Consider the following 55,231-nt stretch of genomic DNA (forward strand, 5'->3'; position numbering starts at 1 on the left):
GGCAATCCGTTGTCGCCGGCGGTCGTCACGGTGGTCTGTCCCCCATCCGGTGTGCGCCGCGCGCGGGCGGCGCAGATCATGGACGCTGTCGTACCGGGCACCCTACCTGCCCTACCTGACAGCAGGAAAAGAACCCTTGACAACCCGTGGGTAACCTGCGCGTTCCCGGGCGCCCGGGCCGCCCCGCGAGCCCGCCGTCAGCCCGCCCGCCGGTGCGAGCGCTCGCCGCGCGCCCCGCGCACCGCGCCGCCCCGGGCCCGCTTCTCGTCGTACATCCGCTCGTCCGCGGTGTGCAGCACCTCCTCGATGCTCATCCCGCAGCCGGCCCAGCCGATCCCGAGGCTCACCCCGACCCGCATCGCCCGGCCGTCGATCCGCATCGGCGGAATGATCGCGTTGCGCAGCCGGTGGGCCAGGTCCTTGGCCTCCTCGCGGCCGATCCCGTCGGCCAGCACCACGAACTCGTCGCCGCCCAGCCGGGCCACCGTGTCGCCGTCCCGGACCGCCCCGCTCAGCCGCCGGGCGACCTCGACCAGCACCGAGTCGCCCGCGTTGTGCCCGAACCGGTCGTTGATCGACTTGAAGCCGTCCAGGTCGCAGAAGAGCACCGCCAGCCCCTTCTCGGCCGGCGCCGCCGGACCGGAGCGGAACGGCGCGGACCAGGCCTCGCCGCCGGGCCCGAACTCGGCGGGCACCACGGCGTGCACGTGCTCCCCGTAGCCCGCGCCGAGGCCGGGCAGCGGCCCGCCCTCCAGCAGCCCGTAGCCGTGCACCGGCCCGGCGTACGGGTCCACGCCCTCCAGGCCCTCGTACGCCGTGTGCGCACTGTAGGAGTCGGCCGGGTAGGCGTACGGCTGCGGGCAGCCGACCTCGGCGGTCAGCGCGCCGGCGGCGGCGCCGACCGGCTGCGGCTCGGCGCAGAGCCGGCGGGCCAGCCGGGCCTTGAGCTCGGCGCCGTTGGGCAGGCCGGTGAGCGCGTCGTGGCTGGCCCGGTGGGCGAGCTGGAGCTCGTGGCGCTTGCGGTCCTCGATGTCCTCGACGTGGGTGAGCAGGAAGCTCGGGCCCTCGGCCGCGTCCGCCACGATCGAGTTGCGCAGGCAGACCCACTGGTAGCCGCCGTCCCGCCGGGACAGCCTCAGTTCCGCCCGGCCGCTCTCGGCGCTGGTGCGTTCCAACAGGGCCCGGTCCTCGGGGTGCACGAGATCGGCGAAGCTCTGCTGGCGCAGCACCGCGCGGGGGCGGCCGAGCAGTCGACAGAGCGCGTCGTTGACCCTGGTCAGCTGGCCGCGCCCGGCGCCGTGCAGTTCGGTGATGGCCATCCCGCTGGGCGCGTACTCGAAGGCCTGCCGGAAGCTCTCCTCGCTGGCCCGCAGGGCCTGCTGCTCCTTCTCCAGCCGGGCCAGCGCGCGCTGCATCTCGGCCCGCAGCCGGGCGTTGCCGATCGCGATGGAGGCCTGCAGCGAGAACATCTCCAGGGCTTCGCGGGTCCACGCCCCGGGCCGCTTGCCGCTGCGCGGGCGGTCCACCGAGAGCACGCCGAGCAGGTCGCCGCCGGCGCTGTACATCGGGGCGAGCAGTCCGTCGGCGGGGTGCCAGTCGTTGGCGTAGACGGGCAGCGGGCTGTCCCCGATCCAGCGCGGGATGTCGCTGGCGACGGCCCAGCCGCGGTCGTACGGCAGGAAGCGCAGGGTGCCCCAGTGGTCGCTGACGCCGAGCAGCCGGTCCCAGGACTCCCGTGAGCCGACCTGGCCGAGCAGCACCGAGGGCCCGCCCATCGGGCTCTCCTCCAGCTCCCAGACGGCCGCCACCACGAGGTCGCCGTCCGGCCGGACCAGGCTGACCGCAGCGGCGTCGAAGCCGAGTCCGTGCACCGCGCCCTCGACGACGGCCTGCAGCGTGCCCGCCAGGCTGCGGGCAGCGTTGAGGTCCGCCACGACCCGGTGCAAGGTGCGGAGGGTCGCGAGACGGACGTACGGCTCCGACTCGGCTTCCATGCGGGGGCTCCCCGGCTGCTTCGGATAGTTCTTGATTGGTTATCGTCCGATTGCCAGAAGAACTGAATCACAGGGAGCACAGCGTTCGGCACGCTCGGTCAGCAATAGGCCACCACTTGTGACTTAAATCACACGACACTAATGCGTCCTTAATCAGTTCATCCGCCCCATAGCGGGACAAAAACCGCTATCGGATCATTTCCGGTGGTCGACCGCACCGACTGCGGGCTGAAGCCGACTGCACCGACCGGTACCCCCCGCTTCACCCCTGGGAGTGACCGGACCCCACGCCGCGAGCGGCCTGCGGCGGTGGTCCTACGACCACGGCCCGATGCCGTCACCCGCGGGCGGCGGCTACCGTGCGGTACGTGTACCCGTCCCCGCAGCCCGAAGCTGCCCCCCACGCCACGCCCGACGAGTTCCGGGCAGCCCTCTCCCAGCTCGCCGCCGGCGTGAGCCTGGTGACCGTCCACGACGAGGAGGACGGCGAGGACGTCGGCATGACCGCCACGTCCTTCCTCTCGGTCTCGCTGGACCCGCCGCTGGTGCTGGTCTCGGTCCGCGAGGACTCCCGGATGGACGAGGTGCTCTCCCGGAACGACACCTGGGCGGTCTCGGTGCTCACCGAGGGGCAGAAGGCGCTCGGCTCCCGCTTCGCCATGAAGGGCCGACTCAGCGACCGGCTGCTGTTCGCGGAGACCGCGCACCACCGCGGCGCCCACACCGGCGCCCCGCTGATCGAGGGCGCGCTGGCCACCGTCGAGTGCCGCACCGAGCAGCGGATACCCGCGGGCGACCACATCCTGCTGATCGGCCGCGTCCTGGAAGCCGTCGTCCCCACCCCCGGCGGCCGCCCGCTGCTCTACTTCCGCGGCGGCTACCGCACGCTGGGCTGAAACGGTTCGGCGGGCCGGGAACGACCGGCGGGCGGGACTACTCGCCCCGCTGCAGCCGCCGCCCCTGCTTGAGCTCGGACCGGTGCCGCTTGTTCTCCAGCCGCCGCTCGACCATCCCCCGGCTGGGCCGGGTCGCCCGGCGGGCCTTCGGCGGCGGCGCGCACGCCTCGCTCAGCACCGCCGCCAGCCGCACCGCGGCCGCCTCCCGGTTGCGCCACTGGGAACGGAACTCCGAGGCCTGGACCACCAGCACCCGGCCGTCCACCAGCCGGTTGGCCAGCCGCTCCAGGGCACGCGTGCGCCACACCTCGGGCAGCGCCTTGGACGCGGCCAGGTCGAAGCGCAGCTCCGCCTTGGAGTCGGACGTGTTGACGTGCTGGCCACCGGGGCCGGAGGAACGCGAGAAGCGCCAGACGAGCTCGGCGTCGGGGACGACCACCGACCCCCGTACGCGGATGGGCTCGGACATGCCGCCATCATCCCGCGCCGGGCCCACTGGGGTCACCCGGTTATCCGCACCCACTCACACCCCCGACAATGGCCTACGTGATCGAGCTCGGCTACTCCCTCTCCAACCGCTTCCCCGACCCCCCGCAGACCGACTACCGCACCGCCCCCGTGCGCGCCCTGCGGTACGACCTGTTCTGCGGCGACGTCTACCTGGACGCCGAGGGCGCCGAACTCTCCACCCGCTGGGGCTGGGTCCCGGTGCTGGACTTCGCCTGGGCGCTCTGCGACATCGTCGAGGAGCTCGACCGGGACCCGGACGGCTCCCGCGCCGCCCGGGTGCAGACCGCCGACCTCGACTTCACCCAGAACACCGAGCTGCTGCGCTTCGCCCGCCGCTTCAACTGGGTCGAGGTCACCGCGACATGGCTGCGGGACGAGCCGCCCGCCGTGATCCGGCACAGCGAGCTGCGGCGCGAGGCCCGGGACTTCCTCCAGGACACCCTCGCCGACCTGTTCGACATGCACCCGGACCTGGCCGACAACCCGAACATCTGGACGCTGCAGGGCCGGTTCCCCCGGATCTGACACCCGGGTCCGACCGGACCGGCCAACGCATTGCCCGTCCTTTGCCCGGCTTTGACGTCCGCGAAGAATTCACGGGTTCTCCGGAACCAAGCCCACCGACTGTCGCGTTGTCCCGGGAAAAGCGAACGAAGGGACTGCAATCGCCATGCCAGTGAGCCTCTCCAAGGGTGGCAACGTCTCGCTGACCAAGGAGGCCCCCGGCCTGTCCGCGGTCAGCATCGGCCTGGGCTGGGACACCCGCACCACCACCGGCGCCGAATTCGACCTCGACGCCAGCGCGATCGTCCTGAACGCGGACGGCAAGGTGCTGTCCAACGCGCACTTCGTCTTCTTCAACAACACCAGCACGCCGGACAACACCGTCGTGCACACCGGTGACAACCGGACCGGCGAGGGCGCGGGCGACGACGAGTCCATCAACGTCAACCTGGCCGGCCTGCCCGCCGAGGCCACCAAGATCACCTTCCCGGTCACCATCTACGACGGCACCGCCCGCGGCCAGAACTTCGGCCAGGTCCGCAACGCCTACATCCGCGTGGTGAACGCGACCGGCGGCGCCGAGATCGCCCGGTACGACCTCTCCGAGGACGCCGCCACCGAGACCGCGATGATCTTCGGCGAGCTCTACCGCAACAACGGCGAGTGGAAGTTCCGCGCGGTCGGCCAGGGCTACGCCTCCGGCCTGGCCGGCATCGCCCAGGACTTCGGCGTCCAGATCTGACGCAGCACGGGCACCAACGCCGAGGGGCGGGAAGTCGGTCGACTTCCCGCCCCTCCGCGCTCCCGGGCCGCTCAGCGCGAGGCGCGCAGCTCCGGCAGCTCGATCAGCTCGGTCTCCTCTTCGGGCGTCAGGTCCACCACGGTCGGCCCGTCCGACTCGGCGCCGCCGACCCGCACCGACTGCTCCGGGCGCTCGGACGTCGCGTCCGCGCCGACCGCCGCGGCCTCCTGCGCCTCGGCCTTCGCCTTCGCGGCGACCGCCTCGTCGCCCACCACGTCCGCCAGGTCCGCGCGCTCCCCCAGCTCGGCGACGCTGCCCACCGCCGGCGCCGGAGCCGCCGCCCGGACCGCCGCACCCGGGCCGCGGCCGAAGAAGCTGAAACCCTGCCCGCGCGCCTGCCCGGACTGCACCGGACGCGGCCGCTGACGCTCCGCCGGCGCCGGCACGGCGGCCGGGGCACCCGGCGCCCCGCCCAGCTGACCGACCGTCGCGGTCAGCGCCGGGCGCAGCGGCGTGGGCTGCACCGGGGTGCGGCCGGACGGCGCCTGCGCCGGGGTGGGCACCGAGGGCGCCACCGGGGCGGGCACGGACACCGGCACCGGGGCGGCCGCAGCGGTGGCGGCGGAGGGAGCAGTCGAAGTGGCCGGAGCCGTCCGCGCCCGCAGCGCGACCTCCGCGCCCGCCGTGCGCTCCCGCTGCGCCTCCTGCTCGGCGGCGCGCCGCTCCAGCAGCCGCAGCACGGACGCGGCGCGGACGAACGCGGCGGGGCTGGCCGGGTACTTGGGGCGGCTCGCGGCGAGCGCCCGCTGGGCCGCCTCGGCCTCCTTGAGCGCCTGCTCGGCGACCGCCACGGCCCGCTCCCGGAGCAGCCGGGCGATCTCGGTCTCGGCCTTCGCGAGCCGCGACTTCTCCGCGGTCAGTCGGCGGCCGAAGCGGGTGGCCCGCTCCTCGGCGACCTCGGCCGCGTACTCGGCCTCGGCGAGCTGCTCCTCGAACCGCTCCTCGGCCCGCAGCCGCTGCGCCGCGGACATCTCGGCGGCGGCCCGGGCGGCCTTGTCGCGCTGCCGCAGCAGCACGGCGAAGCCGAGCGTCGCGATCAGTGCGGCGACGCCCACCGAGCGCACCAGGATGGTGTCCTGACTGAAAAGCAGAGCGGCCAGTGCGGCGACCAGCAGTACGCCGGCGGCGGTGGGGGGAAAGACCCGGCCGAGGACGGAGGAATGACGGTGGCGTCCGCGAGACATGCCAAGAAACTAGCGTGCGAATTGGGGCCGTGTCAGCCCAGGGTCCCCTTCCACCCTTGACACTGGGCATTTTTTACCGCACGTGCCCGGCTTTTCACTCAAGATCACGAAAAAAGCCCTGCTCAGCGACGCCCGACGGGATCCGGCCGATCCGTCAGCGGTGGGAGGCCGCCGGACCGCTCGGATCGTCGTGGTCCTCCGGCAGCTTGCAGACGTGCTGCAGCCAGAGCGCCGCCGCGATCACCGCGGCCCCCGCCAGCACCGCGAGCCCGGCGGTGACCGCCTGGTCCTTGCGGGCCGACACGTCCAGTTCGCCGAGCAGGTAGATCCCGGCCCCGGCGTAGATGCCGGTGACCACCGAGGAGACCAGTGCGCTGGCCTGCCCGAGCACCACCGCCCGGGCCGCCAGCAGCGGGTCGACCCGCTTGGCGCCGGGCTGCCGCTCGCGCACCGCCTTCAGCCGGGACCGCAGCGAGAGCGCGGTCGCCAGCAGGATCACCGCCACCGCCGCCAGCACCACCGGGGCCGCGGCCGGCACGGCCGGCAGCGTGTCCAGGGACGCCCACAGCTTGGAGCCGGCCCAGGACAGCGCCGTCGTCGCGGCGGTGATGCCGATCAGCAGACGGAGGCGAAGCAGCTTCACGCGGAGGTGGTCCTTCCCGGGGTTTGCCAGAGCCGACCGCCCGCCCGGTGGCCCGGTACGGCGGCGTCAGGCCACCGTACCGGGACCGGACGGGCGGACATCTACTCGTACGGCCGGGCCCGGTCGCCGAGTTCCCCGGTCGCCCCGGGGACTCCCGGCCGGCCGGGCCCCGGACCGGCCCCAGACCGGCTGCGGACCGGCCCGGGACCGGCTGTGGACCAGCCGCGGACCGGCCCCGCCCGGTGCTACTCGGGCAGCGTCAGCCGGATGTCGTCGCGACGCTTCACGCCCTGCGCGTCCGGACCGCCGAGCGCCTCCAGCAGCGCGCCGACCTGCCCGTGCCCGGGCACCTCGGCCTCGGGCTGGGCGTCCAGCCAGGGGGCGAGCACGAAGGCCCGCTCGTGCGAGCGCGGGTGCGGCAGCAGCAGCTGCGGGTCCTCGCTGACCACGCCCTCGTAGGCCAGGATGTCGACGTCCAGGGTGCGCGGGCCCCAGCGGACCTCGCGGACCCGCCCGAAGGCGTCCTCGATCGCGTTGCCGCGCTCCAGCAGGTCCCGCGGCGGCAGCGAGGTGCGCAGCACCACGACCGCGTTGTAGTAGTTGGGCTGTTCCTCCGGGCCGCCGACGGCCTCGGTCTCGTAGATCGCCGAGACGGCCTTGATCTTCAGCCCGGGGGTGTCGGCGAGCGCGTCGACGGCACCCTGGAGGGTGTCCAGCCGGTTGCCCAGGTTGCTGCCGAGCGCGATCACCGCACAGCGCTGGCTGTGCAGCGTGGTGTCGGCGGAGTCCACCCGGCTCTCCAGGTCGAACGCGTTCGGCTCGGCGATCGGGTCACTGCTGTTCATCGAAGAAATCCCTCTGCATCGGAAACCAGGCGCGCGGTGGGGGTCATGCGCGGCCCCGGTGGATGGTCACGGTCACGTCGTCGAACGGCACGGTGATCGGGGCGTCCGGCTTGTGCACGGTGACCTCGACCTCCTCGACCGCGTCGTGCTTCAGGCACTGGTCGGCGATCCGCTGCGCCAGGGTCTCGATCAGGTCGACCGGTTCCCCGGCGATGATCGCGGTGACCTCCTCGGCCACGATGCCGTAGTGCGCGGTGCGGGTGAGGTCGTCTCCGGACGCGGCGGGGCGGGTGTCCAGGTACAGCACGAGATCGACCACGAAGGTCTGCCCCTCGACGCGCTCGCGCTCGAAGACGCCGTGGTGGCCCCGGGCTCGCAGCCCCCGCAGGGTGACGCGGTCCAGCAAACGAATCACTGCTCCCAGTCGGACGGGCCCCGCCCGGAGGAAAGCTTGGACGGGCAGGGCGAAGGCGGGCAGCACACCCGCCACTCCGTTTCGAATCTACCCGCGAGCGCGGACAACGCCTGACCGTCCTACCCGGCACGAACCGTCGCCACGCGCACCGAAATGGCGATTGACGTGAACGTTCGGTGACCACCCGGAAATTCCCCGGCGACCGCCCGGCACCGAATTCCCCCAGCCCCCGGAATCAGTCCTCGTCGTCCTCGTCCCCGCTGGTCAGAACGGGTGAACCGTGGTGCGACCAGAGCTTCCACCCGGCCGAGGTGCGCCGGAACAGATTGCTCGACACGACCTTTCCGCCGACCAGCGGCCCGAGTTCCCCCTCCTCCTCGGCCTCACCGCCGGAGAGGATGTTCTCGGTGCACGTGACAAGGGCCACATCCCCGTGGACCTCGGCCTCGACATCGGTCAGGAAGAACTGGATGTACTCCGTGTTCATCATGATCAGCATGTACGAGCGGGTCACCTGTGCCCGCCCGCGCAGCACCGGCCAGCCGGGGTGCACACAGACCACCCCGCCCTTGTCGTCGGCGTGCTCGGGCCCCAGCCAGGCCTCCTCGACCGCCTCGACGTCCCCCCGCTCCAGCGCCTCGTAGAAGGCGCGGTTCGCCGCGAGCACCGCCTCCAGGTCCACCTCCCGGGCCTTTCCGGCCGTCCCGCCGCTCAACCTGCCGTCACCTGTCACAGACCCTCCCTCACCCCAGCCGCGCCGCGCGCTGCCAGGCCGCGACCACGCGGACGGCGTCCGCCGTACCGGACACGTCGTGCACCCGTACCGCCCAGGCTCCGGCCTGGGCCGACAGCACCGAGACCGCGGCGGTCGCGTCGTCCCGCTCACGGGCCGGGCGCAGCTCCCCGGTTTCCGGGTCGGCGAGCAGCGTACCCAGGAACCGCTTGCGCGAAGCCGCGACGAGGACGGGACGGCCGAGCGCGGTGAGGGCGTCCAGCCGGCCGAGCAGCGCCCAGTTGTGCTCGGCGGTCTTGGCGAAGCCGAGCCCCGGGTCGAGGACCAGCTGGTCCTCCGTGACCCCGGCGGCCAGCAGCGCGTCCATCCGCGCGGTCAGCTCCTCGACCACGTCCCGCACGACGTCCCGGTAGACGGCCAGCCGGTCCATGTCGGCGGACTGCCCGCGCCAGTGCATGACCACGAAGGGCGCGCCGGTCTCGGCGACCACCCGGGCCATCGCCGGGTCGGCGAGGCCGCCGGAGACGTCGTTGACGATCGCGGCGCCGGCCTCGACGGCCCGCTCGGCGACCGAGGCCCGCATGGTGTCGACCGACACCACCAGCCCGGCGGCGGCCAGCTCGCGCACCACCGGCAGCACCCGGCGCAGCTCCTCCTCCTCGGGCACCCGCTGGCTGCCGGGCCGGGTGGACTCGCCGCCGACGTCCACCAGGTCCGCGCCGCGGGCCCGCAGGGCCAGCCCGTGCGCGATGGCCTTGGCGGGGTCGAACCACAGCCCGCCGTCCGAGAAGGAGTCGGGCGTGACGTTGACCACGCCCATCACGGCGCAGCGGTCGAGCCGCGGCAGTCCGGCCGGCAGGACGAAGGACGGCGAATCGCTCATGCGCCCGCCTCGCTTCGCTCGGCGGGGGCATTCGCCCACGCGCGCCTTCCGATGATTCGCTCGCTGCGCTCGCTCATGCCCCCATTATCGAACGGGGCCCCCGCCGAGGATTCTCGGTGGGGGCCCCGAACGGTTTCGAGGTGCCTCAGGCGGCCTCGCCGACCTCCCGGGTCGACGGGACGGGCATCAGGCCCTCGCGCTGGCGCTTGCGGCCGAAGCGCGGCATCCCGAGGGTGATGAAGGCCTCCGCCTGCATCGCGGCGAAGCCGATCCGCGGCAGGTCCCGGGTGCTCGGGAAGACCAGGAAGCGCGGCTCCCACTCGGGCTGGAACTTGGCGTTGAACTTGTACAGCGACTCGATCTGGAACCAGCGCGACAGGAACACCAGCAGTCCGCGCCAGGCGCGCAGCACCGGTCCGGCGCCGATCCGCTCGCCGCGGGCCAGCGCGGAGCGGAACATCGCGAAGTTGAGCGACACCCGGCGGATGCCCAGGGCACCCACCTCCTGGAGGGCGGCGACGATCAGCAGCTCGTTCAGGCCCGGGTCGGCGGCGCGGTCGCGGCGCATCAGCTCCAGCGAGATGCCGTCCGGCCCCCAGGGCACGAAGTGCAGCACGGCCTTCAGGTCGTCGCCGCCCTCGCCCTCCTCCGGGTCCTTGTGGGCGGTGACCACCACGCAGTCGTCGTCCAGCGGGTCGCCGAAGCGGCCCAGGGCCATCGAGAAGCCGCGCTCGGTGTCGGTGCCGCGCCAGCGGGCGGCGGCGTCGGCGATCCGGTACTTCTCCTCGACGGTGAGGTCGGAGACCCGGCGCACCTTGCAGGAGTAGCCGTTGCGCTCGATCCGCTTGACCATCTGGCGGACGTTGCGCATGGCCCGGCCGGAGAGCGAGAAGGTGCCGGTGTCGACGATCGCCTCGTCGCCCAGCTCCAGCGCGTCCAGGCCCGCCTCGCGGGTCCAGACCTCGCCGCCGACCTCGCTGCAGCCCATCACGGCCGGCACCCAGGCGTGCTCGCGGGCCTCGGCCATGAACACCTTGATCGCGCCCGGCCAGGCCTCGACGTCGCCGACCGGGTCGCCGGAGGCGAGCATCACGCCGGAGACCACCCGGTAGGAGATCGCGGCCTTACCCGTGGGCGAGAACAGCACGCTCTTGTCGCGGCGCAGCGCGAAGTAGCCGAGCGAGTCGCGCTCGCCGTGCCGCTTGAGCAGCTCGCGGACCTTCTCCTCGTCCTCGGCGGTGAGCTCCGGCTTGGGCTTGCCCGGGCGCAGCGCCAGGTAGGCGGTGGTGAAGGCGGTCAGCAGGCCGAGGCCGCCGAGCAGGTAGGCGACCAGGTCGGACATCCGCGCGTTGTTGTAGCGGATCGGGCCCTCGAAGCCGAACAGCCCGTACCCGACGTGCTGCAGCCGCTCCAGCAGGGCCGGGTGCCCGAGCTCGTACCGGGTGCGGGTGCTCACGATCAGCAGGCCGAGCAGCACGCTGAGGCCGCCCATGACGACCAGGTTGACCACCGCGCCCCAGCGGGTGCGCGGGTCGGCCTTGGCGTAGAACTCGCGCTGGTGCACCAGCATCACGGCGAGGACCACCAGGGAGACGACCGCCGGGCCGATCTGGTGCCAGCGCACGATGTGCAGCGAGGCGCTGAGCGGCAGCAGGACGCAGACCGCGCGCCAGGCCCGCCGCTTGCGCCGGCGCAGCGCGTGCGCCAGCGGCACCAGCAGGATGCCGACCATCAGCGTACCGACCGCGGCCAGGCTGGTGGTGCCGCCCGGCAGCTGCCCGGCGAAGGTGTGCATCTTGGTGTGCCGGAGCTTGGGGAACACCGCGCTGGCGATGTCCACCAGCCCGATCAGCAGACAGGCGTAGCCGACCGCGCCGGGGAGCCAGGCCCTCGGGACGGCGGCCGCCTGGTTGCGCAGCGTCTGCAGACCGCGCCGACGGCGCGGCGGCTGCTCGGGGCTCGGCTCAACGGACACGGGAGCGCTCATGGAAGCTCAGCGTAGAGGCTGCGGTGCGGTGTCCGTTCACTCCGGGGGAGCACGTGTGATGGACCTTCATGCGTATTCCTTCATCGGGCAATGCGCATACCAAGGATCCGGAAACGGACGGTAATCCGGTGCCGTGGGCGCGCTGCGGGTTGAGCCGGGGGTGGGAGCCGTGGGTCCGCCGCCGCGTGGCGGGGCACGGCCCTCCGGTACGTGGTACGTACGGTGGACGCCGCATTCTAGGGCGCCGGTTGCCCCGGACCTCCCCCCGCCCTCCCGCCCCCGCCGGGGCGTCCGGACAGCCTAGCTGCGGTGGCCCGGCCTGACGGCCCGCCAGACGATGAAGCCTGCATCGACAGTGTCCCACCGGAAGGCCGACGGCATGGAACTGACCAGCGACGTGCTGGTGAACGCGCTGCTCGCACTCGGAGCTGCGGCCCTGGTCACCACCTTGTGGATCTGGCCCCGGCTCGCCCGGCAGCGCCCGCTCCCGGTGCTCGGCCGGATCGGCCTGCTGACAGTCGTTCAAGTCTCGATCCTCGCGGTGCTGGCGCTGTCGGTGAACAACTCCTTCGGGTTCTACACCTCCTGGGACGACCTGCTCAACCCCGGCGGCGCCAAGCTCGCGCTGACCAGCAACGAGAACCACAAGGGCGGCACCCCGGTCTCCGACCAGCTGGTCCAGCCCACCAACGAGGGCGGCATGGAGAGCGCCCCCAACCTGCCCAAGGGCGCGCCGGAGGAGGTCGGCAAGATCGAGTCGGTCCGGGTCAACGGCAAGGAGACCGGTTTCTCCGACCAGATGTTCGTCTACCTGCCGCCCGAGTACTTCGACCCGAAGTTCGCCCTGGTCCGCTTCCCCGTCCTGGTCGCCCTGGCCGGCTACCCCGGCACCACCCTGAACCTGCTCAAGGAGCTGCCCCTGGTGCAGTCCGCGGCGGAGCTGCAGCACTCCGGCAAGATGCCGCCGACCGTCCTGGTGCTGGCCCGCCCGGCCGTGGTCCCGGCCCGGGACACCGAGTGCGTGGACGTCCCCGGCGGGCCGCGCACCGAGACCTGGTTCGTCAAGGACGTGCCCGAGGCCCTGCACAGCGCGTACCGGCTCGGCCGCTCGGCGGGCTCCTGGGGCCTGTTCGGCTACTCCACCGGCGGCAGCTGCGCGATGCGGCTGTCGATGCGCTTCCCGAACGTCTACGGCAGCGCCGCGGGCCTGCACGGCGACTTCGCGGTCCGCCAGGACCAGTACACCGGCGGCGACCTGTTCAACGGCGACAAGGCCCTGGCCCAGCAGCACGACCTCAACTGGCGGCTGCAGAACCTCCCGGCCCCGCCGCTCAACCTGCTGGTGGTCTCCACCCGCAAGGAGTCCGACTACCCGCAGACCGTCCAGTTCGTCGACCAGGCCACCCAGGTCGCGGCGGCCAACCCCCAGTTCAAGGTGGAGTCGCTGTACCTGGACGACGGCGGCCACAACTTCGACAGCTGGACCAAGGAGCTGCCCGCCTCGCTGGAGTGGCTGGGCTCCCACCTCGGCTGAGGCGTGCGGGTGATTACCCGCCGGTCGGCCCGTCCGGCCGGCGGTTCGGGGGGACGTATCGCGACCGCCCGTCCGACCACCGGCGGGCGCCGCCCCGGATCCGCGCAGGAGGCGCCGTGCTGAGCACCCGATCGCTCTTCAACGAGATCTACCGGAACGACCAGGCCTACCAGCTGTTCTGCAGCATCGCGGCCGGCGGCGAGGACCAGGGCGGCTGGGAGAACGAGCGGATCACCGCCCTCACCCTGGACCCGGTGCTCGCCCCGAAGGTCGCCCGGCACGGCGCGGACGAGCGCAAGCACGGCCGGATCTTCACCCAGCTGCTGAACAAGCGCGGCCTGCCCAAGGTGCCCGTCCCGGACGACGCCGACTACTGCATGCTGCTGGAACGCCAGGGCGTCGGCCTCTCCCACGAACGGCTGAACGGCGACACCCCGCTGACCGACCGCGAGATCATCACCTACCTCGCCCACAGCCGGGTCACCGAACAGCGCGCCGCCGAGCAGATGCGCCAGCTGGTCAAGGTCTACGGGGACAACCCCGAGCTCGGCCGGGCGATGCGGATGATCTCCGCCGACGAGGACAACCACCTCGCCTACTGCCACGAGGAGCTGCTGCGGCTGATCGCCGAGGGCCACGGGCCGTACATCCGGCACGCCCTGGAGACCAGCGCCCGCGGCGAGATCCGCACCCACCGGGACGTCGGCCTCGCCGTCACCGCCCGGATGGCGCGGATCCTGCGCTGGCCGCGCTGGCAGCTCGCCGTGGTCACGCTCGGGGTGCACGCGCTGTACCTGTACGACCGGGCCTTCGGCTGGCGCCGGATGGTCACGCTGCGGATGCCGGAGCGCCGCAACGCGCTGGGCACCCCGGCTCCGCAGCACGCGGAGCCCGAGGTGCCCTGAGCCGCAGCCCCCCTGCCGACTACCTGCCGACTACCTGCCGATGATGAGGCTCATCGCCTCGGCCCGGGTGGCCGGGTCGCGCAGCTGGCCGCGCACGCAGGAGGTGATGGTCTTGGCGCCGGGCTTGCGGATGCCGCGCATCGACATGCACATGTGCTCGCACTCGACCACGACGATCGCCCCGCGCGGCTCCAGGATCCGCATCAGCGCGTCGGCCACCTGGCTGGTCAGCCGCTCCTGCACCTGGGGCCGGCGGGCGTAGACGTCGACCAGCCGGGCGAGCTTGGACAGCCCGGTGATCTTGCCGCTGGGGGACGGGATGTACCCGACGTGCGCGACGCCGCGGAACGGCACCAGGTGGTGCTCGCAGACCGAGGTCAGCTCGATGTCCTTGACCAGCACCATCTCGTCGTGGCCGAGGTCGAAGGTGGTGGTCAGGACGTCCTCGGGCTCCTGCCACAGACCCGCGAATATCTCCTTGTAGGCCCGCGCCACCCGGGCCGGGGTCTCCAGCAGGCCCTCGCGGTCCGGGTCCTCCCCGACGGCGAGCAACAGCTCGCGGATGGCGTTCTCGGCCCGCTTCTGGTCGAAGGCACCGACGGCGGGCGGACCGTCGAGCGTCACCGGGTCGATCATGCGGGCCTCGCTTACTCGTGGGAAGACTCTGGCTGAACAGCACGGATGCCGCGCCTCCAGGGTACAAACCCTGGTGACGCGGCATCCATTCCTACCGGAGGCCGGATCAGCCCTCGGTCGGCGGCTCGGCCGCGGGCAGCGGCGGGAGCTTCACGATGTCGACCGGCACGGTGTCGGAGGCGGCGGCGCCGTTGGTGAGCGCCAGCTCCTTCGGCGACTGCACCGGCGGCCGGGTGGACGGCGTGCGGCGGGCGGAGCCCGTCCAGGCCGGCCGGTTCGGGCGCTTGACGATCGGGGCGAAGATCTCGGCGATCTGCTCCTTGTTCAGGGTCTCCTTCTCGAGGAGCTCCAGGACCAGGTTGTCGAGCACGTCGCGGTTCTCGACCAGGATCTCCCAGGCCTCGTTGTGCGCGCTCTCGATGAGCTTCTTGACCTCTTCGTCGACCAGCCCGGCGACCTCTTCCGAGTAGTCGCGCTGGTGGCCCATCTCGCGGCCCAGGAAGGGCTCCGAGTTGTCGCTGCCGAACTTGATCGCGCCCAGGCGCTCGGTCATGCCGTACTGGGTGACCATGGCCCGCGCCGTGGCGGTGGCCTTCTCGATGTCGTTCGACGCACCGGTGGTGGGGTCGTGGAAGACCAGCTCCTCCGCCGCGCGCCCGCCCAGCATGTAGGCCAGCTGGTCGAGCATCTCGTTGCGGGTGGTGGAGTACTTGTCCTCCTCCGGCAGCACCATGGTGTAGCCGAGGGCCCGACCGCGGGACAGGATGGTGATCTTGTGCACCGGGTCGCTGTACTGGCAGGCCGCCGCGACCAGGGCGTGACCGCCCTCGTGGTACGCGGTGATCTTCTTCTCCTTGTCGGACATGATCCGCGTGCGCTTCTGCGGACCCGCCACGACGCGGTCGATCGCCTCGTCCAGGATGCCGTTGTCGATCAGCTTCTTGTCCGAGCGGGCGGTCAGCAGCGCGGCCTCGTTGAGCACGTTCGAGAGGTCGGCGCCGGTGAAGCCGGGGGTGCGCTTGGCGACGGCCGACATGTCGACGTCGGGCGCGATCGGCTTGCCCTTCTGGTGCACCTTGAGGATGTCCAGACGGCCCTGGAGGTCGGGGCGCTCCACCGCGATCTGGCGGTCGAAGCGGCCCGGGCGCAGCAGCGCCGGGTCCAGGATGTCGGGGCGGTTGGTCGCCGCGATCAGGATCACGCCGCCCTTGACGTCGAAGCCGTCCATCTCGACCAGCAGCTGGTTGAGGGTCTGCTCGCGCTCGTCGTGGCCGCCGCCGAGACCCGCACCGCGGTGCCGGCCGACGGCGTCGATCTCGTCGACGAAGATGATCGCCGGGGCGTTCGCCTTGGCCTGCTCGAACAGGTCGCGGACGCGGCTGGCGCCGACACCCACGAACATCTCGACGAAGTCCGAGCCGGAGATGGAGTAGAACGGCACCCCGGCCTCGCCCGCGACGGCACGCGCCAGCAGGGTCTTGCCGGTCCCGGGCGGGCCGTACAGCAGCACGCCCTTGGGGATCTTGGCGCCGACGGCCTGGAACTTGGCCGGCTCCTGGAGGAACTCCTTGATCTCGTGGAGCTCCTCGACCGCCTCGTCCGCACCGGCGACGTCCGAGAAGGTCGTCTTCGGGGTGTCCTTGGTGAGCAGCTTGGCCTTGGACTTGCCGAACTGCATGACGCGCGAGCCGCCGCCCTGCATCTGGTTCATCAGGAAGAGGAAGACCAGGACGATGATCACGATCGGCAGCATCGACAGCAGCAGGCTGACGAAGGTGCTCTGCTTCTCCGGGCTGACGGTGTAGCCCTCGGCGAGGGTGTTCGGGTCCTTGTCGTTGATCTGGGCCTGGAGCTTGTCGGCGATCGCGACACCCTGGTCGCCGATGTACGAGGCCTGGAACTTGCTGCCGGACGGGACCTTGCCCGTGCCGGCGTTGGACAGCGTGGCGCCGTCCTTCAACTGGATCTTGATCGTGTTCGAGTCACCGGTGGTGATCTGCGCCGACTTGACATTGTGCGCATCGATCGCTGCGACGACCTGCCCGGTGTCCACCGTCTTGTAGCCGTTCGAATCCGAAACGACCTGCATCAGTACGATGACGGCGAGGACGGCCAGCACGATCCACATGATCGGCGCACGGAAGTATCGCTTGACGTCCATCCATGCGGGGCGTTGCCGCCCCGTCCCTCCTGCCACTCAACGGCGCCGGGAGGCTGTGGGCCGCGGCGCAATCGGAATCGGTGCTCATGTGAAGAGCCGTTTATTGGACCGTACCGCAGTCGGACCCACCCATGGCGGGAGCACGGCGACACAGCTTTGCTTCTTTGTCCCCCGGTCCAACGGGCGGGAACAACCCACTGTTCCCGCCCATAGCCCGAACGGAGCCCTCAGCCGCCGTAGACGTGCGGGGCGAGGGTCCCGATGAAGGGCAGGTTACGCAGCTTCTCCGCGTAGTCCAGGCCGTAGCCGACCACGAACTCGTTGGGGATGTCGAAACCGACGTACTTCACGTCGATCTCGACCTTGGCCGCGTCCGGCTTGCGGAGCAGGGTGCAGACCTCGAGCGAGGCCGGGCCGCGCGAGCCCAGGTTGCCCAGCAGCCAGGACAGCGTCAGACCGGAGTCGATGATGTCCTCGACGATCAGGACGTCCCGGCCGGCGATGTCGGTGTCCAGGTCCTTCAGGATGCGCACCACACCGGAGGACTTGGTCCCCATGCCGTACGAGGAGACGGCCATCCAGTCCATCGTGACCTGCGAGTGCAGGGCCCGGGCCAGGTCGGCCATCACCATGACGGCCCCCTTGAGGACGCCGACGATCAGCAGGTCCTTGCCTGCGTAGTCCCGGTCGATGCGCTCGGCCAGCTCCTGGAGCTTGGCGTCGATCTCGTCCTTGCTGATGAGCACCTTCGCGAGGTCAGCGCCCATGTCGTTCTGGTCCACCGGGGATACGTCCTCAAACGTTCGGGGTCTGGATGGCCGACGGCCGGCTCCCCCGGGACATGCCTCGCCCTCAGTCGCCCTGCCGCCGAAAGACCAGCGTGCCACACCTGCGGGTGGCCTCGACGCCCCCGGGTAGGTGCAGCGGACCCTGGCCGCGCCATCCGGTGACCAGCAGGTCCACCGTCTCCAGGTGCCGGGCGAACAGGTCCCCGGCCGGACAGCCCGCGCGCAACGCGGCCCGGCGCAGCACCCGGCGCCGCACGGCGGACGGCAGTTCGGCCAGTTTCACGGCGTCCAGGGTGCCTTCGCCCGTACGGAGGTCGCGTTCGGCCAGAGAGGCCCACTGGTCGAGGGCGTCGGCGTCGTCGCGGAACAGCCGGGCGGTCCGGGCCAGCGCCTCCACCACGCCGCCGCCGAGGTGCTTCTCCAGCACCGGCAGCACCTCGTGGCGGACCCGGGAGCGGGTGTAGGCGGGATCACAGTTGTGCGGGTCGTCCCAGACCGGGATCGCCTGGGCGGAGCAGGCCTGCCGGGTGGCCGCCCGGTCCAGCTCCAGCAGCGGGCGGCGGTAGCGGCCCTTCTGGGCCGGCATCCCGGCCAGCGAGCGCGAGCCGGAGCCGCGGGCCAGGCCCAGCAGCACGGTCTCGGCCTGGTCGTCCCGGGTGTGGCCGAGCAGCACGGCGATCGCGCCGAGCCGTTCGGCGGCCTCGTCCAGGGCGGCGTAGCGGGCGTCCCGGGCGGCGGCCTCCGGGCCGCCGGAGCGGCCGACCCGCACCGGGACGGCCTCGACCGGGTCCAGGCCCAGCGAGCGCAGGCGCTCGGCCACCTGGGCGGCGCGGTCGGCGGAGCCGTCCTGCAGGCCGTGGTCGACGGTGACGGCGCCGACCCGCAGGCCGATCTTGGGGGCCTCGAAGGCGGCGGCGATGGCCAGGGCCATCGAGTCCGCGCCGCCGCTGACGGCGACCAGGACCAGCGGCGAGCCGGGGGCGGCCGGGGTGCGGGGCAGCCCGGAGGGGTGGCGGGCGGCGTTGCCGATCAGGGTGGTGCCGACGGCGGCACCCACCAGCGGCGCCCCGGCCGGGCGTCCGCGGGGTTCGCGCACGGGCGCGGTGAAGGTGGAACCGGCCTCGGCGGCGAGGTCGGTGAGCGTACGGCGAACGGCCAGGCGTATCGCTGCGACGGCGGGGTGAGGACCCACGGCGGACGACTCCTCGACGGAGGGGACAGGACTGCGGCGGGCGGCCGGAGCCGCGCAGCTGCATAGCGCCGCGTTACCGGGCGCTCACAGATGGTGGCAGAAAGTGGCGGGCCGCTACGCCACCCGCGCCACCGGTACGACCACCGTCCCACGTACGGGTGAATGGAGAAACGTATCTTCACCCACCATCTGCCCGATTGGACCACTCGTACGAGCGGGTTTGACCGCCGCCGACCGACGGCGGTCCCCTAGCACGCCGGGAATGCCCGATCGGGGCCTCCCGGTGCCGCTCAGCGGCCCACCCGGGCGACCCAGGCGGCCGGGTCGTGGATCTCGTCCTTGGTCGGCAGGGTGTTCGGGGACGTCCACACCCGGTTGAAGCCCTCCATGCCGACCTCCCCCACCACGGCCCGGACGAACACCGCGCCGTCCTGGTACTGCCGCAGCTTGGCGTCCATGCCCAGCAGACGGCGCAGCATCAGGTCCAGCCGGTTCGCCCCGCGGTCGCGGCGCTGCTGGAACTTCTCCCGGATCTCCGCGACGGTCGGCACCACGGCCGGGCCGACACCGTCCATCACCACGTCCGCGTGGCCCTCCAGCAGCGACATCACCGCCGTCAGCCGACCGAGGATCTCGCGCTGCGCGGGCGACTGGACGATCTCCAGCAGGTTGCCGCCGGAGGCGCTCTCCCGGCCCTCCCGGCCACCCGAACCCGGCAGGCCGGCGCCCAGCGAGCCCGCCGCGTCGCGCAGTCGGTCCAGCAGCGCGCCCGGGTCCACGTCCGTCTCGGCCAGGAAGGACTGCACCTCGGACTGGATGTGGTCGCGCAGCCACGGCACCGCGGTGAACTGGGTGCGGTGGGTCTCCTCGTGCAGGCAGACCCAGAGCCGGAAGTCGGACGGGTCGACGTCCAGCTCCCGCTCGACGTGCACGATGTTCGGCGCCACCAGCAGCAGCCGGCCCGGGCCGGGGCCCTCCGGGCCCAGCCGCGGCTTGTCGAACAGCGCCGCCGGGCTGTCCGGCGCCTCCAGCGAGGGCTCGGCCGGGGCGAAGGTCTCGTACTGGCCCAGCACCTTGGTCGCCATGAAGGCCAGCAGCGCCCCGACCTCGATCCCGGTCGCCTTCTCCCCCACCGCCCCGAAGACGCCCGCCGCCGCGCTGTTCGCCCGCCGCGCCTGCAGCTTCTCCACCAGCGGCTGGACGACCGTACGGAAGCCCGCCACGTTCGCCCGCACCCACCCCGGACGGTCCACCACCAGCACCGGCGTCGCGGCGGCCGCGGCCAGGCTGCTCGACCGCATCCCGGTGAACGCCCGCACGTGCTCCTCGGCCTCCAGCGCGTGCCGGCGCAGCTCGGCGACGACCGCCGCCGCCTCGGCCCGGCTCACCTCCGGCCCGGGCCGCACCAACCTGGTCGCAGTTGCGACCGCGAGATTCCAGTCGACCATGTCAGCCCCGCCACTCGCGCTCGTCATGCCCTCACCGTACGTGCTCCCCACCATCAACGGCAGCCACCCGCCACCAACACCCTGCCCGCCCCCGAACCCCCTCGAACCCCCCACCGCCGGGCCCCCGAAGCCCCCGCCGAACGCCCCTGCCTGGAGGCGACGAGGCCGCCGCACGGACGGCGAGTCAGCGGCCGGCAGCGACGAGGTCGGCGCACGGACGGAGCGGCAGCGGCCGACGCCCCGCCCGCCGGGCCGCCGGAGACGCCAGCACCCCAGCAGCACGCCCCGCTCCGCTCCCCCACCCGCCCGCGCGCCGGGGCCCAGGAGTCGGTCAGTGGCAGCCGCAGGAGGTGAGGCGGGCGGCGATCCGGTCCATGGCGGCGCGGGCGGTGTCCGCCGGGGCGGTGGTGCGGGTCATCACGGCGAAGGCCAGCAGGCGGCCGTCGGCGTCGACCGCGGTGCCCGCGAGGGTGTTGACGCCGCTGAGGGTGCCGGTCTTGGCGCGGACCAGGCCGGCCGCGTCGGCGGCGCCGGAGCCCGAGCCGAAGCGCTTGCTGAGGGTGCCGGTGAAGCCGGCCACCGGGAGGCCGGTGAGGACCGGGCGCAGTACGGGGTGCTGGTCGGAGGCGGCCAGGGCGAGGATCCGGACCAGGACGGCGGGCGGGATCTGGTTGTCCGTGTTCAGGCCGCTGCCGTCGTTGAGGACCACGCCGGTCATCGGCACGCCGAGCCTGCCGAGCTCCTTGGTGACGGCGGCCGCCGCGCCCTCGTAGCCGGCCGGCTGGTGCCCGGCGAGGGCGACCTGACGGGCGATCGCCTCGGCGAGCTGGTTGTCCGAGGTGGTGAGCAGGCGCTCGACCAGCCGGGCGACGGTCGGCGAGTCGACCTTGCCGAGGACGGGGGCGTCGGCGGCGGCCGGGGAGGTGGCCGGCTTGGCCTTGCCCTCGACGGTGACGCCCTGGGCGGCGAGCATCGTGGCGAAGGCCGTGGCGGCCGCGCCGGCCGGGTCGGCGACCCGGGCCGGGGCCTCCTCCTTGCTCTTCGGGTCGACCTTGGCCTCGTCCACCATCAGCGGGACGACCAGGGCGAGGTTCTCGTTGTCGGGCTTCCGCTGCTGGGTGCTGTCGGGGTACAGCGACAGGTCGTAGTCCAGCCGGACCGTCGTGGTGCCGGCCGCCTTGAGCGCGGTGGCGGTCTGCCGGGCGAGCGCCTCCAGCGAGGCCGGCGCGGTGTCGGCGTCGGCGGGCCCGCCGCCGAGCTGCACCTGGTCGGCGGGCAGCGCGGTGAGCGTCGGGTCCCCGCCGCCGACCAGGGTGATGCTGCCCGGGTCGGCACCGCGGACCACCCGGGTGGAGAGCCGGGTGTCGGCGGGGATCAGCGACAGGGCCGCGACCGAGGTGGCCAGCTTGGTGGTGGAGGCGGGGGTGGCCGGGGTGTTCTCGCCGGAGCCGTACAGGAGCTGACCGCCGGCGGCGTCCGCGACGGCGAGGGTCACGGTGCCCAGGCTCTTGTCGGCGAGGACGGGGGCCAGCGCCTGCTGGAGGCCCTGCGCGGTGGGGACGGCGGCCTCCGGACCGCTCTCGGCGACCGCCAGGACGGCGCCCGTCGCGGGCACCGGGCGCGCGACGGGCGAACCGCTGCCACTGCCGCCACCGCTGCTCCCGGGCGTGCCGGCGGGCGGCTCGGCCCGGCGGCCGGGGCTCTGGCTCGGACCGGCCTTGCCCTTCCCCTGCTCGCCCTTGCGGCCGTCACGGCCGTCGCGGCCGTCACGACCGCCCTGGTCGCCCTGGCTGTTGTCGTCCTCGCCCTGCCCCGCGCTGTGCCCGCCCGGCGAGGGGGACGGCTGCGCGTACGCACCGCCCGCACCGAGCACCGTCCCGGCGACCAGCAGGGCCGCTCCGAACAACCCGGCGGCCGTCCCCCTGCGACGGCGCGCCGCCCCCACCCCAGCTCCCACCGACCGGCCCCTTTCCCCAGCACTCACTCCCGTAGGAGACACTTGGATTCTGTCAGTCCCTACCTTGGAGGAACCGTTGGAATTCGACGTCCTTATCGAAATCCCGAAGGGCTCTCGTAACAAGTACGAGGTCGACCACGAGACCGGCCGTCTGCGGCTCGACCGGATGCTCTTCACGTCGACCCGCTACCCGGCCGACTACGGCTACGTCGAGGGCACCCTGGCGGACGACGGTGACCCGCTGGACGCCCTGGTCATCCTGGACGAGCCGACCTTCCCCGGTTGCCTGATCAAGTGCCGCGCCATCGGCATGTTCAAGATGACGGACGAGGCGGGCGGCGACGACAAGCTGCTCTGCGTCCCGGCGACCGACCCGCGCTGGGAGCACCTGCGCGACATCCACCACGTGTCGGAGTTCGACCGCCTGGAGATCCAGCACTTCTTCGAGGTCTACAAGGACCTGGAGCCGGGCAAGTCGGTCGAGGGCGCCAACTGGGTCGGCCGGGTCGAGGCCGAGGCCGAGGTCACCGCTTCGATCAAGCGCCTGGCGGAGCAGGGCGGCCACTGAGCCGTCGTTCCGATCCCGTTCGCCCCTCGTCCGTTCGGGGGAGTTCGGGGTAGGGCGTGTCTTGTGGGTTTTGTCGGATCAGGCCGCGGCGTTGGGGTGCGTGCATCGCAAGGCGGAGGAGGAAGCCACTGCGGAGCATTGGCGACCGACGACAACGCGGCGAGGTGCGTGCCCCGGCGGCGCGGACCCGGCAAGGACCCGCAAGACACGCCCCGGGTCGGGACAGCCTGGGGCCGGGGTCCGCGGATTCGTCCGCGGACCCCGGCCTTCGTCATGCCCCCGGGATCAGTCCTCCAGCCGGAAGCCGACCTTGAGGCCGACCTGGAAGTGCTTGACCTCGCCGTCCTCCAGGTGGCCGCGGATCTGCGTCACCTCGAACCAGTCGAGGTTGCGCAGGGTCCGCGAGGCCCGCTCCACCCCGTTGCGGATCGCGGCGGCGACGCTCTCGGGCGAGGACCCGACGATCTCGGTCACCCGGTACACATGGTCGGTCATGGCGAACTCCCTCAGCTGTGCGACGGCCCCCGGTCCACCGTGCACCGCCCCCGCCCGGCCTGCACCCCGACGGGTGCCGACGGGCGTCCGGGAGGGCGTCAGAACGCCGCGCGGACCCCGCCGACCGGGACGCCGCCGCCGAGCAGCGGGGCCGCGCCGATCCGCTCGACCACGTCGTCCGCCCCGGTCACCCCGAGCCGGCGCAGCGCCGCCGCCAGCACCGGGCCGCGGGCCCGCTCGGAGCCGTCGTCGATCTTGAAGGCGAGCGCCCGGCCGTCCGCCAGCGCGACCACCTGGACGGCCTCGGCGCCCATCTTGGACAGCGTGCCCGGGACGGCCCGCATCAGCAGGGTGTCGGCCCGGCGGGTGCCGGCCACGTACTCGGGGTGGGCGCGCATGGCGTCGGCCACCCGGCGCTGCGGGGTGCCCTCGGCGGCCAGCACCAGGCCGCGGTAGCCGCGGGCCAGGCCGGTCAGCGAGACGGTGAGCAGCGGGGCGCCGCAGCCGTCCACCCCGGTGTGCGCGGGGGTCTCGCCGGTGCCCTCGGCGAGGGCCTCGCGGGCCAGCTCCTGGATCGGGTGCGCCGGGTCGAGGTAGTGCTCGGTGTCCCAGCCGTTGGCGACGCAGGCGGCCAGCCAGCCGGCGTGCTTGCCGGAGCAGTCCATCAGGATCGGGGCGCGCCGGCCGCCGGACGCGAGCAGCAGCTCCGCCTCGGTCTCGTCCAGCGGCAGGTCGGCCGGGGTGCGCAGGGCCGACTCGTCGAGGCCGGCGGAGCCGAGGATGGCTCGTACCCCGTCGAGGTGAAACGATTCTGCGGAGTGGCTGGAAGCCGCCAGCGCCAGCAGCTCGCCCTCGATCGCCAGCCCGGCCCGGAGCGTGGCCACCGCCTGGAACGGCTTGGCCGTCGAGCGGGGGAAGACCGGCGCGTCGGGGTCGCCGAGCGCGAACTCCACCGACCCGTCGGCGGCGAGCAGGACCAGGGAGCCGTGGTGGCGGCCCTCGGTGAAGCCCGAGCGTATGACCTCGGCGAGCACGGGCGGGGTGGCGGACTGGGACATCGCGGAGCCTTCCGGAGGCGAGGGTGGGCCGGGAGGAAGCCGGACCCCACCCGCCCCGCGACGACTCACCCGGTCAGAGCGGTCTCTCCGAGAGCAGGTCCTCGACCCGTGCTTCCCCATCACGGTACCTGCGGGTGATCTCGGCATTGCAACCGTCCGCCGTCCGCAGCAGCCGCTGGCGCCGGCCGGAGACCTCGCGCTCGTGGGCGCGCAGCCGCTCCAGGGCGGCCAGCAGCTCCTCCGCCGGGTGGGCCGCCAGGTCGGCGAGCTGGACGTCGCCCATCAGCGCGTCCGCCTCCAGCTGGGACTCCTGGGTGCGCGGCGGGCCGAGGGTGACGTGCCGGGCCGAGCGGCGCACCGTGGAGGGCGCATCGGTCAGGATGGCCGGCAGCCGGTCCAGCAGGTAGCCGCCGGGCGCCTCGTCGACCACCGGGGCGCCGCTCCCGTCACCGGCCCCGTCGCCGCCCGCGTCGCCGGCCGACCGGGCGGGGTGGGCGGGGCCGCCGCCGGGGCGCCGGTCGAGCTCGGCGCGCAGGATGTCCATCCGCCCGTGCAGCAGCCGCCGCAGGTAGGACAGGTCGGCCTCCTGCTCCAGGGTCTCCCGGCGCAGGATCCGCAGCTGGTCCAGGCCCAGCGCCTCCAGGTCGGGTTCGCCGTCCCGGACGGCCGTCCGGGACCGGTCCCCGGTGGCCTGCGCCACCGGTCCGGAACGGCTCCACGCCGCGCTGCTCGCGTCCATCATCCAACCCACCTGCCGTCGTCCGATCCCGCCCGCTCGCGGCACCCCGTCCCTGCCGCCGGTCCGGCCCGTCCCCCGACGGGCTCGCACGTCCCGTCCGTTGGCACGCCCGGGGGCCCCGAAGGGTTCCGCTCCCCGGCCGGGACCACCCGCCGGGGCGACCCCGACAGAACGCCTGACCTACCGGCTCGACCGCCCGGCCGAACCCGGGCCCGGTGCGGCGGACCTCCAGGCGCGCCGGGCCCTTCGTACGGTTCCCCAGCGTGCCACCCCACCCGGCGCGCGCGCACCGCCCGTGCACCCGAACGGCCCCCTGGCGAACGGGGGTGGCTGATATGACCGGGCCTTTCCGCAGGGAGAGCAGCGCCCGAACCTGCGCAGGCGCGCACTGCACGGCGTGCGCCACCCGTTTGCGCGCCCCAGGGGTACGCCCCCGACCCCTTTTTTACGCGGCCGGGTCCGAGCCCCCACGGGGCCGTGGCGCGCTCCGGCACAATGGCGGCATGCGAGCAGTGGTGCAGCGAGTGACCGAGGCCCGGGTGACCGTGGCCGGAGAGACCGTCGGCGCGATCGAGGGGCCCGGGCTCTGCGTCCTGGTCGGCGTGACCCACGAGGACACCCCGGCCAAGGCGGCCCAACTGGCCCGCAAGCTCTGGACGCTGCGGATCCTGCCGGTCAACGGCGAGGGCGTGGAGCAGAGTTGCTCCGACATCGGCGGCCCACTGCTGGTGATCAGCCAGTTCACCCTCTACGGCGACGCCCGCAAGGGCCGCCGCCCCACCTGGACCGCCGCCGCCCCCGGGCCGGTCGCCGAGCCGCTGGTGGACGAGGTGGTGGCCCAACTTCGCGCGCTGGGCGCCAAGGTGGAGACGGGCCGGTTCGGCGCCGACATGCAGGTGGCGCTGGTGAACGACGGCCCGTTCACCGTCCTCGTCGAGGTCTGAGGCCCCGGAAGGCCTGCCGCCCTGAGCCCTTGCGGGCCCGGACTGCTGCGAGCCCGGACTACTGCGGGACGATCACGTCCTGGGTGCCCGGCACCGTGCCGGCCAGCAGCACCGCGTCCACCGGGACGTTCCGCTTGACGATCGCCAGCGCGATCGGCCCCAGCTCGTGGTGCCGGGCCGAGGAGGTCACGAAGCCCAGCGCCCGCCCGTCCGGGTCGGTAGCGAGCCGCACCTCGGTGCCGTGCGGGGGCAACGTCTCCTCGGTGCCGTCCAGGTGCAGGAAGACCAGCCGGCGCGGCGGGCGGCCCAGGTTGTGCACCCGGGCGACGGTCTCCTGGCCGCGGTAGCAGCCCTTCTGCAGGTGGACGGCGGTGCGCAGCCAGTCCACCTCGTGCGGGATGGTCCGGTGGTCGGTCTCGAAGCCGAGCCGGGGGCGGTGGCCCTCGATCCGCAGCGCCTCGTACGCCCAGACGCCGGCCGCCGGACCGTACCCGGCGGTGAGCTCCGCCAGCTCGGCGCGCGGAACGAACAGGTCGCGGCCGTACGGGAGTTCGCGGACGGCGGCAGCGCCCTCCACGGAGCCGGTGGAGCCGGCCGGCAGGTGGACCACGGCGTAGTCGGCGGTCGCGTCGGCGACCTCCACCCGGTAGAAGAACTTCATGCTCTCCAGGTAGCCGACCAGCGCGCCCTGGGTGCCGGGCTCGACGTGCGCCCAGGTGGTGGTGCCGTCGTCGACCAGGTAGAGCGCGTGCTCGACGTGTCCGTTCGGGGAGAGCACCAGCGCCTCGGTGGCGTGCTGCGGCTCCAGCCCGCTGACGTGCTGGGTGAGCAGCAGGTGCAGCCAGGTGAGGCGGTCCGCGCCGGTGACGGTGACCACCCCGCGGTGCGAGAGGTCGACGAAGCCGGTGCCCCGCGACAGGTTCCGTTGCTCACGGAAGATGTCGCCGTAGTGGGCGGCGACGCCCTCGTCGGCCCCCTCGGCGGGGACGGCTCCGGGCAGGGCAAGCAGCGGGCTCTTCACACCGGTCATACCGGCCAGCTTACGACCGCTCGTCGGCCCGCCCGGCGGCGCAGTCGGCGCAGCGGCCGAAGATGGCGAAATGCTTGAGGTCGGTGTCGAAGCCGTGCTGCTCGCGCAGCCGCTCGATCAGCGGCTGGGCGATCTCGGTGTCGGTCTCGGTGACCTTCTCGCAGTCCCGGCAGACCAGGTGCAGGTGGTGGTGGCGGCCGGCCAGGTGGTAGGTCGGGGCGCCGTGGCCGAGGTGGGCGTGCGAGACCAGGCCCAGCTCCTCCAGCAGCTCCAGGGTCCGGTAGACGGTGGAGATGTTGATGCCGCTGGCGGTCTTGCGGACGTGGCAGAGGATGTCGTCCGGGGTGGCGTGGTCGAGGACGTCCACGGCCTCCAGCACGAGCTGCCGCTGCGGCGTGAGGCGGTAGCCGCGCTCGCGCAGGTCGGTCTTCCAGTCGCCGGAGAGCTGCCAGTCGGTGGTGCCGGTGTCCGCCACGGTTCTGTCCCTGCCAAGGTCGGGGGTCCTGAAGCAAGTGTAGGGACCGGCCGGGGGCCGGTCCCTACCTCGTGCACGGATTGCTCCTCCGGGGAGGAGGCGTGCCTTCTCGAGCTGCGTCTGCTTGAGCCGCGTCTACTTGAGCTGCGTCTACTTGAGCTGCGTCTACTTGAAGAACGCGATGCCGTCGTCCGGCAGGTCGTTGATGTCCTTGATCAGCTGGGCCGGGCTGAGCACCTTCTTCAGCTGCGCGGACATGTACGGGCGCAGCGGCACGTTCGGGGCGGCCTTCTCGCCGACCCAGAGCAGCTCGCCGTTGACGAAGCCGTACAGCCGCTTGCCGCCGGAGTACTCCGGGGAGCCCTCGATCCGGGCCACCGCGTCGGTGGAGACGTCGACCTGCGGCTTGCCGTCGGCCAGCTCGCCGTACCAGATCTCGACCGTGCCGTCGTCGCGGACCGAGGAGATCTCGATGCCGCGGACACCGCTGGTGCCGTCGTGGTTGCTGGTGATGCGCCAGAAGGCGTGCTCGTTCTCCAGCGGACGGACCTTCTCACCCTCCTCGTCCAGCACCCAGGTGCGGGAGCGGAACTCCAGGAAGGGACGGCCGTCGTGCCGGATCACGATCTCCTGGCCGAAGTTGCACTTCTCCGTGCCGGGGAAGTCGTAAACGCCCGCGCCCTCCCAGGTACCGAGGAGGAAGGCGAGCGGGACGACGTCCCTGTGGAGGTCAGAGGGGATCTCGATCATGTTCCTGGTCGCTGTCGTGGTCGGTGCGGTCTGCCTCAACCGTACGGCAGGGTCAGCGCTGGCCCTGGTACAGCTTCATCACCGAGAAGATGGCGAACCAAGTGATCAGCACGGCCATCAGGGCCAGCAGACCATCGAAGAACCATTCGAGACCGGTCACGGGGGAGCTCCCAGGCAGAGACAGTGTGGTGGATTTTGCTCGCGCTCACTCTATCCGGCGTGCTACGGCCGTTCGCGGTGAGCCCCACCACGTCGGGTTCCGCGCCGCCACACCCTAGGACCTGCCCAGCCGCTCCGGGGCGCCGTCCAAGGTTTGCCCATGGGATTCCGTGATGACGGCGGACGGGGGCGGCGGGACCTCTAAGGTGGCGCCATGTCGAAGAAGCTCGTCATCAAGGTGACCGCCGGGGCGGACGCGCCCGAGCGGTGCTCGCAAGCCTTCACGGTGGCGGCCGTGGCCGTCGCCAGCGGGATCGACGTCTCGCTGTGGCTGACCGGGGAGTCCTCCTGGTTCGCGGTGCCGGGGAGGGCGGCGGAGTTCGAGCTGCCGCACGCCGCGCCGCTGCCGGACCTGCTGGACTCGATCCTGGCGTCCGGCTCGGTGACGCTGTGCACCCAGTGCGCGGCCCGTCGCGGGATCGAGCAGAAGGACACCGTCGAGGGCGTCCGGATCGCGGGCGCGCAGGTCTTCGTCAGCGAGATCATGGCGGACGGCGTCCAGGCCCTCGTCTACTAGGACCCGCTTCCGGGCCGACCCCCAGGGCCGGCCGCCTACCGGGGCCCGTCCCGTTCCTCGTGGTCGGGGCGGTCCCGGTCGTGGCCGGGCTCGTCCCACTTCGGGTCCTCCCAGCGCGGGTCGTTCCACCAGTCGTCGTCCGGGTCCCGCTTGTTGGCGAACACCGCGGCGGCCGGCGGGATGACCATCGCGACCACGCACAGCCCCACCGCGGCTCCCACCGAGAAGAACCGCACCACGCCCCAGGCCAGCACGAACAGCCCCAGGCACACGCCCATCATGGCGTAGTAGTAGCGCCGCCGGCGCCTCGTCTGCACGTCTTCCACGGTACGACCGAGGGCCCCTGCGCGGCAGGGGCCCTCGGCGTGATCGTCCGTCCTGGTCAGACCGCGATCGCGACCTCGACGGCGGTGCCCTGGGAGGCCACCACCTGACGGTCCACGGTCTGGCCCGGGACCAGCGCCCGCAGGGTCCACTTCCCCGGGCGGGCGAAGAACCGGAACTGGCCGGTCGCCGAGGTGGGCACCTCGGCCGTGAACTCGCCGCCCTCGTCCAGCAGCCGGACGTAGCCGTTGACCGGCTCTCCGTCGCGGGTCACCGAACCCTGGATGATCGTCTCGTTCGCCACGTCAACTCCTGCCAGGTCCGGGCCGCCGGCCTTCGCACCGCACATGTCTGTCTCCTTCTGACTTACGGGTCGAGCCGGGGGCTCAGTTGCTGCCGAGCTCGATCGGCACGCCGACCAGGCTGCCGTACTCGGTCCACGAACCGTCGTAGTTCTTCACGTTCTGCTGGTCGAGCAGCTCGTGCAGCACGAACCAGGTGAGCGCGGAGCGCTCGCCGATCCGGCAGTAGGCGATGGTGTCCTTCGCCAGGTCGATGCCCTCGGCCTCGTACAGGGCCTTGAGCTCCTCGTCGCTCTTGAAGGTGCCGTCGTCGTTGGCGTTCTTCGCCCACGGGATGTTGCGGGCGCTCGGCACGTGGCCGGGGCGCTGCGACTGCTCCTGCGGGAGGTGGGCCGGGGCGAGCAGCTTGCCGGAGAACTCGTCGGGCGAGCGGACGTCGACCAGGTTGAGGGTGCCGATGGCGGCGAGCACGTCGTCGCGGAAGGCACGGATCGAGGAGTCGACGGCCTGCGCCGTGTACTCGGTGGCCGGGCGGGCCGGGACCTCGGCGACCAGGTCGCGGGAGTCCAGCTCCCACTTCTTGCGGCCGCCGTCCAGCAGGCGGACGTCGCCGTGGCCGTACAGCTTGAAGTACCAGTAGGCGTACGAGGCGAACCAGTTGTTGTTGCCGCCGTACAGGACGACGGTGTCGTCGTTGGCGATGCCCTTGGCGCTGAGCAGCGCCTCGAAGCCGGCCTGGTCGATGAAGTCGCGGCGGACCGGGTCCTGGAGGTCCTGCTTCCAGTCGATCCGGACGGCGTTGCGGATGTGGTTCTTGTCGTACGCGGAGGTGTCCTCGTCGACCTCGACGATGACGACCTTCGGGTCGTCCAGGCGGGCCTGGACCCAGTCGGCGTCGACCAGGACGTCGCTGCGGCTCATGGTGGTGTTCTCCATCCGAGGGCGGTTTGCGGAAGGTGCTGCTCAGCTGCTCAGCGGGGGTGCTGCAGTGGTGCCCGAACGGAGGCGGTCCGAATTCCTGTCCGAATGATGGGACGGAGGAGCGAAACCGGGACGACCGGGCGGGGGATTGCGGAGTACCGGGGCGACCATCGGCCCCGAGGGCCGGGCAAGGTCACCGGGAAGATCGGCGGCGGGCATGAACTGCCCTGCCAGAATGCCGACTTAGCGCATTCGACACAGACAGGCGGCCACGCGGCACAGGTCGACCGCCCGCCGCTTCGTGAGATCCGTCTGTCGCTTCATGCCGACGATGCTAGGGACACCGAGGGCCCGCTGTCATCAGCGTATCGAATGTCGAGATCAAAACGACCGGATGCTGGGATTCGACCCCCGGGCGGCCCGGCGGGCACCGGCCGGGCGCCCGCCGGCGGCACACAACGGGCGGAAACGACACCGCTCCGCGGTCCGCGCTGGACAGCGCGTCTCGCGGAGCGGAACGGGGTCCTACCCCTTCGGAACGACCCGGCCGCAGCCGGCGGGGCCGCGGTCAGCCCAGCAGCTTGACGCCCTTGCCCTCGAAGGACAGCTGGAGGCCGTCCGGCAGCGGCGTCACACCGTCCTTCGCGGCCAGCTGCAGGCCGGCCGGCATCGAGTCCAGGGTGAAGCTGGCCGGCTCGACCTTCCGGTTGCCCAGCCCGGCGAACATCTCGGCCAGCGAGCTCAGCTTGAGGCCGTCCACGGTGATGGTGTTGCCCTGGTTGTGCACCGTCGCCTCACCCACCGACACCGGCCCCAGCGAGGCCTTGACCTTGCCCGGACCGCCGTACGACAGGCTCAGCCGGGCGTTGCCGCCGACCGGCAGCGAGGCGCCGCCCATCAGCTGGGAGGCCGGGGGCAGCAGCTGGGCGAGGTCCTGATAGGTGATCACTCCGCTGCCCGCGCCACTGTCCACGGTGGCGCTGTTCATGCTGTCGCTCACCTCGACCCCGGACAGCTTCGCCTTGAAGGAGTGCAGCGCCACCTGCTGCCCGTTGTTCTGGACGGTCAGGCCGTCCGAGGAGATCCGGACGTCGTCCAGCTTCTTCGAGATCACCTGGGTGAGGAACGGGAAGCCCTCGATCGTGACGTCCGGCCGCTGGCTCATCCGGCCGTTCTTCACCAACTGGTCGGCGGCCTCGTCCTCGGCCACGCCGACCGCGATCCGGTCCGCGCCCACCAGCAGCCCGGCGAGCACCGCCAGGCCGATCGTCGCCTTCAGCCATCCGCGCATCGTGTCCCCCGTCGTCGCCGGTCGCTGTCTCGTCCCGGAGCCGCGCCGGGCGCGACCCCTCCCGCACGACCGTACGACGTCCCGCCCCGGACAGTGGTTCCGGGGCGGGACGCCGTGGTGACGCTCGACTCAGCCGGCCAGCAGGTCGGTGGCCATCCAGATCAGCGGCGCGGCCACCGCCAGCGGCAGCGCCACGCCCGCCGTCATGTGCACGAAGCGGGACGGGAAGTCGTACGCCGCGACCCGGCGGCCGACCAGCGCCCCCAGCCCGGCCAGCGCCCCCAGCGCCACCGGCGCGCCCACCAGGAAGCCCAGCAGCACCGCCGCGACCAGGCCCAGCACCGGGCCCAGCTGCTTCGGACCGGGCAGCGGAGCCGCCGCCAGCAGGGTGGCCAGCGCGACCGCGCCCACCCCCGCCGGCACCCAGTCGGCCAGCAGCAGCGTGGTGCACAGCGCCGTCACCACGGCGGCCGAACCCAGCACGGTCAGCGCGTAGAACCGCTCCTTCGGGTCCGACGGACGGAACGTCTGCAGCACCAGCACCAGCAGGAAGAACCCGCCCAGGGTGCCCACCACGGCCGCCGCGCCACCGTTGGTGTCCGCCAGCAGCACCGCCACGTCCGCGGTCAGCCCGGCCAGCGCGGCCAGCAGGATGCCCTGACGGGCCGGCCACATGCCGTTCAGCCGGAACCAGCCGGCCGCCGTGAGCAGCTGCAGCAAGGCCACCACCAGGGCCAGCGGCACCTGCCCCAGCGCGGCGCCGCCGGCCAGCAGCGCGGCCGCGCCGGCGGTGATCAGGGCGGGCTGCAGGCCCGGGTCGATGATCGGCGAACCGGTCCGGCCGCCCGGGGCCGCGGCCGGCGACGGGACGCCCGGCAGCGGCTGCGCCGGGACGGCGCCGTACGGCGGGGCGGCGGGGGCGTCCGGACGCTTGAGCGTCATGGTCGGCGAGTCGAGGCCGGGCGCGGCGGCGGGCAGGCCGGCGGGCGGCATCCCGGCGGGCAGGCCGGCGGGCGGCATCCCGGCGGGCGGGCCGACGGGCGGCATCCCGGCCGCGGGGTGCCCGAGCGGCGCGGCCTGCTGCGGGCCGGGCTGCGGCACCGGGGCGGGCGCCCCGGCCGGAGCCGCGTGCCGGGCCCGGGACGGCTGCTGCTGGTGCGGCGGCGCCTGCTGCGGGTACGGCTGCTGCTGGTACGCCGCCTGCGGGTACGGCTGCGCCATCGGGGGCTGCCGCACCGGCGGCCGGCCGTGCTGCGGCGGCGGGGCGACCGGCATCGCACCGGAGACCGTCACCGGCGGCAGCAGCGTGGTCGCGGCGTCGTCCATCGGCGGGACGGGCGGCAGCAGCGTGGTGGCCGCCGCGTCGTCCAGCGGCGGGACGGGCGGGAGCAGCGTGGTCGCCGCATCGTCCATCGGGGGCACCGGCGGCAGCAGCGTGGTCGCGGCGTCGTCCAGCGGCGGGACCGGCGGCAGCACCGTGGTCGCGTCCGCGTCGTCCACCGGGTAGCCGTACGGGTGCTGCGGCGGCTGCTGCGCGTACTGCTGGTGCCGCTGCTGCTGCGGATAGGGCTGCTGGGGCTGCTGCGGCCAGTTGCCGTAGCCGCCGCCGTGGTTCGGGTTGTTCGGGTTGTTCATGTCCGTCACGCCGCTCAGCCTCCCGCGAACGGCGGGAGGACCTCGACCGTCCCGCCCTCGGTCAGGGCGACGGTCGCGTGGTCCCGGCCGCCGACCTGCGCGCCGTCGACCAGGTACGAGCAGTGCCCGAGCAGCTGGACGAGCTTCGGCCGGTCGGCGTGCCGCTGCCTGGCCGCCGCCAGCGCCTCCGCCAGGGTCGCCGCCTCGTACGGCTCCTCGGCCAGCCCGGCCTCGGACTTCGCCGCCGCCCAGTAGCGGATCGTCCCGCGCACCCGGGCTCCGCTCGCGGGCTCGGTGGTCGCGCCCATCGGGCCACCCCTTCCGTTCGTCCTCGCCCGGCCCCGGTGACCCGGTCCGGCTCGCCACCGCGGCCGCCCGCCCGACCACCCGAACGATGGACCCGGGCAGCGCCGCCGATGTGCGTCCCATGATGGCGTGTCCGCCGGTGCGAGCGGCAATCGCCCTGGCCCGACCGGCCCGGAGCGGCGCTCGAGGCTGTGTCCATACTCACCCGGCGCACGCCCGGATTGGGCGAACCGCCGGATTCGCCCACTCCCGGTGCGCGGGGAGGTCGGCTATCCTCGACCTCCAAGAGGGATCCGGGCAGAGTCGCCCCCGGGTCCTTTTGTGCTTTCAGGACGCCAGTACGGACGTTCTTGCGATTCGTCGGCCCACCCCCGACGCGTCGCGGGAACCGCCCCGCTCTCGCGGCACAAGGACGTGCCGGGTCGGCGGGGTGTCGCCACCCGGCGCCGGGCCGCCACCCGGGACCGGACCAGACCGGAGGGTTCGCGGGATGAACAGGGCAGAAACGGTGCGCCGCGGGTTGCGGGACCCCCGGTGCGCCGAGAGCTCCCGCGAGACCCCCCGGGCGTCCTCCCACCTCCCCTCAGCACCTGCGTCCACCGACTGCGGCGGCAGTCGGGACGCGACCGCGACGACCCGGAAAGGGGACCACCGGGTATGAGTTCACTCCTCCTCCTCACCAACGCGCTACAGCCGTCGGCCGAAGTGCTGCCGGCCCTCGGCCTGCTGCTGCACAACGTCCGGGTGGCCCCCGCCGAGGGGTCGGCCCTGGTCGACACCCCCAGCGCGGACGTCATCCTGGTCGACGGGCGGCGCGACCTGCCGCAGATCCGCAGCCTGTGCCAGCTGCTGCGCTCCACCGGCATCGGCTCCCCGCTGATCCTGGTGGTCACCGAGGGCGGCCTGGCCGCCGTGACCGCCGAGTGGGGCATCGACGACGTCCTGCTGGACACCGCCGGCCCGGCCGAGGTCGAGGCCCGGCTGCGGCTCGCGCTGGGCCGCCTCCAGGTCGTCACCGACGACAGCCCGATGGAGATCCGCAACGGCGACCTCTCGGTCGACGAAGCCACCTACTCCGCCAAGCTCAAGGGCCGGGCGCTCGACCTCACCTTCAAGGAGTTCGAGCTGCTCAAGTACCTCGCCCAGCACCCCGGCCGGGTCTTCACCCGGGCCCAGCTGCTGCAGGAGGTCTGGGGCTACGACTACTTCGGCGGCACCCGCACGGTGGACGTGCACGTCCGGCGGCTGCGCGCCAAGCTCGGCGTCGAGAACGAGCAGCTGATCGGCACCGTGCGCAACGTCGGCTACCGCTTCGTCGTCCCGGAGAAGCCCGAGAAGAACGAGCGCCCGGACCTCGCCCCGCGCCCCTCGGCCCCGCTGGAGACCTGACCGGACCGCCGGGCGGGCCGTCCCCCGCCCGGCTCGTCCGGATTGCGCCCGTTGCGCCCCCGGAGCGGCCCCTGGTCCCACTGCCGCCCCGGGGGCCACACGCGTAGACTCCATCCGTGGCCAAGGTGACGCGCGACGATGTAGCCCGACTGGCTGGGACCTCGACCGCGGTCGTCAGCTACGTGATCAACAACGGTCCCCGCCCGGTCGCGCCCGCGACCCGGGAGAAGGTCCTCGCGGCGATCGAACAGCTCGGCTACCGGCCGAACAGCGTCGCCCAGGCGATGGCCTCCCGGCGGACCAACCTGATCGGCATGGTCGTCCCGGACGCCCGCCAGCCCTTCTTCGCCGAGATGGCCCACGCCGTCGAACGGGCCGCCTCCGAGCGCGGCAAGCTCGTGCTGATCGGCAACTCCGACTACGTGGACGACCGCGAGGTCCACTACGTCCGCGCCTTCCTCGGCATGCGGGTCTCCGGCCTGATCCTGGTCAGCCAGGGCCCCTCGCAGCGCGCCGCCGAGGAGTTCGCCGCGATGGAGGGCGCCAAGGTGGTGCTGCTGCACCGCCGCCCCGAGGCGATCGACGACGTCGCGGTGGTCACCGACGACGTGGGCGGCGCCGAGGCCGTCGTCCGCCACCTGCTGGAGGTGCACGGGCACCCGTACGTGGCCTGCTTCGGCGGCCCGGTGGAGTCCCCCGCCCCCGGCGACCCGGTCATCGACCACGTCGAGGGCTGGCAGCGCGCCATGGACGCCCACGGTGTCCCCACCGAGCCGCACCTGATCGACGCCCCCTTCCACCGCTACGGCGCGTACGACGTCGCACTCGGCGTGCTGAGCTCGCCGGACCGGCCCCGGGCGATCTTCTGCTCCACCGACGACCAGGCCATCGGTGTGCTGCGGGCCGCCCGCGAGGTCGGCCTGCGCGTCCCCGAGGACCTCGCGGTGGCCGGCTTCGACGACGTGCCCGAGGCCGCGCTCGCCGACCCGCCGCTGACCACCGTCGCCTCCGACCGCGACGCGATGGCCCGGGCCGCCGTGGACCTGGTGCTGGACGACTCCCTGATGGTGCCCGGATCGGACACCGAGCGGGTCCGCAAGTTCCCGTCCCGCCTGGTCATCCGCCGTTCCTGCGGCTGCGACGGGGCCGCCCCCGAACGAGCTCCCCTGGAGTAGCCGGAGCGGAACGGCCGATTCCGCTCCATCGGCGGCCTGACCAGGCTTTATGAGAAGTCAACGGGCTTCTCGCCGCGTTCTGAGCCGCTTCTCATCCCGTCCTCATCCACCAGGCGGAGCTTGGTCGGCATGAGCGAACAGCGGCACAACCCCAGCGAGCAGTACGGTCCGTACGAGCCCCGCGTCATCGAGGGCACCGTGCTGGGCTCCGGCACCGGAGGCACCGACCCGCGCACCGGGTACGGCCACCGCGAGGAAGCCGCCGACCCGTACGCCGGGCACGGCCACCGCGAGAGCGGCACCGACCCGTACGCCGGGTACGGCCACCGCGAGGACCACTCCGGCAGCGCGTTCGACGCGACGCCCCCTCCCCCGCCGATGCCGCCCGAGCCGCCCACGCTGCTCGGACAGCCCTCGGGGCCCGAAGACCCCGGCAACCACGGCGACCACGGCGGCCGGGCCCGGCGCGGACTGCTGCGCGGGCGGCTCGCCCTGGTGACCGCCGTCGCCGCGATCGCCGCCGTCATCGGCGGCGTCACCGGCGGGGTCATCGCCGCCGACCGGCAGTCCTCCGACACCCGGGTCGGAACGATCGCCAGCCCCGTCTCCGCCCGCACCGACGGCACCGCCAACGTACCCGCCATCGCCGCCGCCGTCTCGCCCAGCGTCGTCCAGATCACCGTCAAGGACGGCAACGGCACCGCCACCGGCACCGGCGTCGTCCTGAACACCAGCGGCCAGATCCTCACCAACTACCACGTGATCGACACCGCCTCGAGCGGCGGCCGGATCACCGTCACCTTCAAGGACGGCTCCACCGCCTCCGCCACCGTCACCGGCACCGACAAGAACCTCGACGTCGCCGTGATCACCGCGAGCGGCGCCAAGAACCTCACTCCCGCCGTCCTCGGCGACTCCTCCACCGTGGCCATCGGCGACCCGGTCGTCGCCATCGGCAACCCCGACGGCCTCACCGGCACCGTCACCTCCGGCATCATCAGCGCCGAGAACCGCGACGTCACCGTCCAGCTCGACGAGGGCTCCACCAGCGGCAACGGCGGCTTCGGGCTCCCCTTCCTGCCCGGCCTGCCCGGCACGCGCGGCGGCGCCCAGCAGCAGCAGAACAGCGGCAGCACCACCACGTACAAGGCCTTCCAGACCGACGCGGCCCTCAACCCCGGCAACTCCGGCGGCCCGCTGATCAACGCCAACGGCCAGGTCATCGCCATCAACTCGGCGATGTACGCGCCCAGCGGCTCCAACAACTCCGGCAGCAGCAGCGCCGGCAGCGTCGGCCTCGGCTTCGCCATCCCGATGAACGACATCAAGCAGGTCCTGCCGAAGCTCGAAGCCGGCCAGAGCCTGTGAGCCACAATCCGTAGGAACCGGTGAGCGTCCGCGAGGCGGACAATTGCCAGCAGCAGAACCGGCAAGACCCAGCAGGACCCAGCAGGCCCTCCACCCGACGAGAAAGGGCACCAGCCCATGACCCCGTCCGCCGACGACCGCACCCCCGCCGAGGCCGGCCACCCCTCCGCCCGGCTCCTCGTGGTCGACGACGAACCCGCCCTCCGGGACGCCCTGGAGAGCAGCCTCGCCTTCGAGGGCTACGAGGTCGCCACCGCCACCGACGGCTACGAGGCCCTGGAGTCCGTCGAACGCGACAAGCCCGACCTCGTCCTGCTGGACATCATGATGCCCCGGATGGACGGCCTCACCGCCGTCCGCCGGATGCGCTCCCGCGGCGACACCGTCCCCGTCCTGATGCTCACCGCCCGCGACGCCGTCGGCGACCGCGTCACCGGCCTCGACGTCGGCGCCGACGACTACCTCGCCAAGCCCTTCGAACTCGACGAACTCCTCGCCCGCGTCCGCGCCCTGCTGCGCCGCAACGCCCTCGCCACCGAGGCCGCCGCCCGCGCCGCCGCCGAGGACGACAGCGAGGTCCTCGCCTTCGCCGACCTCCGGATGAACACCGCCACCCGCGAGGTCACCCGCAGCGGCAAGCCCGTCGAACTCACCCGCACCGAGTTCATGCTGCTGGAGATGTTCCTCTCCCACCCCCGCCAGGTCCTCACCCGCGAACAGATCCTCAAGGCGGTCTGGGGCTTCGACTTCGAGCCCTCCTCCAACTCCCTGGACGTGTACGTGATGTACCTGCGCCGCAAGACCGAGCAGGGCGGCATGCCGCGCCTCATCCAGACCGTACGAGGCGTCGGCTACGCCCTCCGCCCGGCCGCCGGCACCAACGCGTGAGCACTGTTCCGCCCCCGCCGCTGGCTCCACCCCGCGTGGTGCCCAGCAGACGCCGGCGCCTCGTCCACTGGTACCGCTCCCGCTCGCTGCGCGGCCGTCTCACGTTCCTGAGCGCGGCCGCGGTCGCGGTGGCGATCGCGCTGTCGGCGCTGGCGTGCTGGTTCATCGTGGAGAAGCAGCTGTACAGCCAGGTCAAAACGGAACTCCTCAATGCTCCGCAGCCCCGAGGCGTCCCGTCCGTCCTCTACTGCGCGTCCTCCCCGCAGGAGACACCGACACCGCAGGGAGCCTCGCCGTCCGAGGGCAACACTCCGTTCAGGGACGTCCAGTTCGTCATCGCGAAAACCGGTCAGGTCTGTTTCCTCGAACGCGGCGGCCGAGCGGTTCTGACCGAGCCGGGCGACACCCAGGCCTACCACCTCAAGCCGGGCCAGTCGATCGTCCGTGACGGCAGCTACGCCAACGGCGATCCGGCCGTCATCCGCATCTCCGCCGTCCAGGGCCACAACCTCGGCCCGGTCCTGGCGATGGTGGCGACCCCCACCAAGTCCATCGAGGACTCCCTCCAGGGCCTCGCCATCCTCCTCGGCGCCGTCTCCCTCGGCGGCATCCTGCTCGCCGCCGTCGCGGGCCGCCTCGTCGCCCACTCCTCCCTCAAGCCGGTCGACCAACTCACCGACGCCGTCGAGCACATCGCCCGCACCGAGGAAGTCGGCACCACCATCCCGGTGAACGGGGACGACGAGATCGCCCGCCTATCCACGTCCTTCAACTCGATGAGCACCGCCCTCGCCAACTCCCGCGAGCGCCAGACCCGTCTGATCGCCGACGCGGGCCACGAGCTGCGGACGCCGCTCACCTCGCTGCGCACCAACGTCGACCTGCTGATCCGCAGCAACGACACCGGCCGCCCGCTTCCCCCGGCGACCAAGACCAAGCTGCTGGGCAACATGAAGGCCCAGATGCAGGAACTCACCGTGCTGATCGGCGACCTGCTCCAGCTGTCCCGCCCCGACACCCCGAAGGCCGGGCCGAACCTGACCGTGGTCGCCCTGCACGAGATCGCCGGGCGGGCGGTCGAGCGGGCGAAGCTCCGCGGCCCGGGGCTGGCCTTCGAGACGACCGTCGACCCCTGGTTCGCACACGGCGACGCGGCGGGCCTGGAGCGCGCCGTGATCAACCTGCTGGACAACGCGGTGAAGTACAGCCCGCCCGGCGGCACCATCGAAGTCCGGCTCCAGCAGGGCGTGCTGACCGTCCGCGACCACGGTCCGGGCATTCCCCCGGACGAGCTGCAGTACGTCTTCGACCGGTTCTGGCGCTCCCCCTCCTCCCGCCAACTCCCGGGCTCGGGCCTGGGCTTGTCGATCGTCGCGCAGAGCGTCCGGGAGGCGGGCGGCGAGGTCACGCTGGGCCCGGCCCAGGACGGCGGCCCGGGTGCGCTGGCGACCGTACGACTTCCCGGCGGCCCCGCCCCCGAGTAGCCGCCGGGAGAACAGGACGGGCGGGGCGCCCCGACAGCGCCCCGCCCGTCCGAGGGCCCCGTCTCCGGGGCCCCGTGTCCGGCTCACGGTCAGTCGATGTCGCTGCCCGGGCCGAGAACCTTGACCCGGTCCTGCGCCGGCGGCTTCAGCGGCGAGCCCGCCGAGCTGTGGGCCGTCAGGTAGGCCGTGAAGACGTCCAGGTCGGAGGCGCCGACGAGCTTGTCGGTGCCGGCCGCGAAGGCCGGGAAGCCGTCGCCGCCGCCGGCCAGGAACTCGTTGGCGGCGACCCGGTACTTGGCGGCCGGGTCGACCGGCGCACCGTTCAGCCGGATCGAGTCCGGGACCACCCGGTCCGCGCCGGTCTTGCGCATGTCCAGGGTGTAGTGGAGGTTCGAGGACACCTGGAGGATCTTCGGCGCCGCGTCGTTGAGGCCGCTCACCTGCTGCTGCAGCAGCTGGACCAGCTGGGCGCCGGTCAGCGTCTTGACCTGCATCATGTTGGTGAACGGCTGGACGGTGAACGCCTCCCCGTAGGTCACCACCCCGTCGCCCTCACTGCCCGAGGCCTTGTAGACCAGGTCGGAGCGCAGTCCGCCCGGGTTCATGAAGGCGACCTGGGCACCGCCCTTGGCGGCCGGGGCGAGGCCCTCCAGCTGGGCGTCGGCGATCACGTCGCCGAGCGGCTTCTCCAGGTCGCCGCTGCCGCGGCCGTTGATGTCCGAGGAGATGTAGCCGATCGGCCGGTTGGCCTTCGGGGCGGCCAGCTTGGAGTAGTGGTCGATCAGCGCCGTCATGTCCGGGGCCTTCTCGACCGTACGCCGGACCACGTGGTTCTCGGCCTTGACCGACGGGCGGACGATCTCGCCGGTGGTCTTGTCCAGCTTCATGTCGATCTCGGTGAACAGCCGGCCGAAGGAGGCGGCGCTGGTCACCGAGCGGGGCACGCCATTGGGGTCGGGGATGCTGCAGGCGTACGCGTTATGGGTGTGGCCGGTGACGATGGCGCCGACCGCCGGGTCGATCTTCCTGGCGATGTCGACGATCGGGCCGGAGACGCCCTGGCCGGCCGGGCCGCAGTCGTAGTTGTAGACGCTGCTGGCCGGGTAGCCGCCCTCGTGGATCAGCGCGACGATCGAGTTGACGCCCTTGGCCTTCAGCTCCGCGGCGTACTTGTTGATCGTGGTGACCTCGTTGGCGAACTTGAGGCCCTTGACGCCCTCGGCGGTCACGATGTTCGGCGTGCCCTCCAGGGTGACGCCGATGAACCCGATCTTCACGCCCTGCGACTTGGTCACCCAGTACGGCGGCAGCAGCGGCTTGCCGGACTGCTCGTCGGTGACGTTGGCCGACAGGTAGTTGAAGTTGGCGCCCTTGAAGGTGCGACCGGGCTCGTAGCAGCCGTCGGTCGGGTGGCAGCCGCCCTCCTGCTTGCGCAGCAGCTCCGCGGCGCCCTGGTCGAACTCGTGGTTGCCCACCGAGGTGACGTCCAGGCCGAGCTTGTCCATCGCCTCGATGGTCGGCTCGTCGTGGAACAGCGCCGAGGTGAGGGGGCTGGCGCCGACGATGTCGCCGGCCGCGACGGTGATCGAGTCGTCGGCCGGGATCCGCGCCTGGCGCAGCTCGGTGGCCAGGTACTCGATGCCGCCGGCCGGGGTCGAGACGACCTGACCGGTCGCCGGGTCGACCTCCTTGACCGTGCCGGAGGAGCCCGCCGGGGGCTCCAGGTTGCCGTGGAAGTCGTTGATCGCCAGCAGCTGGAGGTTGACGGTCTTGTGGCGCTTGGCGTTGGCATCGGCGGCCTGGGCGGCCGTCGGCACGGCCACCGTGCCGAACAGACCTGCGGCGGCGACGACGGCGAACGCCGCCCGTCGGGATCTGACGGTGAGCATGAGGGGTCCCCTGCACCTCGGAGGAGCACGCGGCGGCGAAGCGCACCGGCGCGTGGGCAATGTGTTGCGCGAGTGCAGCCTAGGGTCAACGCGCGTAGCTGTCAGGACCTCGAACGTAACGAGAGGATTACCTGCTGACGAACCATCGCCCTCGGGCCGGGACGGGCCGCCTGCGTACGATCACCCCGGCCCCTCCCAACCCCCGCCTCAGACGCCTGGCTCCGCCGCCAACTGCCGCTCGGCCCGGACCCGTTCGGCCACCGCGTCCTCGGTCATCGCGCGGTCGGTGTACACCAGCGGCCGCTCGGTGTCGGTGATGATGTGCTTGACCACCTGGACGTTGCCGTTGACGTCCCAGACCGCGATGCCCGGCGACAGGGTCGGGATGATCTCCACCGCCCAGCGCGGCAGGCCCAGCACCCGGCCGGTGGACCGCGCCTCCTCGGCCTTCTGCATGTAGATCGTCCTGGTGGAGGCCATCTTCAGGATCGCCGACGCCTCCTTGGCCGCCGCGCCGTCCACCACGTCCGACAGGTGGTGCACCACCGCCACGAAGGAGAGCCCGAGCCGCCGGCCGAACTTCAGCAGCCGCTGGAACAGCTGGGCCACGAACGGGCTGTTGATGATGTGCCAGGCCTCCTCGACCAGGAAGATGCGCTTCTTCCGGTCCGGCCGGATCCAGGTGTGCTCCAGCCACACCCCGACGATCGCCATCAGGATCGGCATCGCGATCGAGTTGCGGTCGATGTGCGAGAGGTCGAAGACGATCAGCGGGGCGTCCAGGTCGATGCCGTCGGTGGTCGGGCCGTCGAACATGCCGCGCAGGTCGCCGTCGACCAGCCGGTCCAGCACCAGCGCCACGTCCAGGCCCCAGGACTGCACCTCGTCCACCGCCACGCCCAGCGACTCCACCGAGGACAGCTCGGGGCTGCGCAGGGTGTCGATGATGTCGTCCAGCACCGGCTGACGGTCCTTCACCGAGGCGATCACATGGGCGTGCGCGGCCTTCAGCGCGAAGCCCGCCCGCTCCTCCAGCCCGCGCCCCATCGCCACCTCGATGATGGTGCGCAGCAGCGACAGCTGCCCGGTCTGGGTGATCGCCGGGTCCAGCGGGTTGAGCTTCACCCCGCCGTCCCGGGCCGCCATCGGGTCCAGCCGGATCGACTTTATGCCCAGCGCGTTGGCGATCAGGTTCCACTCGCCGACGCCGTCCTCGCCCTGCGCGTCCAGCACCACGACCTGCCGGTCGCGGAACCTCAACTGCCGCAGCACGTACGTCTTCTCCAGCGCCGACTTGCCGTTGCCGGACTCACCCAGCACCAGCCAGTGCGGGGCAGGCAGCTGCTGCCCGTACAGCTGGAAGGGGTCGTAGACGTAGCCCTTGCCGCTGTACACCTCGCGTCCGATGATCACGCCCGAGTCGCCCAGCCCCGGCGCGGCGGTCGGCAGGTAGACCGCCTGCGCCTGGCCGGTGGAGGTGCGCACCGGCAGCCGGGTGGTCTCCACCTTGCCGAACATCAGGCTGGTGAACGCGTCGGTGAGGTTGCCGAGCGCCATGGGCGGCCTCCTGGTGCCAGCTAGGGGTGGTCGAGCGCAGTGGGTGGACGAATGCGGTCCGGGGGGACCGGAGCGACGGTCAGCGGCGGATGCCGGTGGCGAACGGCAGGGTGTTGACGAAGGCCCGGTGGTGCTCGCGGTCGCACCACTCCAGCTTGAGGTAGCTCTTGCCGGCCGAGGCCCGGATGGTCCGCTTGTCGCGGGCCAGCGCGTCGGGGTTGCGCGAGGAGACCGTGATGTAGCCGACCAGGTTCACCCCGGCCGCGCCGGAGGCCAGGTCGTCACCGCGCTGGTCCACCCGGCCGGTGTGGGCCAGGTCGCGCGGGTCGACCGTGCGGTTCATCTTGGCCGCGCGACTGGCCTCCGCCTCGTCGTTGGTCTTCTCGGTGAGCATCCGCTCGATCGCGACGTCGGTGGGCTCCAGGTCCATCGTCACCGCGACCGTCCGGATCACGTCCGGGGTGTGCACCAGCAGCGGCGCCAGGAAGTTGACGCCCACCGGGGTGAGCGGCCACTCCTTGATCCACGCGGTGGCGTGGCACCACGGCTCCCGGGTCACCGACTCCCGGGTCTTCGCCGTCAGGTACTGCGGGTGGGTCGCGTCCAGCTCGGCCGGCCAGGCGTTGCGCCGGGACATCGCCTGGATGTGGTCGATCGGGTGGTCCGGGTCGTACATCGAGTGCAGCAGCGAGGACAGCCGGGCCTGGCCCAGCGGCTGGCGCACCCGGATGTCCGCCTCGGCCAGCCGGGCGCAGATGTCGGTCAGCTCGCGGGCCATCACGGCCGCCAGCCCGTCGTCGTCCCGGGCCCGCCCGCCGGTCGCCGTGCGGCCCATCGCGTGCGCCTCGGCGGCCAGGTCACGGGTGTAGTGCATGCAGGCCACCAGGTACGCCCGGTGCTGCTCCGAGGAGGTCGACACCATCGACTGCAGCTGGTCGTACGAGTCCTGGAGCCAGCGCGGCGCGTCGTGGTCGCCGCGGCGCTCGACGTCCTTGGCGTGGGCGTCCGGGTCGGCCGGCAGGGTGCGGGCCAGGATCTGCAGCCGGGTCACGAAGCCGTCCCCGTTGGCGACGTGCTTCAGCAGCGTGCCGAACCGGTCGACCAGCGCCTCCTGGTCCTCCGAGTCGCGCAGCCCGACACCCGGGCCCTCGATCTCGATCGCGGCCGTCACCGTCCGCCGCTCCAGGTGCATCAGCACCCCGACCTCGTCCGGCCCGAACGGCGCGGTCAGCCAGCGCAGCCGACCCACCCCGGGCGGCGGGCCGATCTCCACCTCGCGGCCGTCCATCCGGGTGCCCGCGTCCATCGCGTCCGAACGCCACGACCCGCGCCCGCTGCGGACCGTCCGGCGGTAGGTGCGGTTGATCTCCACCCACCGGTAGAACGTCCGCTTGCGGTACGGCACGTAGACCGCCGCGATGGCCAGCAGCGGCAGGCCGAGCAGACCGGCGATCCGCAACGGCAGGACCGGCATCAGCAGACCCCAGAGCATCCCGAGGAACGCCCCGAAGATGATCAGTATGATCTCGCCGGACTCCCGGTTCCGGCCGATCACCGCGTTCGGGCGGGCCTTGCCGATCAGGTAGGTACGGCGCTGGTGCACGTACGGCTGGGCGTACTGGGCCCCGTACTGGCCGAGCGGTTCGCTGCTCACTTACCCGTCACCCTCCCTTCGCTGGATTGCTGTCGCGGTTCGGAACCGAGGTCTGCGGCGGCGGCCCGGCCTGCGCCGGCGGGGCCGGCGTCCGGCCGGCGTGCGCGGCGATGCCGGGCGCGACCGAGCCGCCGCCCGCACCCCCGCCACCGCCGGCCTGCGGACCGCGGTCGCCGTGGGTCGTGATGCCCTGCTTCATCAGGTTCGCGGTCCCGTTGATCATCGCCGAGCCGGCCTGCACCGCGCTGGCCCGGGCCCCGCGCATGTTCAGCATCTCGTCGCCGAAGGTCGGGACGAAGCGGTACACCGCGGCGCTCGCGAAGATCGACAGGAACAGGATCGCCAGGCCGGACAGCACCCGGGCGAAGTCGTCGTTGGCCCCGGCACCGGTGGCCACCGCGCCCGCCAGCCCCAGGATGATCACGATGATCGGCTTCGCCAGGTCCACCGCCAGCATCATCCCGGCCCACCGGCGCACGTGCTTCCACAACTGCCGGTCCACCAGGCCCGCGTACACCGCCGTCCCCAACAGCGCCCCCACGTACAGCATCGCCGCCCGGATCACCAGCTCGATCCAGAGCACCGCCGCCGCCAGCACCGCGACCAGCGACACCAGCACCAGGATCAGCGGGCCGCCGCCGACGTTCCCCTTCTCCAGGGTGTCGGCGAACCCGCCCAGGTACGTCCCGGTGTCCGACTTCGTCCCGACCGCGATCGCCTTCGTCAGACCGTCCGTCACGCTCACCACGGTGAACAGGATCAACGGCGTGAACGCGGAGGCCACCACCGTCAGCCACAGGAAGCCGACCGCCTCCGAGATCGCCGTTGTCAACGGCACCCCGCGCACCGCCCGCTTGGTCACCGCCAGCAGCCAGAGCACCAGCGTGATCACCGTCGACACGGCGAACACCACGGCGTACTGCTGCAGGAACGACTGGTTGGTGAAGTCCACCGACGTCGTCCCGTCGATCGCCCCCGACAGGTTCCGCACCACCCACGCCGCCGCCTGGGCACAGCCCTTGGCCAGCGACCCGAGCGGGTCGGTCACGTTGCTGACGGTGCTGCTCCCGGGGAGCGAGCCGCCGGGCTTGTCCACGCAGAGGATGCCGCTCCCGGAGATCGGCAGATCGGGACAATTGGGGTTCGAGGTCCCGGTTGGTGTCGGTGTCGGCGTCGGCTCCGCGAACACCCGCTGGGCCGCCAGCATCACCGTCACCTGCAAGGTGGCGAAGACACCGGCCAGTGTGCCCGCACGGCGTGCGGTCGTACGGCGTTTGGTCTGGTCAACGGGCATAGCGGAACCCCCCGAACTGCTGGACGGCGCCGGTGATCTCCTCGGCGGTGGCGGCCTGCTGGTCTCCGGGCATCGGCGCGGGGCCCTGCCTGCTGGTGTAGTCGGTGAGCTTCCAGTCGCTCCCCGTCCAGTGGAGCGAGAGCGTGAGGGTGAACCAGTTCGCGGTCACCGGTTGGACGGAGCGTTCGCCGGCGAGGCCGGTGAGGCCGGTGCACCACACCTCGACCTTGGTGTCCGCGTCGGTGTAGCCCGTCGACTTGGTACCGACGGGGACGGTGCGGCTGACGAAGGTGAGGCCCTTGGGCGCGCGGCCCTGGGCGTCGAGGCCGTAGCGGGCGGCGGTGTCGCCGCCGAAGCCCTGGTCCAGGCGGCTCTGCAGGGCACCGACCGAGCCCGGGTCGGCGATGGTGGCGACGATGGTGTGGCGGCTGTCGGTGCGGAACATGTCCGGGGAGCCGATCGCCACCGCGTAGTTGGCGGCGGCGGACTGGGCGCCCTGGTCGCTGTGCGGGTAGCCGGAGGCGATGCCGTTGACGGTGGTGCCGACGGGCTGGTCGCCGCTGGGGGCCGGGCCGGCGCCGGAGGTGGCGCTGGGGGCCGCGCGGTCGGCGGAGCTGCCGCCGGGGCCGGGGCCGGGTTTGCCGCGGTTGGCGATGGAGATGGCCACGACGAGGAGGGTGACGACGACGAGGACGGTCAGCAGGGTGCGCATCGGCCGTGACTGACGGGCGGTCGGCAGTGCGGAGGGCTGTTCGTCGACCGGCAGCCGCGTACGGGTGTGCGGCTGGTCGTCGGACAACGGCACGGCGGCCCTCCTGGTGCGGGGAGCCGGGGCGGCTCCGGGGGCCCTCCGTCCGGGGGCGGGCGCGGACGGGGGGGTGGGAACGGGGGTGGACTCCTGGCGGGTCGGCCCACTGGGGAGGTCCGGGCGGGAACCTGCCCTCAGGCGGGCCGGATCACTGCTGTCCGATCGTCAGATAGCCATGCCGTAGACAATGGTGAACAGAGTGCCGAGTGATCCGATGATGAACACGCCGGTCAGCCCGGCGATGATCAGCCCCTTGCCCTGTTCGGCGCCGAAGCTGTCGCGCATCGCGGTCGCACCGATCCGCTGTTTGGCCGCACCCCAGACCGCGATGCCGAGGCAGACGAGGATGGCGACGGCCATGATGACCTCGACCATCACCCGGGCCTCCGACCCGAGGCTCGCGAACGGGCCCCAGTCCGGGGCGATCCCGCCGATGATGGTGTCGATATTCGGCTTCTTGGGGGGGTCATCGGCCAGGTGGCCGACCGCATAGGTGTGCACGCTGCTCAGGTTCATTTCCATCTCACCGCCCGATCAGGCAAATTCAAGGGCCCGGACCCCGCCCGCGCGAAGGGTCGGTGCCTATTCTTGGCCAGATCTGATGTCGACTTGGCTACTTCTCGCGGATTGGTCGTGAGGCATCGGACACGTACGCGAGGATGTCCACCGTACGAAGGATAGCGCTCACTCTTTGTATCTCTGATGATTGCGGTGAGCAACGCCTTCCGGGACACTTCGACTGACGATTCGTCGGGATGGTGCTGATGGTACTCCGGAAGGGCGGTACGGCCGCCGCTGCTGCGGGAGTTGTCGCGATCGGGTTCCTCGGTCTGGTGACGATGGGGACGTATGCGGCGAGTGGGACGCCGCAGCTGACGGCGAATCGTTCCGCCCTCTCTCCCGGGACCGTCCCGGCGGCCTACCAGGACGCGATCCAGAAGTGGGGCTCGCTCTGCCCGGAGATCTCCCCGCCGATGCTCGCGGCACAGCTGTACCAGGAAAGCGGTTTCGATCCCAAGGCCCAATCCGGGGTCGGGGCGCAGGGAATGGCGCAGTTCATGCCGGACACCTGGCCGGTGTACGCCACGGACGGTGACGGGGACGGCAAGAAGGACGTCTGGAACCCGTACGACGCGATCGCCACGGCGGCCGTGTACGACTGCGCGCTCGCCAAGGACGTGGCCGGTGTGCCGGGCGACCCCCAGGCCAACATGCTGGCCGCCTACAACGCGGGACCGTACGCGGTGACGAAGAACCGGGGCATCCCGCCGTACAAGGAGACCCAGGGGTACGTGCGGAACATCCAGGCGATGGCCCGCAGCTTCACCGCGGCGACCGCGCCGGTGGAGGTGTCCGCGCAGTCGGCCGCCGCGATCTACTTCGCGCAGACCAAGCTGGGCACGCCGTACCTGTGGGGCGGTGAGGGGCTGGCCTCGCAGAACGGGCAGTTCGACTGCTCCGGGCTCACCCGCGCCGCGTTCGAGAGCGTGGGGATCGAGCTCCCCCGGGTGGCCAACGACCAGTGGTACGCCGGTCCGCACCCGTCGCGCGACCAGCTGCGGCCCGGGGACCTGGTGTTCTTCGCGACGGACCTGAGCGACCCGCGGAGCATCCACCACGTGGGGATCTACGTGGGCGGCGGCTACATGCTCAACGCGCCGCACACCGGGGCGGTGATCCGCTACGACAAGATCGACACCAGGGAGTACATCGGGGCGACCCGGGTCACCTCGGACGGCGCCCAGGCGCTGCCGACCCGCGGCAACAACGGCAACGGAGCGGTCAACGCCCCGAGCCGCCCGGGCACCACGGCGCCGACCACCCCGGCCGCCCCCGCCCAGCCGGCGGCCGCCGCCCCGCCCGCCCCGACGGCCGCGGGGCGGGCCGACGGATCCGCCGGAACCGGCAGGACCGGCTGAGTCGTCCGTCCCATCTGTGTGCGGCCTGTGGACGCTGAGTCAAGTTTCCATAACCGCGCGTTTCCGTGGAACGCTGTGTCCCGGCGATGACGTTGGGTCCGGTGGCCCCTCGTCAGCTTCGCGCGCCGGGCGGGCCCCGGCGGGATCGAACAGGTGCAGCGGACCAGAAGGAGGTGCGGCGTGTCGACGCCGCTTGCCGACACGACCAACCCCGACCTCGGTCTGCTCTACGCCGTCAACGGCCTGGCCAAGCGCTCCCCGCAGTGGCTGGACCACGCGGTCTCGTGGATCGGCGAGTACGGCATCCTGATCGGCCTGGCACTGCTCGGGCTGGTCGGCTGGCTGCAGGCCAGACGCCGCCCGGACGCGCCGGTGGCGATCGCCGGGCTGCTGTGGGTGCCGCTCTCGGTGGCCGTCGCCGAGCTGGCGAACCTGCCGATCGCCGCGATCGTGGACCGGCCGCGGCCCTTCGTCGACCACCCGGGGCTGCTGGTGCTGGTGGACGGCAAGGCCGGCACCCACTCCTTCGTCAGCGACCACTCGACCATGACGATGGCCGTGGCGGTGTCGCTGTTCCTGGTGAACCGGAGGCTGGGCTGGATCGCCGGGGGCCTGGCCCTGCTGCAGGGCTTCTGCCGGATGTTCATGGGCGTCCACTACCCGACCGACGTGATCGGCGGCTTCGCGCTGGCCGTCGCCGTGGTGCTGCTGCTGGCGCCGATCGCGATGGCGGTGCTGGTCCCGTTCTGCCACGCGCTGGGCCGCACGGCGGTGGCCCCGCTGATCCGGGCGCCGGAGCGCGGCGCCGCCGGGCGCGGCAGCGCCCAGGGCGGCCGTCGCCGCGGGCGGGGAGCGGTGCGCCGGGAGGAGCAGCCGCCGGAGTCCGACCTCGCGGCCTGACCGGGTCGAGGGCCGGGCCGGGGCCCGGGTCGGTGCCCGGCCGGACCGGACGGTCTAGTCGGAGGCCTCGGCCCCGTACTCGGCGAGGTGGCCGGCCCCCTCGCGGCGGGCCAGGTCCCGGGAGCGGCGGGCGGCGGAGTACCAGCCGCAGCTGCAGGTGGCGAAGGCGAAGGAGCCGCGTTCGCTGACCGCGACACGGTGCTCGGGCATCCGGGTGGTGCCGGGGGCGACCGGCAGCTCACTGCGCACGGGGTTCACGGTAACGCGCCGGGCCGCCGCCGCGCGACACCCGTCGGTTCCGCCCGGACCCGTAACCCTTCGCGACCCAACTCGTTTGCCCGGAAAGAGCTCTGCCCTCCCGGCGCCCCAGCCGGTGCCGCAGTCGGGCGGGCAGTCGGGCCCGAGGGGGTTGTCGCGAGGATGAAGATGACCGACCAGCAGCGGACCGGCCGGCAAGCGCGCCGTCCGGGGCCGCGCCTGCGCTCGGCGGCCGGAGCCGCCGTGCTCGCCGCGGCGCTGGCCGCGGGGGCCGCCGGGTGCTCCGGCCCTTCCGGCGGCGGTTCCTCCGACCAGCAGTCGAACGCCCCGGACCAGCTGGCCGGCGACCCGCTGACGGCGGTGCGCAACGCCGCCGACATCACGGGCCGCACCGGTTCCGCGCACGTCGCCACCGAGCTGGTCACGGAGTCCGCCGACAAGAAGGCCTCCTTCTCCGGGACCGGCGGCTACGACTACGTGAAGCGGATCGGCCGGCTGGAGGTCCAGGTGCCGCCGGGCGCGGCGACCACCGGGAAGATCGTCGAGGTGGTCCTGCCGGGCACCGTCTACCTGCAGAACAGCGGCGCCAAGGTGCCCGAGGGCAAGTGGGTGAAGCTGGACGTGCGCCAGCTGCCGGACGGCAACCTGGTCAGCAGCGGCGCCACCGACCCGGCCTCGGCGGCGGGCGCGCTGCGCGGGGTGCAGAAGGCCGACCTGGTCGGCACCGAGACGGTGGACGGCGCCCCGCTGCACCACTACCGCGGCACCCTGGACCTGGCCAAGGCGGCCGACGCCACCGGCGGCCGGGGCGGGGACGGCCTGCGGATGGGCGGGCAGACCTTCACCGTCAAGGAGGTCCCCTACGACGCCTGGCTGGACGACCAGGGGCGCCTGCACAAGGTGGTGGAGGTGTTCACCTTCGCCGGGGTCGCCGGGTCGAAGGAGGCCAAGGACCAGGTGAAGGTCACCTCGACCACCTCGCTGTCGGACTTCGGCAAGCCGGTCGAGGCCGCCGAGCCGCCCGCCTCGGACATCTACCAGATGAAGCCGACGGAGAGCCCGAAGTAGTCCGCCGGGGCAGCGCTCCGGCGCCGGGGCGAAACGGGGCGCCGCCGGAGCGGGTGGCCGTCCGGGGAGCGACGGCCACCCGTTTCGGCGGCGCCGAGATGGCCCGTCCGTGCCATGTGGACGGGCCCCGGAGTGCCTAGGCTGGACGTCGGGTGGCTGCCGCCCGGGCTGGCGAGGCACTGAAGGGGTGGTGCAGGTGGTGTCGTCCACGGGCGGCCGCAGCGGCGGCCACGACGACGCGGCCCTCGACGAGATCGAGCTGGCCGGCGAGCTGATGATCGCCGCGACGGCCAGCTCCGGTGACCGGCTGCCGACCGAGCGGATCGACGAGGTGCTGCTGGACCGGGTGGACCCGGCCCGGGCCGAGCAGGAGGACGAGGGCTGACGGTCGGGGGCCGACGGGCGGGGGGCGACGGGCGGGGACTGACGGACGCCCCGGGCCGCCGGGGATGCGTCAGCTGCGCAGCAGCCGGCCGATCGCGGCCGAGGCCTCCGCCACCTTGGCGTCCAGCTCGACGCCGCCCTGTTCGGCGGCCGCGGCGACGCAGTGCCGCAGGTGCTCCTCCAGCAGGGAGAGCGCGAAGGACTGCAGGGCCTTGGTGCTGGCCGAGACCTGGGTGAGCACGTCGATGCAGTAGACGTCCTCGTCCACCATCCGCTGGAGGCCGCGGATCTGGCCCTCGATCCGGCGCAGCCGCTTGAGGTGGGCGTCCTTCTGCGCGCTGTAGCCGTGCGGGCCGTGCGGGCCGTGCCCGCCGTGGTCCGCGTCGCCGTGGCCCGCGGGGGCGGGGGTGCCGGCCTGCGGCTCGGTCCCGGGCCCGGGGTCCGGCTCGGTGCGCGCTTGCGTCGTGGTCATCGGCCCGCCTTCGTCTGAGTGCCTGGTGGCTGCGTCGGCCACCAGTGTCCAACACCGGGGCCCCGCGTGGTGTTCCGACGGCGCACCCGGCATGTGCCGAACGGCCTGGTGGGGGTCGTGGCGGGGTTCACCCGTCTGAGCGGCGCCCCCGGCTTCCGCACGCGGGACGGGGCAAACGCGCCGAGGTTCCGTCAGACTGAGTCCTTGCGCCGCACCTGGCGGTGCGGTCCGGGACAGCCGGTGCGACAGCCGAACGGAAGGGGAGGATCCGCCTCCTCGGTCACCACCCCGTTTGCGCGATCGCACTTGGTTGCACCTAGCATCGTTCAGTCCGTACCCCGCACATCGGAGAATTCCGTGCGTTTTAGCCTGACCCCGAAGGAGACGAGTTTCTACGACATGTTCGCCGCCGCCGCGGAGAACCTCGTCGTCGGATCGAAGCTCCTGCTCGAACTGCTGGGATCAGACGTGTCGGCCCGCGCGGAGATCGTCGAGCGCATGCGCGCCGCCGAGCACGCCGGGGACGACACCACCCATGCCGTCTTCCACCAGCTGAACTCCTCCTTCATCACGCCCTTCGACCGCGAGGACATCTACAGCCTCGCCTCGTCGCTGGACGACATCATGGACTTCATGGAGGAGGCCGTCGACCTGGTCGTCCTCTACGACATCCAGACCCTGCCGAAGGGCATCGAGCAGCAGATCGAGGTGCTGGCCCGCGCCGCGGAGCTCACCGCCGAGGCGATGCCGAACCTGCGCAGCATGTCGAACCTGACCGAGTACTGGATCGAGGTCAACCGGCTGGAGAACCAGGCCGACCAGATCCACCGCAAGCTGCTCGCCCACCTGTTCTCCGGTCAGTACGACGCCATCGAGGTCCTCAAGCTCAAGCAGGTCGTGGACGTCCTTGAGGAGGCGGCGGACGCGTTCGAGCACGTCGCCAACACGGTGGAGACCATCGCCGTCAAGGAGTCCTGACCCTCGTGGACATGGCTGCACTCATCGCCGTCATCGGCGTTGCGTTCTTCTTCACGTACACCAACGGCTTCCACGACTCGGCGAACGCGATCGCCACGTCGGTCTCCACCCGGGCGCTGACCCCGAAGGCCGCGCTCGCGATGGCCGCCGTGATGAACCTGGCCGGTGCCTTCCTGGGCAGCGGGGTGGCGCACACCGTCTCGAAGGGGATCATCGAGACCCCCACCGGCAACCAGGGGATGGCGATCCTCTTCGCCGCCCTGGTCGGCGCGATCGCCTGGAACCTGGTCACCTGGTACTTCGGTCTGCCGTCCTCCTCCTCGCACGCGCTGTTCGGCGGCATGGTGGGCGCGGCCCTGGCCGGCGGCATCGACGTGATCTGGAGCGGGGTCCTCGACAAGATCGTCATCCCGATGATCGTCTCGCCGGTGGTCGGCCTGATCGGCGGCTTCGCCGTGATGCTGGCGATCCTGTGGATCTTCCGCAGGGCCAACCCGCACAAGGCCAAGCGCAACTTCCGGGTCGCCCAGACCGCCTCGGCCGCCGCGATGGCGCTGGCCCACGGTCTGCAGGACGCCCAGAAGACCATGGGCATCGTGGTCATGGCGCTCACCATCTCCGGCCACCAGACCACCGGCGACATCCCGGTCTGGGTGAAGATCTCCTGCGCGACCATGCTCTCACTGGGCACCTACGCGGGCGGCTGGCGGATCATGCGCACCCTCGGCCGCAAGATCATCGAGCTGGACCCGCCGCAGGGCTTCGCGGCCGAGGCCACCTCCGCGGCGATCATGTACATCACGTCGTTCGTCTTCAAGGCGCCGATCTCCACCACCCACGTGATCACCGCGGCGATCATGGGCGCGGGGGCCACCAAGCGGATCCGCGCGGTGCGCTGGGGCGTCGCCAAGAACATCGTGCTCGGCTGGTTCATCACGATGCCGGCGGCCGCCATCGTCGCAGCGCTGATGTACTGGTTCGTCCACCTGTTCTGGGGCTGATGTCCGAACGGACACACCAACGTGACAGGGCCCGCCCCCACATCTCGGGGGCGGGCCCTTCTTCATGCCCCGCGGCGGCACCGCCATGCAGCACCGCGGGACAGCTGGGGTCCGGCTTAGCCGAAGCGGCCGGAGATGTAGTCCTCGGTCGCCTGCACGGACGGGTTGGAGAAGATCCGCTGGGTGTCGTCCAGCTCGACCAGCTTGCCCGGCTGGCCGACGCCGGCCAGGTTGAAGAAGGCGGTGCGGTCGCTGACGCGGGCCGCCTGCTGCATGTTGTGGGTCACGATGACGATGGTGAACTGCGACTTCAGCTCGCCGATCAGGTCCTCGATGGCGAGGGTGGAGATCGGGTCGAGCGCGGAGCAGGGCTCGTCCATCAGCAGGACCTGCGGCTCGACCGCGATCGCGCGGGCGATGCACAGGCGCTGCTGCTGACCGCCGGAGAGGCCGGCGCCGGGCTTGTTCAGCCGGGTGTGGACCTCCTTCCAGAGGTTGGCGCCCTTCAGCGAGCGCTCCACCACCTCGTCCAGGACGGCCTTCTTCTTCACGCCGGCGAGCTTGAGCCCGGCGACCACGTTGTCGTAGATCGACATGGTCGGGAACGGGTTCGGGCGCTGGAAGACCATGCCGATGGAGCGGCGGACGGCGACCGGGTCGACGTTGGAGGCGTACAGGTTCTCGTCGTCCAGGAGGACCTTGCCCTCGACCCGGGCGCCGGGGATCACCTCGTGCATCCGGTTGAGGGTGCGCAGGAAGGTGGACTTCCCGCAGCCGGAGGGGCCGATGAAGGCGGTCACCGAGCGGGGCTCGATGCTCATCGAGATGTCCTCGATGGCCTTGGTGGTGCCGTAGTAGGCCGACAGTCCGCTGACGTCGATGCGCTTGGCCATGATCGTTGCTTCTCTCGCCCGCGGCCAGGGGCCGCTAATGAATGCTGTGTCGTACGTCAGTCGGTCGCTCAGTGTCCGGCCTTGGGCGAGCGCCAGCGTGCGATGCCCCGGGCGATGAGGTTGAGCCCCATCACGAAGGCGATCAGCACCAGCGCGGCGCCCCAGGCGCGGGCGTAGCCGAAGTCGTTGTTGACCACCGAGTACTGCTGCCAGATGTACATCGGCAGGGACTGCTGCGGTCCGTCGAACGGGTTGCTGTTG

The 55,231-nt window shown here is 72.4% G+C and carries 58 protein-coding genes (2 of these 58 only partly in view); 19 read left to right on the forward strand and 39 right to left on the reverse strand.

Annotated features, from left to right (window positions below; translation table 11 throughout):
* Together ACFVXG_RS08845 and ACFVXG_RS08850 are read right to left on the reverse strand one after the other, a co-directional pair.
* On the reverse strand, positions 1 to 29 hold the beginning of the coding sequence (locus ACFVXG_RS08845; protein WP_387925650.1) for a carbohydrate-binding protein. Its footprint begins 961 nt before the window's first position; 29 of the gene's 990 nt are visible here — the first part of the coding sequence; the start codon lies at positions 27 to 29; its stop codon lies off the left edge, out of view.
* 168 nt (positions 30 to 197) lie between these two features.
* A complete protein-coding gene (locus ACFVXG_RS08850) occupies positions 198 to 1,994 on the reverse strand; it encodes a diguanylate cyclase domain-containing protein (protein ID WP_387925652.1) in 1,797 nt (598 codons plus the stop codon).
* Positions 1,995 to 2,362: 368 nt separating this feature from the next.
* Here ACFVXG_RS08850 and ACFVXG_RS08855 point away from each other — a divergent pair, with 368 nt between their 5' ends.
* Positions 2,363 to 2,890, forward strand: coding sequence for a flavin reductase family protein (locus ACFVXG_RS08855; RefSeq protein ID WP_387925654.1), 528 nt, complete (start codon positions 2,363 to 2,365; stop codon positions 2,888 to 2,890).
* A gap of 37 nt (positions 2,891 to 2,927) precedes the next feature.
* On the opposite strand, the gene arfB is transcribed toward ACFVXG_RS08855, so the two are convergent.
* Entirely contained in the window at positions 2,928 to 3,359 is a 432-nt protein-coding gene (arfB, locus tag ACFVXG_RS08860) for an alternative ribosome rescue aminoacyl-tRNA hydrolase ArfB (protein ID WP_350509214.1), read from the reverse strand.
* A 68-nt stretch (positions 3,360 to 3,427) separates the two neighbouring features.
* Here arfB and ACFVXG_RS08865 point away from each other — a divergent pair, with 68 nt between their 5' ends.
* Positions 3,428 to 3,925 (forward strand): hypothetical protein, encoded by a 498-nt coding sequence (locus ACFVXG_RS08865; protein ID WP_387925656.1) that lies wholly within the window; start codon positions 3,428 to 3,430, stop codon positions 3,923 to 3,925.
* A gap of 145 nt (positions 3,926 to 4,070) precedes the next feature.
* Positions 4,071 to 4,646 carry a TerD family protein gene (locus tag ACFVXG_RS08870; RefSeq protein ID WP_387925658.1) on the forward strand — a complete coding sequence of 192 codons (576 nt, stop codon included), beginning with the start codon at positions 4,071 to 4,073 and terminating at the stop codon, positions 4,644 to 4,646.
* Between the two features lie 71 nt (positions 4,647 to 4,717).
* Here the strand turns inward: ACFVXG_RS08870 and ACFVXG_RS08875 are convergent, their stop codons facing one another.
* The 7 genes from ACFVXG_RS08875 to ACFVXG_RS08905 all read right to left on the reverse strand — a co-directional run bounded on the left by ACFVXG_RS08875 (position 4,718) and on the right by ACFVXG_RS08905 (position 11,396).
* Positions 4,718 to 5,890, reverse strand: a complete 1,173-nt coding sequence (locus ACFVXG_RS08875) for a hypothetical protein (RefSeq protein WP_387925660.1) — start codon at positions 5,888 to 5,890, stop codon at positions 4,718 to 4,720.
* Positions 5,891 to 6,044: 154 nt separating this feature from the next.
* A complete protein-coding gene (locus ACFVXG_RS08880; RefSeq protein ID WP_350509218.1) occupies positions 6,045 to 6,533 on the reverse strand; it encodes a DUF3180 domain-containing protein in 489 nt (162 codons plus the stop codon).
* A 245-nt stretch (positions 6,534 to 6,778) separates the two neighbouring features.
* A complete protein-coding gene (folK, locus tag ACFVXG_RS08885) occupies positions 6,779 to 7,378 on the reverse strand; it encodes a 2-amino-4-hydroxy-6-hydroxymethyldihydropteridine diphosphokinase (RefSeq protein WP_350509219.1) in 600 nt (199 codons plus the stop codon).
* 43 nt (positions 7,379 to 7,421) lie between these two features.
* On the reverse strand, positions 7,422 to 7,781 hold the full coding sequence (gene folB / locus ACFVXG_RS08890) for a dihydroneopterin aldolase (protein WP_030288941.1): 360 nt from the start codon (positions 7,779 to 7,781) through the stop codon (positions 7,422 to 7,424).
* Between the two features lie 247 nt (positions 7,782 to 8,028).
* Positions 8,029 to 8,526 (reverse strand): nuclear transport factor 2 family protein, encoded by a 498-nt coding sequence (locus ACFVXG_RS08895; protein ID WP_387925661.1) that lies wholly within the window; start codon positions 8,524 to 8,526, stop codon positions 8,029 to 8,031.
* A gap of 10 nt (positions 8,527 to 8,536) precedes the next feature.
* A complete protein-coding gene (gene folP / locus ACFVXG_RS08900; protein ID WP_387925663.1) occupies positions 8,537 to 9,409 on the reverse strand; it encodes a dihydropteroate synthase in 873 nt (290 codons plus the stop codon).
* 145 nt (positions 9,410 to 9,554) lie between these two features.
* Entirely contained in the window at positions 9,555 to 11,396 is a 1,842-nt protein-coding gene (locus ACFVXG_RS08905; RefSeq protein ID WP_387925664.1) for a phosphatidylglycerol lysyltransferase domain-containing protein, read from the reverse strand.
* Positions 11,397 to 11,775: 379 nt separating this feature from the next.
* On the opposite strand from ACFVXG_RS08905, the gene ACFVXG_RS08910 reads away from it, so the two are divergent.
* On the forward strand, positions 11,776 to 12,930 hold the full coding sequence (locus ACFVXG_RS08910; RefSeq protein ID WP_387925665.1) for an alpha/beta hydrolase: 1,155 nt from the start codon (positions 11,776 to 11,778) through the stop codon (positions 12,928 to 12,930).
* A gap of 116 nt (positions 12,931 to 13,046) precedes the next feature.
* The gene (locus ACFVXG_RS08915; protein WP_387925667.1) at positions 13,047 to 13,835 is read left to right on the forward strand and encodes a ferritin-like domain-containing protein; all 789 of its coding nucleotides are present in this window, start codon (positions 13,047 to 13,049) and stop codon (positions 13,833 to 13,835) included.
* 30 nt (positions 13,836 to 13,865) lie between these two features.
* Here the strand turns inward: ACFVXG_RS08915 and folE are convergent, their stop codons facing one another.
* The 6 genes from folE to dacB form a co-directional block, all read right to left on the reverse strand.
* Positions 13,866 to 14,471 carry a GTP cyclohydrolase I FolE gene (gene folE, locus ACFVXG_RS08920; RefSeq protein ID WP_350509225.1) on the reverse strand — a complete coding sequence of 202 codons (606 nt, stop codon included), beginning with the start codon at positions 14,469 to 14,471 and terminating at the stop codon, positions 13,866 to 13,868.
* Between the two features lie 106 nt (positions 14,472 to 14,577).
* Complete coding sequence (ftsH, locus tag ACFVXG_RS08925; RefSeq protein WP_387925669.1) at positions 14,578 to 16,632, reverse strand: ATP-dependent zinc metalloprotease FtsH; 2,055 nt, start codon at positions 16,630 to 16,632, stop codon at positions 14,578 to 14,580.
* 227 nt (positions 16,633 to 16,859) lie between these two features.
* The gene (hpt, locus tag ACFVXG_RS08930) at positions 16,860 to 17,414 is read right to left on the reverse strand and encodes a hypoxanthine phosphoribosyltransferase (RefSeq protein ID WP_045692298.1); all 555 of its coding nucleotides are present in this window, start codon (positions 17,412 to 17,414) and stop codon (positions 16,860 to 16,862) included.
* 70 nt (positions 17,415 to 17,484) lie between these two features.
* On the reverse strand, positions 17,485 to 18,612 hold the full coding sequence (gene tilS, locus ACFVXG_RS08935; RefSeq protein WP_387925671.1) for a tRNA lysidine(34) synthetase TilS: 1,128 nt from the start codon (positions 18,610 to 18,612) through the stop codon (positions 17,485 to 17,487).
* A gap of 290 nt (positions 18,613 to 18,902) precedes the next feature.
* Positions 18,903 to 20,087 carry a zinc-dependent metalloprotease gene (locus ACFVXG_RS08940; RefSeq protein ID WP_387925673.1) on the reverse strand — a complete coding sequence of 395 codons (1,185 nt, stop codon included), beginning with the start codon at positions 20,085 to 20,087 and terminating at the stop codon, positions 18,903 to 18,905.
* Between the two features lie 304 nt (positions 20,088 to 20,391).
* The gene (gene dacB / locus ACFVXG_RS08945; protein WP_387925675.1) at positions 20,392 to 21,966 is read right to left on the reverse strand and encodes a D-alanyl-D-alanine carboxypeptidase/D-alanyl-D-alanine-endopeptidase; all 1,575 of its coding nucleotides are present in this window, start codon (positions 21,964 to 21,966) and stop codon (positions 20,392 to 20,394) included.
* A 127-nt stretch (positions 21,967 to 22,093) separates the two neighbouring features.
* On the opposite strand from dacB, the gene ACFVXG_RS08950 reads away from it, so the two are divergent.
* Positions 22,094 to 22,585, forward strand: coding sequence for an inorganic diphosphatase (locus ACFVXG_RS08950; protein ID WP_387925677.1), 492 nt, complete (start codon positions 22,094 to 22,096; stop codon positions 22,583 to 22,585).
* A 285-nt stretch (positions 22,586 to 22,870) separates the two neighbouring features.
* Here the strand turns inward: ACFVXG_RS08950 and ACFVXG_RS08955 are convergent, their stop codons facing one another.
* From ACFVXG_RS08955 to ACFVXG_RS08965, 3 genes are all read right to left on the reverse strand, one after another.
* The gene (locus ACFVXG_RS08955) at positions 22,871 to 23,080 is read right to left on the reverse strand and encodes a dodecin (RefSeq protein WP_350509231.1); all 210 of its coding nucleotides are present in this window, start codon (positions 23,078 to 23,080) and stop codon (positions 22,871 to 22,873) included.
* A gap of 98 nt (positions 23,081 to 23,178) precedes the next feature.
* Positions 23,179 to 24,138, reverse strand: coding sequence for an asparaginase (locus ACFVXG_RS08960; protein ID WP_387925679.1), 960 nt, complete (start codon positions 24,136 to 24,138; stop codon positions 23,179 to 23,181).
* A gap of 73 nt (positions 24,139 to 24,211) precedes the next feature.
* The gene (locus tag ACFVXG_RS08965; RefSeq protein ID WP_387925681.1) at positions 24,212 to 24,880 is read right to left on the reverse strand and encodes an ABC transporter substrate-binding protein; all 669 of its coding nucleotides are present in this window, start codon (positions 24,878 to 24,880) and stop codon (positions 24,212 to 24,214) included.
* Positions 24,881 to 25,380: 500 nt separating this feature from the next.
* Here ACFVXG_RS08965 and dtd point away from each other — a divergent pair, with 500 nt between their 5' ends.
* A complete protein-coding gene (gene dtd, locus ACFVXG_RS08970; RefSeq protein WP_350509234.1) occupies positions 25,381 to 25,821 on the forward strand; it encodes a D-aminoacyl-tRNA deacylase in 441 nt (146 codons plus the stop codon).
* A gap of 58 nt (positions 25,822 to 25,879) precedes the next feature.
* Here the strand turns inward: dtd and ACFVXG_RS08975 are convergent, their stop codons facing one another.
* The 3 genes from ACFVXG_RS08975 to ACFVXG_RS08985 all read right to left on the reverse strand — a co-directional run bounded on the left by ACFVXG_RS08975 (position 25,880) and on the right by ACFVXG_RS08985 (position 28,076).
* Positions 25,880 to 26,842, reverse strand: coding sequence for a YgfZ/GcvT domain-containing protein (locus tag ACFVXG_RS08975; RefSeq protein WP_387925771.1), 963 nt, complete (start codon positions 26,840 to 26,842; stop codon positions 25,880 to 25,882).
* A 19-nt stretch (positions 26,843 to 26,861) separates the two neighbouring features.
* On the reverse strand, positions 26,862 to 27,326 hold the full coding sequence (locus ACFVXG_RS08980; protein WP_350509235.1) for a Fur family transcriptional regulator: 465 nt from the start codon (positions 27,324 to 27,326) through the stop codon (positions 26,862 to 26,864).
* A 165-nt stretch (positions 27,327 to 27,491) separates the two neighbouring features.
* Positions 27,492 to 28,076, reverse strand: coding sequence for an FABP family protein (locus ACFVXG_RS08985; RefSeq protein ID WP_380525370.1), 585 nt, complete (start codon positions 28,074 to 28,076; stop codon positions 27,492 to 27,494).
* Between the two features lie 373 nt (positions 28,077 to 28,449).
* Between ACFVXG_RS08985 and ACFVXG_RS08990 the strand changes: the two genes are divergently transcribed.
* Positions 28,450 to 28,812 carry a DsrE family protein gene (locus ACFVXG_RS08990; RefSeq protein WP_387925684.1) on the forward strand — a complete coding sequence of 121 codons (363 nt, stop codon included), beginning with the start codon at positions 28,450 to 28,452 and terminating at the stop codon, positions 28,810 to 28,812.
* A 35-nt stretch (positions 28,813 to 28,847) separates the two neighbouring features.
* Here the strand turns inward: ACFVXG_RS08990 and ACFVXG_RS08995 are convergent, their stop codons facing one another.
* From ACFVXG_RS08995 to ACFVXG_RS09025, 7 genes are all read right to left on the reverse strand, one after another.
* The gene (locus tag ACFVXG_RS08995; protein WP_350509268.1) at positions 28,848 to 29,093 is read right to left on the reverse strand and encodes a hypothetical protein; all 246 of its coding nucleotides are present in this window, start codon (positions 29,091 to 29,093) and stop codon (positions 28,848 to 28,850) included.
* A 101-nt stretch (positions 29,094 to 29,194) separates the two neighbouring features.
* On the reverse strand, positions 29,195 to 29,485 hold the full coding sequence (locus tag ACFVXG_RS09000) for a DUF1416 domain-containing protein (RefSeq protein WP_030059605.1): 291 nt from the start codon (positions 29,483 to 29,485) through the stop codon (positions 29,195 to 29,197).
* A 37-nt stretch (positions 29,486 to 29,522) separates the two neighbouring features.
* Positions 29,523 to 30,359, reverse strand: coding sequence for a sulfurtransferase (locus ACFVXG_RS09005; protein WP_387925685.1), 837 nt, complete (start codon positions 30,357 to 30,359; stop codon positions 29,523 to 29,525).
* Positions 30,360 to 30,602: 243 nt separating this feature from the next.
* Positions 30,603 to 30,683 carry an Ms5788A family Cys-rich leader peptide gene (locus tag ACFVXG_RS09010; protein ID WP_350517234.1) on the reverse strand — a complete coding sequence of 27 codons (81 nt, stop codon included), beginning with the start codon at positions 30,681 to 30,683 and terminating at the stop codon, positions 30,603 to 30,605.
* A gap of 244 nt (positions 30,684 to 30,927) precedes the next feature.
* A complete protein-coding gene (locus ACFVXG_RS09015; protein ID WP_387925687.1) occupies positions 30,928 to 31,650 on the reverse strand; it encodes a DUF2993 domain-containing protein in 723 nt (240 codons plus the stop codon).
* A 129-nt stretch (positions 31,651 to 31,779) separates the two neighbouring features.
* On the reverse strand, positions 31,780 to 33,294 hold the full coding sequence (locus ACFVXG_RS09020) for a hypothetical protein (RefSeq protein WP_387925689.1): 1,515 nt from the start codon (positions 33,292 to 33,294) through the stop codon (positions 31,780 to 31,782).
* Positions 33,295 to 33,299: 5 nt separating this feature from the next.
* Positions 33,300 to 33,593, reverse strand: a complete 294-nt coding sequence (locus tag ACFVXG_RS09025; RefSeq protein WP_387925690.1) for a MoaD/ThiS family protein — start codon at positions 33,591 to 33,593, stop codon at positions 33,300 to 33,302.
* Between the two features lie 655 nt (positions 33,594 to 34,248).
* On the opposite strand from ACFVXG_RS09025, the gene ACFVXG_RS09030 reads away from it, so the two are divergent.
* The 5 genes from ACFVXG_RS09030 (at position 34,249) to ACFVXG_RS09050 (ending at position 39,895) form a co-directional block, all read left to right on the forward strand.
* On the forward strand, positions 34,249 to 34,980 hold the full coding sequence (locus tag ACFVXG_RS09030; RefSeq protein WP_387925692.1) for a response regulator transcription factor: 732 nt from the start codon (positions 34,249 to 34,251) through the stop codon (positions 34,978 to 34,980).
* 116 nt (positions 34,981 to 35,096) lie between these two features.
* Positions 35,097 to 36,155 (forward strand): LacI family DNA-binding transcriptional regulator, encoded by a 1,059-nt coding sequence (locus ACFVXG_RS09035; RefSeq protein WP_387925694.1) that lies wholly within the window; start codon positions 35,097 to 35,099, stop codon positions 36,153 to 36,155.
* A gap of 129 nt (positions 36,156 to 36,284) precedes the next feature.
* Positions 36,285 to 37,523, forward strand: coding sequence for a S1C family serine protease (locus ACFVXG_RS09040; RefSeq protein WP_387925695.1), 1,239 nt, complete (start codon positions 36,285 to 36,287; stop codon positions 37,521 to 37,523).
* A 117-nt stretch (positions 37,524 to 37,640) separates the two neighbouring features.
* Positions 37,641 to 38,411 (forward strand): response regulator transcription factor, encoded by a 771-nt coding sequence (locus ACFVXG_RS09045; RefSeq protein WP_387925697.1) that lies wholly within the window; start codon positions 37,641 to 37,643, stop codon positions 38,409 to 38,411.
* 38 nt (positions 38,412 to 38,449) lie between these two features.
* Positions 38,450 to 39,895 carry an ATP-binding protein gene (locus tag ACFVXG_RS09050; protein ID WP_387925699.1) on the forward strand — a complete coding sequence of 482 codons (1,446 nt, stop codon included), beginning with the start codon at positions 38,450 to 38,452 and terminating at the stop codon, positions 39,893 to 39,895.
* Positions 39,896 to 39,984: 89 nt separating this feature from the next.
* Here the strand turns inward: ACFVXG_RS09050 and ACFVXG_RS09055 are convergent, their stop codons facing one another.
* From ACFVXG_RS09055 to ACFVXG_RS09080, 6 genes are all read right to left on the reverse strand, one after another.
* Entirely contained in the window at positions 39,985 to 41,784 is a 1,800-nt protein-coding gene (locus ACFVXG_RS09055) for a bifunctional metallophosphatase/5'-nucleotidase (protein ID WP_387925701.1), read from the reverse strand.
* A gap of 207 nt (positions 41,785 to 41,991) precedes the next feature.
* The gene (locus ACFVXG_RS09060) at positions 41,992 to 43,341 is read right to left on the reverse strand and encodes an ATP-binding protein (protein WP_387925703.1); all 1,350 of its coding nucleotides are present in this window, start codon (positions 43,339 to 43,341) and stop codon (positions 41,992 to 41,994) included.
* Positions 43,342 to 43,420: 79 nt separating this feature from the next.
* Positions 43,421 to 44,995 (reverse strand): SCO6880 family protein, encoded by a 1,575-nt coding sequence (locus ACFVXG_RS09065; RefSeq protein WP_387925704.1) that lies wholly within the window; start codon positions 44,993 to 44,995, stop codon positions 43,421 to 43,423.
* 7 nt (positions 44,996 to 45,002) lie between these two features.
* Complete coding sequence (locus tag ACFVXG_RS09070; protein ID WP_387925706.1) at positions 45,003 to 46,289, reverse strand: hypothetical protein; 1,287 nt, start codon at positions 46,287 to 46,289, stop codon at positions 45,003 to 45,005.
* Positions 46,279 to 47,094, reverse strand: a complete 816-nt coding sequence (locus ACFVXG_RS09075) for a hypothetical protein (RefSeq protein ID WP_387925708.1) — start codon at positions 47,092 to 47,094, stop codon at positions 46,279 to 46,281. Before ACFVXG_RS09075 ends, ACFVXG_RS09070 begins: the two co-directional genes overlap by 11 nt.
* Before the next feature lie 168 nt (positions 47,095 to 47,262).
* Positions 47,263 to 47,613: a hypothetical protein gene (locus ACFVXG_RS09080; RefSeq protein WP_387925710.1), complete on the reverse strand. Its 351-nt coding sequence runs from the start codon at positions 47,611 to 47,613 to the stop codon at positions 47,263 to 47,265.
* Between the two features lie 248 nt (positions 47,614 to 47,861).
* Here ACFVXG_RS09080 and ACFVXG_RS09085 point away from each other — a divergent pair, with 248 nt between their 5' ends.
* The gene (locus ACFVXG_RS09085; RefSeq protein WP_387925712.1) at positions 47,862 to 49,016 is read left to right on the forward strand and encodes an NlpC/P60 family protein; all 1,155 of its coding nucleotides are present in this window, start codon (positions 47,862 to 47,864) and stop codon (positions 49,014 to 49,016) included.
* 180 nt (positions 49,017 to 49,196) lie between these two features.
* Positions 49,197 to 49,916 (forward strand): phosphatase PAP2 family protein, encoded by a 720-nt coding sequence (locus tag ACFVXG_RS09090; RefSeq protein WP_387925714.1) that lies wholly within the window; start codon positions 49,197 to 49,199, stop codon positions 49,914 to 49,916.
* Between the two features lie 54 nt (positions 49,917 to 49,970).
* Here the strand turns inward: ACFVXG_RS09090 and ACFVXG_RS09095 are convergent, their stop codons facing one another.
* Positions 49,971 to 50,165 carry a hypothetical protein gene (locus tag ACFVXG_RS09095; protein WP_387925716.1) on the reverse strand — a complete coding sequence of 65 codons (195 nt, stop codon included), beginning with the start codon at positions 50,163 to 50,165 and terminating at the stop codon, positions 49,971 to 49,973.
* A 177-nt stretch (positions 50,166 to 50,342) separates the two neighbouring features.
* On the opposite strand from ACFVXG_RS09095, the gene ACFVXG_RS09100 reads away from it, so the two are divergent.
* Complete coding sequence (locus ACFVXG_RS09100; protein WP_387925718.1) at positions 50,343 to 51,242, forward strand: hypothetical protein; 900 nt, start codon at positions 50,343 to 50,345, stop codon at positions 51,240 to 51,242.
* Between the two features lie 196 nt (positions 51,243 to 51,438).
* Positions 51,439 to 51,627 (forward strand): hypothetical protein, encoded by a 189-nt coding sequence (locus ACFVXG_RS09105; protein WP_387925720.1) that lies wholly within the window; start codon positions 51,439 to 51,441, stop codon positions 51,625 to 51,627.
* Between the two features lie 69 nt (positions 51,628 to 51,696).
* On the opposite strand, the gene ACFVXG_RS09110 is transcribed toward ACFVXG_RS09105, so the two are convergent.
* The gene (locus ACFVXG_RS09110) at positions 51,697 to 52,098 is read right to left on the reverse strand and encodes a metal-sensitive transcriptional regulator (RefSeq protein WP_387925721.1); all 402 of its coding nucleotides are present in this window, start codon (positions 52,096 to 52,098) and stop codon (positions 51,697 to 51,699) included.
* A gap of 357 nt (positions 52,099 to 52,455) precedes the next feature.
* Between ACFVXG_RS09110 and ACFVXG_RS09115 the strand changes: the two genes are divergently transcribed.
* On the forward strand, positions 52,456 to 53,076 hold the full coding sequence (locus ACFVXG_RS09115; RefSeq protein ID WP_030059626.1) for a DUF47 domain-containing protein: 621 nt from the start codon (positions 52,456 to 52,458) through the stop codon (positions 53,074 to 53,076).
* Positions 53,077 to 53,081: 5 nt separating this feature from the next.
* Complete coding sequence (locus ACFVXG_RS09120) at positions 53,082 to 54,077, forward strand: anion permease (protein WP_387925722.1); 996 nt, start codon at positions 53,082 to 53,084, stop codon at positions 54,075 to 54,077.
* A 116-nt stretch (positions 54,078 to 54,193) separates the two neighbouring features.
* Here the strand turns inward: ACFVXG_RS09120 and pstB are convergent, their stop codons facing one another.
* Positions 54,194 to 54,970: a phosphate ABC transporter ATP-binding protein PstB gene (gene pstB / locus ACFVXG_RS09125; protein WP_387925724.1), complete on the reverse strand. Its 777-nt coding sequence runs from the start codon at positions 54,968 to 54,970 to the stop codon at positions 54,194 to 54,196.
* Between the two features lie 68 nt (positions 54,971 to 55,038).
* Positions 55,039 to 55,231, reverse strand: partial view of a phosphate ABC transporter permease PstA gene (gene pstA / locus ACFVXG_RS09130; RefSeq protein ID WP_387925726.1) — the end only. Its footprint extends 884 nt past the window's final position; 193 of the gene's 1,077 nt are visible here — the last part of the coding sequence; its start codon lies beyond the right edge, outside the window; the stop codon is at positions 55,039 to 55,041.

This window comes from Kitasatospora sp. NPDC058162, from assembly GCF_042884005.1.
Taxonomy (GTDB): domain Bacteria; phylum Actinomycetota; class Actinomycetes; order Streptomycetales; family Streptomycetaceae; genus Kitasatospora.

Coding starts and splice junctions, on each gene's coding strand:
- ACFVXG_RS08850 (WP_387925652.1), bottom strand. CDS start 1,994: ATGGAAGCCGAGTCGGAGCCGTACGTCCGTCTCGCGACCCTCCGCACC.
- arfB (WP_350509214.1), bottom strand. CDS start 3,359: ATGTCCGAGCCCATCCGCGTACGGGGGTCGGTGGTCGTCCCCGACGCC.
- ACFVXG_RS08865 (WP_387925656.1), top strand. CDS start 3,428: ATGGCCTACGTGATCGAGCTCGGCTACTCCCTCTCCAACCGCTTCCCC.
- ACFVXG_RS08870 (WP_387925658.1), top strand. CDS start 4,071: ATGCCAGTGAGCCTCTCCAAGGGTGGCAACGTCTCGCTGACCAAGGAG.
- ACFVXG_RS08875 (WP_387925660.1), bottom strand. CDS start 5,890: ATGTCTCGCGGACGCCACCGTCATTCCTCCGTCCTCGGCCGGGTCTTT.
- folK (WP_350509219.1), bottom strand. CDS start 7,378: ATGAACAGCAGTGACCCGATCGCCGAGCCGAACGCGTTCGACCTGGAG.
- folP (WP_387925663.1), bottom strand. CDS start 9,409: ATGAGCGATTCGCCGTCCTTCGTCCTGCCGGCCGGACTGCCGCGGCTC.
- ACFVXG_RS08905 (WP_387925664.1), bottom strand. CDS start 11,396: ATGAGCGCTCCCGTGTCCGTTGAGCCGAGCCCCGAGCAGCCGCCGCGC.
- ACFVXG_RS08910 (WP_387925665.1), top strand. CDS start 11,776: ATGGAACTGACCAGCGACGTGCTGGTGAACGCGCTGCTCGCACTCGGA.
- folE (WP_350509225.1), bottom strand. CDS start 14,471: ATGATCGACCCGGTGACGCTCGACGGTCCGCCCGCCGTCGGTGCCTTC.
- ftsH (WP_387925669.1), bottom strand. CDS start 16,632: ATGGACGTCAAGCGATACTTCCGTGCGCCGATCATGTGGATCGTGCTG.
- ACFVXG_RS08940 (WP_387925673.1), bottom strand. CDS start 20,087: ATGACGAGCGCGAGTGGCGGGGCTGACATGGTCGACTGGAATCTCGCG.
- ACFVXG_RS08955 (WP_350509231.1), bottom strand. CDS start 23,080: ATGACCGACCATGTGTACCGGGTGACCGAGATCGTCGGGTCCTCGCCC.
- ACFVXG_RS08960 (WP_387925679.1), bottom strand. CDS start 24,138: ATGTCCCAGTCCGCCACCCCGCCCGTGCTCGCCGAGGTCATACGCTCG.
- ACFVXG_RS08965 (WP_387925681.1), bottom strand. CDS start 24,880: ATGATGGACGCGAGCAGCGCGGCGTGGAGCCGTTCCGGACCGGTGGCG.
- dtd (WP_350509234.1), top strand. CDS start 25,381: ATGCGAGCAGTGGTGCAGCGAGTGACCGAGGCCCGGGTGACCGTGGCC.
- ACFVXG_RS08985 (WP_380525370.1), bottom strand. CDS start 28,076: ATGATCGAGATCCCCTCTGACCTCCACAGGGACGTCGTCCCGCTCGCC.
- ACFVXG_RS08990 (WP_387925684.1), top strand. CDS start 28,450: ATGTCGAAGAAGCTCGTCATCAAGGTGACCGCCGGGGCGGACGCGCCC.
- ACFVXG_RS08995 (WP_350509268.1), bottom strand. CDS start 29,093: ATGATGGGCGTGTGCCTGGGGCTGTTCGTGCTGGCCTGGGGCGTGGTG.
- ACFVXG_RS09000 (WP_030059605.1), bottom strand. CDS start 29,485: ATGTGCGGTGCGAAGGCCGGCGGCCCGGACCTGGCAGGAGTTGACGTG.
- ACFVXG_RS09005 (WP_387925685.1), bottom strand. CDS start 30,359: ATGAGCCGCAGCGACGTCCTGGTCGACGCCGACTGGGTCCAGGCCCGC.
- ACFVXG_RS09010 (WP_350517234.1), bottom strand. CDS start 30,683: ATGAAGCGACAGACGGATCTCACGAAGCGGCGGGCGGTCGACCTGTGC.
- ACFVXG_RS09015 (WP_387925687.1), bottom strand. CDS start 31,650: ATGCGCGGATGGCTGAAGGCGACGATCGGCCTGGCGGTGCTCGCCGGG.
- ACFVXG_RS09025 (WP_387925690.1), bottom strand. CDS start 33,593: ATGGGCGCGACCACCGAGCCCGCGAGCGGAGCCCGGGTGCGCGGGACG.
- ACFVXG_RS09030 (WP_387925692.1), top strand. CDS start 34,249: ATGAGTTCACTCCTCCTCCTCACCAACGCGCTACAGCCGTCGGCCGAA.
- ACFVXG_RS09040 (WP_387925695.1), top strand. CDS start 36,285: ATGAGCGAACAGCGGCACAACCCCAGCGAGCAGTACGGTCCGTACGAG.
- ACFVXG_RS09045 (WP_387925697.1), top strand. CDS start 37,641: ATGACCCCGTCCGCCGACGACCGCACCCCCGCCGAGGCCGGCCACCCC.
- ACFVXG_RS09055 (WP_387925701.1), bottom strand. CDS start 41,784: ATGCTCACCGTCAGATCCCGACGGGCGGCGTTCGCCGTCGTCGCCGCC.
- ACFVXG_RS09060 (WP_387925703.1), bottom strand. CDS start 43,341: ATGGCGCTCGGCAACCTCACCGACGCGTTCACCAGCCTGATGTTCGGC.
- ACFVXG_RS09070 (WP_387925706.1), bottom strand. CDS start 46,289: ATGCCCGTTGACCAGACCAAACGCCGTACGACCGCACGCCGTGCGGGC.
- ACFVXG_RS09080 (WP_387925710.1), bottom strand. CDS start 47,613: ATGAACCTGAGCAGCGTGCACACCTATGCGGTCGGCCACCTGGCCGAT.
- ACFVXG_RS09085 (WP_387925712.1), top strand. CDS start 47,862: ATGGTACTCCGGAAGGGCGGTACGGCCGCCGCTGCTGCGGGAGTTGTC.
- ACFVXG_RS09100 (WP_387925718.1), top strand. CDS start 50,343: ATGACCGACCAGCAGCGGACCGGCCGGCAAGCGCGCCGTCCGGGGCCG.
- ACFVXG_RS09110 (WP_387925721.1), bottom strand. CDS start 52,098: ATGACCACGACGCAAGCGCGCACCGAGCCGGACCCCGGGCCCGGGACC.
- pstB (WP_387925724.1), bottom strand. CDS start 54,970: ATGGCCAAGCGCATCGACGTCAGCGGACTGTCGGCCTACTACGGCACC.